The 57,671-nt window shown below is 64.1% G+C and carries 45 protein-coding genes (1 of these 45 running past the window's edge); 22 read left to right on the plus strand and 23 right to left on the minus strand.

Annotated features, from left to right (window positions below; all coding sequences use genetic code 11):
• On the minus strand, window positions 1-258 hold a 258-nt coding region (locus tag NV401_RS11945; protein WP_261294657.1), incomplete at its 3' end, for a GIY-YIG nuclease family protein.
• Between the two features lie 201 nt (window positions 259-459).
• On the opposite strand from NV401_RS11945, the gene NV401_RS11950 reads away from it, so the two are divergent.
• A complete protein-coding gene (locus NV401_RS11950; protein WP_261294658.1) occupies window positions 460-864 on the plus strand; it encodes a hypothetical protein in 405 nt (134 codons plus the stop codon).
• Window positions 865-988: 124 nt separating this feature from the next.
• Complete coding sequence (locus NV401_RS11955) at window positions 989-1,543, plus strand: hypothetical protein (RefSeq protein WP_261294659.1); 555 nt, start codon at window positions 989-991, stop codon at window positions 1,541-1,543.
• An 85-nt stretch (window positions 1,544-1,628) separates the two neighbouring features.
• Here the strand turns inward: NV401_RS11955 and NV401_RS11960 are convergent, their stop codons facing one another.
• Together NV401_RS11960 and NV401_RS11965 are read right to left on the minus strand one after the other, a co-directional pair.
• Window positions 1,629-2,069 carry a hypothetical protein gene (locus NV401_RS11960; protein WP_261294660.1) on the minus strand — a complete coding sequence of 147 codons (441 nt, stop codon included), beginning with the start codon at window positions 2,067-2,069 and terminating at the stop codon, window positions 1,629-1,631.
• 150 nt (window positions 2,070-2,219) lie between these two features.
• Entirely contained in the window at window positions 2,220-2,405 is a 186-nt protein-coding gene (locus NV401_RS11965; protein WP_261294661.1) for a DUF6771 family protein, read from the minus strand.
• 187 nt (window positions 2,406-2,592) lie between these two features.
• Between NV401_RS11965 and NV401_RS11970 the strand changes: the two genes are divergently transcribed.
• The gene (locus tag NV401_RS11970) at window positions 2,593-2,955 is read left to right on the plus strand and encodes a hypothetical protein (protein ID WP_261294662.1); all 363 of its coding nucleotides are present in this window, start codon (window positions 2,593-2,595) and stop codon (window positions 2,953-2,955) included.
• A gap of 28 nt (window positions 2,956-2,983) precedes the next feature.
• On the opposite strand, the gene NV401_RS11975 is transcribed toward NV401_RS11970, so the two are convergent.
• Entirely contained in the window at window positions 2,984-3,952 is a 969-nt protein-coding gene (locus NV401_RS11975) for an NYN domain-containing protein (protein WP_261294663.1), read from the minus strand.
• 114 nt (window positions 3,953-4,066) lie between these two features.
• Window positions 4,067-4,993, minus strand: coding sequence for a diaminopimelate epimerase (gene dapF, locus NV401_RS11980; RefSeq protein WP_261294664.1), 927 nt, complete (start codon window positions 4,991-4,993; stop codon window positions 4,067-4,069).
• A 193-nt stretch (window positions 4,994-5,186) separates the two neighbouring features.
• Between dapF and NV401_RS11985 the strand changes: the two genes are divergently transcribed.
• Window positions 5,187-6,050 (plus strand): AraC family transcriptional regulator, encoded by an 864-nt coding sequence (locus NV401_RS11985; RefSeq protein WP_261294665.1) that lies wholly within the window; start codon window positions 5,187-5,189, stop codon window positions 6,048-6,050.
• A 13-nt stretch (window positions 6,051-6,063) separates the two neighbouring features.
• Window positions 6,064-8,637, plus strand: coding sequence for an HWE histidine kinase domain-containing protein (locus NV401_RS11990; RefSeq protein WP_261294666.1), 2,574 nt, complete (start codon window positions 6,064-6,066; stop codon window positions 8,635-8,637).
• Window positions 8,638-8,671: 34 nt separating this feature from the next.
• On the opposite strand, the gene NV401_RS11995 is transcribed toward NV401_RS11990, so the two are convergent.
• Window positions 8,672-9,373 carry a VIT1/CCC1 transporter family protein gene (locus NV401_RS11995; RefSeq protein ID WP_261294667.1) on the minus strand — a complete coding sequence of 234 codons (702 nt, stop codon included), beginning with the start codon at window positions 9,371-9,373 and terminating at the stop codon, window positions 8,672-8,674.
• Window positions 9,374-9,604: 231 nt separating this feature from the next.
• Here NV401_RS11995 and NV401_RS12000 point away from each other — a divergent pair, with 231 nt between their 5' ends.
• A complete protein-coding gene (locus tag NV401_RS12000; RefSeq protein ID WP_261294668.1) occupies window positions 9,605-10,468 on the plus strand; it encodes an alpha/beta hydrolase family esterase in 864 nt (287 codons plus the stop codon).
• A gap of 283 nt (window positions 10,469-10,751) precedes the next feature.
• Here the strand turns inward: NV401_RS12000 and NV401_RS12005 are convergent, their stop codons facing one another.
• From NV401_RS12005 to NV401_RS12015, 3 genes are all read right to left on the minus strand, one after another.
• Window positions 10,752-12,656 (minus strand): NPCBM/NEW2 domain-containing protein, encoded by a 1,905-nt coding sequence (locus NV401_RS12005; RefSeq protein WP_261294669.1) that lies wholly within the window; start codon window positions 12,654-12,656, stop codon window positions 10,752-10,754.
• Between the two features lie 402 nt (window positions 12,657-13,058).
• On the minus strand, window positions 13,059-13,916 hold the full coding sequence (locus NV401_RS12010; RefSeq protein ID WP_261294670.1) for a serine hydrolase: 858 nt from the start codon (window positions 13,914-13,916) through the stop codon (window positions 13,059-13,061).
• 223 nt (window positions 13,917-14,139) lie between these two features.
• Entirely contained in the window at window positions 14,140-17,124 is a 2,985-nt protein-coding gene (locus tag NV401_RS12015; protein ID WP_261294671.1) for a TonB-dependent receptor, read from the minus strand.
• Between the two features lie 370 nt (window positions 17,125-17,494).
• Here NV401_RS12015 and NV401_RS12020 point away from each other — a divergent pair, with 370 nt between their 5' ends.
• The 3 genes from NV401_RS12020 (at window position 17,495) to NV401_RS12030 (ending at window position 20,662) form a co-directional block, all read left to right on the plus strand.
• A complete protein-coding gene (locus NV401_RS12020; RefSeq protein WP_261294672.1) occupies window positions 17,495-18,034 on the plus strand; it encodes an RNA polymerase sigma factor in 540 nt (179 codons plus the stop codon).
• On the plus strand, window positions 18,031-19,020 hold the full coding sequence (locus NV401_RS12025) for a FecR family protein (RefSeq protein ID WP_261294673.1): 990 nt from the start codon (window positions 18,031-18,033) through the stop codon (window positions 19,018-19,020). Before NV401_RS12020 ends, NV401_RS12025 begins: the two co-directional genes overlap by 4 nt.
• Window positions 19,021-19,099: 79 nt before the next feature.
• Window positions 19,100-20,662: an alkaline phosphatase D family protein gene (locus NV401_RS12030; RefSeq protein ID WP_261294674.1), complete on the plus strand. Its 1,563-nt coding sequence runs from the start codon at window positions 19,100-19,102 to the stop codon at window positions 20,660-20,662.
• Between the two features lie 37 nt (window positions 20,663-20,699).
• Here NV401_RS12030 and NV401_RS12035 read toward each other — a convergent pair whose 3' ends face one another.
• The 4 genes from NV401_RS12035 to NV401_RS12050 all read right to left on the minus strand — a co-directional run bounded on the left by NV401_RS12035 (window position 20,700) and on the right by NV401_RS12050 (window position 26,593).
• A complete protein-coding gene (locus tag NV401_RS12035; RefSeq protein WP_261294675.1) occupies window positions 20,700-21,395 on the minus strand; it encodes a TetR/AcrR family transcriptional regulator in 696 nt (231 codons plus the stop codon).
• A 49-nt stretch (window positions 21,396-21,444) separates the two neighbouring features.
• The gene (locus tag NV401_RS12040; protein WP_261294676.1) at window positions 21,445-23,022 is read right to left on the minus strand and encodes an AMP-binding protein; all 1,578 of its coding nucleotides are present in this window, start codon (window positions 23,020-23,022) and stop codon (window positions 21,445-21,447) included.
• On the minus strand, window positions 23,019-24,260 hold the full coding sequence (locus NV401_RS12045; protein WP_261294677.1) for a spinster family MFS transporter: 1,242 nt from the start codon (window positions 24,258-24,260) through the stop codon (window positions 23,019-23,021). The genes NV401_RS12040 and NV401_RS12045 overlap by 4 nt, the downstream gene beginning before the upstream one ends.
• A gap of 68 nt (window positions 24,261-24,328) precedes the next feature.
• Window positions 24,329-26,593: a TonB-dependent receptor gene (locus NV401_RS12050; RefSeq protein ID WP_261294678.1), complete on the minus strand. Its 2,265-nt coding sequence runs from the start codon at window positions 26,591-26,593 to the stop codon at window positions 24,329-24,331.
• A 160-nt stretch (window positions 26,594-26,753) separates the two neighbouring features.
• On the opposite strand from NV401_RS12050, the gene NV401_RS12055 reads away from it, so the two are divergent.
• The 6 genes from NV401_RS12055 to NV401_RS12080 all read left to right on the plus strand — a co-directional run bounded on the left by NV401_RS12055 (window position 26,754) and on the right by NV401_RS12080 (window position 33,645).
• The gene (locus tag NV401_RS12055) at window positions 26,754-26,996 is read left to right on the plus strand and encodes a hypothetical protein (RefSeq protein ID WP_261294679.1); all 243 of its coding nucleotides are present in this window, start codon (window positions 26,754-26,756) and stop codon (window positions 26,994-26,996) included.
• 26 nt (window positions 26,997-27,022) lie between these two features.
• Complete coding sequence (locus tag NV401_RS12060) at window positions 27,023-28,564, plus strand: carboxylesterase/lipase family protein (RefSeq protein ID WP_261294680.1); 1,542 nt, start codon at window positions 27,023-27,025, stop codon at window positions 28,562-28,564.
• A 90-nt stretch (window positions 28,565-28,654) separates the two neighbouring features.
• Entirely contained in the window at window positions 28,655-29,965 is a 1,311-nt protein-coding gene (locus NV401_RS12065; RefSeq protein ID WP_261294681.1) for a glycoside hydrolase family 1 protein, read from the plus strand.
• Entirely contained in the window at window positions 29,962-31,122 is a 1,161-nt protein-coding gene (locus NV401_RS12070; protein ID WP_261294682.1) for a DUF3089 domain-containing protein, read from the plus strand. The genes NV401_RS12065 and NV401_RS12070 overlap by 4 nt, the downstream gene beginning before the upstream one ends.
• Window positions 31,123-31,444: 322 nt before the next feature.
• A complete protein-coding gene (locus NV401_RS12075; RefSeq protein WP_261294683.1) occupies window positions 31,445-32,575 on the plus strand; it encodes a radical SAM protein in 1,131 nt (376 codons plus the stop codon).
• A 29-nt stretch (window positions 32,576-32,604) separates the two neighbouring features.
• Window positions 32,605-33,645, plus strand: a complete 1,041-nt coding sequence (locus tag NV401_RS12080; RefSeq protein WP_261294684.1) for a glycosyltransferase family 4 protein — start codon at window positions 32,605-32,607, stop codon at window positions 33,643-33,645.
• Between the two features lie 44 nt (window positions 33,646-33,689).
• On the opposite strand, the gene NV401_RS12085 is transcribed toward NV401_RS12080, so the two are convergent.
• Genes NV401_RS12085 through NV401_RS12095 form a run of 3 tightly spaced genes read right to left on the minus strand, consistent with a single transcriptional unit; the run spans window position 33,690 to window position 36,471 of the window.
• Window positions 33,690-34,961: a TolC family protein gene (locus NV401_RS12085; protein WP_261294685.1), complete on the minus strand. Its 1,272-nt coding sequence runs from the start codon at window positions 34,959-34,961 to the stop codon at window positions 33,690-33,692.
• Window positions 34,958-35,161 (minus strand): YgaP family membrane protein, encoded by a 204-nt coding sequence (locus NV401_RS12090; protein WP_261294686.1) that lies wholly within the window; start codon window positions 35,159-35,161, stop codon window positions 34,958-34,960. The genes NV401_RS12085 and NV401_RS12090 overlap by 4 nt, the downstream gene beginning before the upstream one ends.
• 29 nt (window positions 35,162-35,190) lie before the next feature.
• The gene (locus NV401_RS12095) at window positions 35,191-36,471 is read right to left on the minus strand and encodes an NAD(P)/FAD-dependent oxidoreductase (RefSeq protein WP_261294687.1); all 1,281 of its coding nucleotides are present in this window, start codon (window positions 36,469-36,471) and stop codon (window positions 35,191-35,193) included.
• A 383-nt stretch (window positions 36,472-36,854) separates the two neighbouring features.
• On the opposite strand from NV401_RS12095, the gene NV401_RS12100 reads away from it, so the two are divergent.
• Together NV401_RS12100 and NV401_RS12105 are read left to right on the plus strand one after the other, a co-directional pair.
• Entirely contained in the window at window positions 36,855-37,874 is a 1,020-nt protein-coding gene (locus NV401_RS12100) for an efflux RND transporter periplasmic adaptor subunit (protein ID WP_315369444.1), read from the plus strand.
• On the plus strand, window positions 37,871-41,092 hold the full coding sequence (locus NV401_RS12105; protein WP_261294689.1) for an efflux RND transporter permease subunit: 3,222 nt from the start codon (window positions 37,871-37,873) through the stop codon (window positions 41,090-41,092). The genes NV401_RS12100 and NV401_RS12105 overlap by 4 nt, the downstream gene beginning before the upstream one ends.
• 168 nt (window positions 41,093-41,260) lie before the next feature.
• On the opposite strand, the gene NV401_RS12110 is transcribed toward NV401_RS12105, so the two are convergent.
• From NV401_RS12110 to NV401_RS12125, 4 genes are all read right to left on the minus strand, one after another.
• On the minus strand, window positions 41,261-42,406 hold the full coding sequence (locus tag NV401_RS12110; RefSeq protein ID WP_261294690.1) for a hypothetical protein: 1,146 nt from the start codon (window positions 42,404-42,406) through the stop codon (window positions 41,261-41,263).
• Window positions 42,406-43,959, minus strand: coding sequence for an MBOAT family O-acyltransferase (locus tag NV401_RS12115; RefSeq protein WP_261294691.1), 1,554 nt, complete (start codon window positions 43,957-43,959; stop codon window positions 42,406-42,408). The genes NV401_RS12110 and NV401_RS12115 overlap by 1 nt, the downstream gene beginning before the upstream one ends.
• Complete coding sequence (locus NV401_RS12120; RefSeq protein ID WP_261294692.1) at window positions 43,956-45,848, minus strand: HAD-IIIC family phosphatase; 1,893 nt, start codon at window positions 45,846-45,848, stop codon at window positions 43,956-43,958. Before NV401_RS12120 ends, NV401_RS12115 begins: the two co-directional genes overlap by 4 nt.
• 75 nt (window positions 45,849-45,923) lie before the next feature.
• On the minus strand, window positions 45,924-46,163 hold the full coding sequence (locus NV401_RS12125) for an acyl carrier protein (protein WP_261294693.1): 240 nt from the start codon (window positions 46,161-46,163) through the stop codon (window positions 45,924-45,926).
• A 146-nt stretch (window positions 46,164-46,309) separates the two neighbouring features.
• Between NV401_RS12125 and NV401_RS12130 the strand changes: the two genes are divergently transcribed.
• Window positions 46,310-46,771: a VOC family protein gene (locus NV401_RS12130; RefSeq protein ID WP_261294694.1), complete on the plus strand. Its 462-nt coding sequence runs from the start codon at window positions 46,310-46,312 to the stop codon at window positions 46,769-46,771.
• A gap of 3 nt (window positions 46,772-46,774) precedes the next feature.
• A complete protein-coding gene (locus tag NV401_RS12135) occupies window positions 46,775-47,704 on the plus strand; it encodes a class I SAM-dependent methyltransferase (RefSeq protein WP_261294695.1) in 930 nt (309 codons plus the stop codon).
• Between the two features lie 294 nt (window positions 47,705-47,998).
• Here NV401_RS12135 and NV401_RS12140 read toward each other — a convergent pair whose 3' ends face one another.
• Window positions 47,999-48,151 carry a hypothetical protein gene (locus NV401_RS12140; RefSeq protein ID WP_261294696.1) on the minus strand — a complete coding sequence of 51 codons (153 nt, stop codon included), beginning with the start codon at window positions 48,149-48,151 and terminating at the stop codon, window positions 47,999-48,001.
• Window positions 48,152-48,767: 616 nt separating this feature from the next.
• Here NV401_RS12140 and NV401_RS12145 point away from each other — a divergent pair.
• Complete coding sequence (locus tag NV401_RS12145) at window positions 48,768-49,061, plus strand: hypothetical protein (RefSeq protein WP_380817310.1); 294 nt, start codon at window positions 48,768-48,770, stop codon at window positions 49,059-49,061.
• Window positions 49,062-49,729: 668 nt separating this feature from the next.
• Entirely contained in the window at window positions 49,730-51,574 is a 1,845-nt protein-coding gene (locus NV401_RS12150; RefSeq protein WP_261294697.1) for a putative bifunctional diguanylate cyclase/phosphodiesterase, read from the plus strand.
• 1,307 nt (window positions 51,575-52,881) lie between these two features.
• On the opposite strand, the gene NV401_RS12155 is transcribed toward NV401_RS12150, so the two are convergent.
• A complete protein-coding gene (locus tag NV401_RS12155) occupies window positions 52,882-54,696 on the minus strand; it encodes a M14 family metallopeptidase (protein ID WP_261294698.1) in 1,815 nt (604 codons plus the stop codon).
• A 12-nt stretch (window positions 54,697-54,708) separates the two neighbouring features.
• Window positions 54,709-56,814 (minus strand): TonB-dependent siderophore receptor, encoded by a 2,106-nt coding sequence (locus NV401_RS12160; RefSeq protein ID WP_261294735.1) that lies wholly within the window; start codon window positions 56,812-56,814, stop codon window positions 54,709-54,711.
• Window positions 56,815-57,004: 190 nt separating this feature from the next.
• Between NV401_RS12160 and NV401_RS12165 the strand changes: the two genes are divergently transcribed.
• On the plus strand, window positions 57,005-57,671 hold the 5' portion of the coding sequence (locus NV401_RS12165) for an ABC transporter ATP-binding protein (RefSeq protein ID WP_261294699.1). Its footprint extends 71 nt past the window's final position; the window shows 667 of its 738 coding nt (coding positions 1-667); it begins with the start codon at window positions 57,005-57,007; the stop codon falls past the right edge of the window.

Below are 57,671 nucleotides of genomic sequence, written 5' to 3' on the forward strand. Positions count from 1 at the left end.
CAGCGTGTCGAACAGATCCCGCCACGCGGGATTGCCGCGTTCAATCAGCGCGAACGTCCACGCACGCCGCCAGCGTTTGAGCCGCTTCTCGTGTGCGATGGCATCGGTGATCGACGGTGTGTGGTCGGCCCAGACCAGGCGATGCAGACCATAGCGCCGGCAGAAGTCGGATCCGTCACTGTTCCGGCGCTGCCGGATGCGTGCCGGCAGGTCGGCGGTAACGCTGGCATACAGGGCGCCGTGACAGCGATCCGCCATGATATGGATCCACCCGCCACGATGCCCCATGGCGGCAGAAGATGAGAAGCGGGACCCCGGGTCAAGCCCGGGGTGACGATCAAGGAGAACGACCGCTCCCCGCCATAATCGGACGTTTGGTGCCGCCAGCGTAGGCACCAAAAGCGGACGGTCCGCTTCCGCCCAGTAGCGGACATCGCGACAATGACTTACGACGCTCTGATGTCCAAGACAGACCCATCCCGATCGCTCCTAATTGGTTTCGCGCTGGCATTGGGTGTCGTCGTTTCGGTCGGAGAGCGCGCTGTGTTCGCGGCGTCGTTGGGTCGAGAAATAGACCTGAGTGAAATCGACGTGCTCACTATGAACATGGTGCTTGTCGCAATCCCATTTCTGGCGCTCGCCCTACGATCATCGAAGCGTCTTGCGCCTTGGGCGTTCGCGCTCGCTGCGACTGTTGGTCTGCGCTGGTGGTGGCTTGCCAAGGGCATTGCTTATCAGCGGGGTCCGGACGGGTCCGGGGTCGATATGTTCGGGGCCTTGCTCATGCTGCTGTCTCCATTCGCCATCACTGCCGTGGCGCTTGTCATAGACCGAATTGTCCAGCGGCGTTCGAAGGGCAGCTAACCACCCAGGCCGGGCCGTTCCGGCTGGCGATCACGTCTGACACAAAGCCGCCCGGCCGGAGTCGCCCAATTGCCGACCTTGGGTTACGGTGGCACTCTCGGCTTGATGAGCATGGAAAGGCGCGATGCGGATACCGATACGCAACAAGAGCGACAGCCCCCTTACGGTGTTTGTAGAGCTGCAATGCGACCAGTTTGAAGTTCCGGTTGGAGGTGAGGCGATTGTTCGGCTCGCGGATGGCCGTCCACACTCAATTGACGTGGATCGTGATTGGGTCACCATCTGGGATGAAGAGGGTGACGCATCCGTCGAGATCATCTCCAACAGTGACAAGCGCGTTGACGACGCACTGATGCTCGCCCGGGTCTGGCTTCATAGGATGGGCGCAGAGGCGGACGCATTGCTTCTCGACGACACTGTGGAAAGTCTAGAGCTCGACGTCGGTTATCTCGCCGCGCGAGACCGAGTATTTCAGGCTTTCTATACGGGATTTGCAGGCCATGACGTGCCTTCTCAGAACGATGAAACAATTGTTCAGTGTTGGCGCGCTGGAGCGACTGCCGCCCGGCTGAACGATGCAGCTCGCAAGGCGCGGACCTTTCCCGAGTTAAACGCGGCACCCTTCGACACTGACACGGCTCGCATGGCTTTTGATCGGGCTGTGGGCAATGGCAGCTAACCACCACGGTCAGACTTTCCGCCTGCCCGGCGGTCATACCGAAAGAGGCCATTCCGCTTACGCCCAATAGCGGACGCTGAGAGCCTTACGGCTTTGTCGGTGCTTGCATCTGCGCCGTCGCCGTTTGCTCGTCGATGATGCCAACAATTTGAGACATAGGGATGGTGAAAACGCCGCCCTGTGCCTTACGCCATTCCTCGATACCCTCAACCAAGGCGGAGGTAGGGAAATCGCGCTTTTCGGCTGATAGCTTCGTGACACTGGCATCGAGCGTCTCGTCGGAAACCGGAATGTGCGGCAAAATGCCCGCGATACCCGGCGTTGCGAAGTGAACGCCGACAACGCTGATGTGATAGACCTTCTTGGCACCCATCATCGCGACGCGCTGCACCTTAAGCAGCGATCCAGCATCCTGTGGTCGAGCGCGGTATTCCCAGACTTGCCCCTCTACATACTTGGGAGGCGAAGCCTGACCGGACAGCCCCATGGCAGTGAGTAGACCGGCTGCGACAGATGAAAGCTTCATAGGTTCCCCCGAGCGAACGAGGTGCCACGATACTCTCATCCCGCCCCTTCTCAATGTCCGCTTCCCACCAACAATAGACGTTCAGCGCTGCTGACCCAAGCACCAAAGCGGACGGTCCGCTGCTCCGGAACGCTTTCTGTCCCACATCGATCAGAGCGGCAGCGTAAGCTGACCCTCTGCCACGTCTATCGTCGTATAGAGCCGGTCGTACAGATGCGTGGCCAGCTCGTGTGCCGCGTCTTCCCGCATCGTGTCGCGCGGTGCGGTGAGGCCCACCAGCGCCCAGGCAGGGGCGTCGTGGATGGCGGTAGCGATGATGTCAGGATTGATCAGCATGGTTCGAATCTCCGTTCGAAATCCATAGAACGAAACGCGAACATCGCGCAAGCGGCTAGCCCCGGCGCGCCATAACGTCACGACCGGACACCCGAGGCCACCACCCCCAAGCGCAAACACCGCCATCGTCGCCCGTTGCATAGGCCGCCGCCAGGCGTCACGCTGCGCGCATCGAGGGAGACCCCGCATGACCCTGTTCAAAGCCTTTCTGATCGTCGCCTGGATCGGGCTGGTCGGCTATACCGGCCTGGTCGTCGCCGCCCACGGGCTCGATCTGCTGCCGATCTTCTTCGGCGACATCGCCCGCCTGGCCTGGCCGGGCCAGTTCAATCTGGATTTCTTCTGCCTGCTGATCCTGTCCGGCTGGTGGACGGCATGGCGGCACGGTTTCTCCCCCGCCGGCCTGGCGCTCGGCGCCGTCGCGCTGGTCGGCGGCGCGGGCTTCCTGCTGCCTTATCTGCTGATCGCCACGGTTCGCGCAAACGGCGATCCGGCGCGCCTGCTGCTCGGGCCGGAGCGGGCGGACCGGCGCCCGACATTGCCGGGCTGAAGCGCGCAGGTCTACACGATCGCCAGCGTCATATCACCGGCCGGGGGCCGCGCGCCTCATTGCTTTTATCGGCGAGATATTTGGGCCCGGCGGGGCTCTCGAAAATCTCGAACAGGTCGGTTGCTTCGAACAAGGCGACGAAATTCTTGACGCCGAGAGCGCGCGGATTGATCGACACTTCGCGGTTGGCGGCCCCGCCCGCCTTGGACATCGCCGCCCAACCATTCTCGTCCGCCGTGCTGCGCACCGCTTCGCGCAAGGTGTCGATCAACTTGGTGTTCTGCCGCAGCGTCTTGCGCAGGGCTGCGCTGCCCGGTGCCGCTGCCGTCACCCCGGTTGCCGTTTGCGGTTTGGACTTGGGCTGCGGCTTCGGCTGGGGCTTCGGCTGGGCTTTTTGCTTCGGCGGCGGCGGTGGCGGCGGTGGCGCTGGCCTGATTGGCACCGCGACGGCAACGGAAGCCTCGGTCGCGGCCTGCGTCTCCGGCACATCCGGCGCACGCGGCTCGGCCGCGGCCGGCGCCCCGCCGATATCCTCGAGATGCACGAACGACGTGCAGGCATGGACGAACGAGGCCGGCGTCTTGCGTTCGCCGAAGCCGTACACGTCCAGCCCGTGGCCGCGCAGGTGCAGCGCGAGCGGGGTGAAATCGGCGTCGCTGGAGACCAGGCAGAAGGCGTCGGGGCGTTGCGTGTGGAGCAGTTCCATCGCGTCGATGACCAGCGCGATGTCGGTCGCGTTCTTGCGCGGCGTGTAGCTGAACTGCTGGATCGGGCGGATCGCGCAGTCGCGCAGCTTCTCCTTCCAGCCCTTCTGCAGCGTCGCGCCGCCCCAGTCGCCATAGGCGCGGCGGATATGCGCGGTGCCGTGAGCGCCGAGCGCGGCGATCACCGCGGCCAGCGTGTCGTGCGGCACGTTGTCGGCGTCGATCAGCAGCGCGATGCGGCGCCGCTGGCGCAGCGCGGGAAACAGATCGGCGGGGAACGGATCGGGGTGCATGCGGCCTCGTGCGGCGGAGCGGATGGCCCGTTGTGCCGCGAAGCCCTTGATATTCCGTAAGCAGTCCGGGCCGGCCGCGGGGGCCGGGCGGGGGCGTGGCGCCCGCGCGCGGTGCTACGGTGCGAGTGCGGCCCAGGCGGCGATCTCCGCCGGGTAGCGCCGGGTGATCACCAGGTCGCTGGCCGTGCCGGTCGCCAGGTCGACCTCGACCGTGCCGGCGAATTCCCAGGTCGCATTGCCCGACAGGCGCACCATGCCGTCGCGCTCGGCCTGCGCGCGCACCTGCCCGCCGCGGTTGAACACGGTGATCTCGGTGCCGAACGGGACGCGCCCGGTCAGGCCGGCGGCGAAGGTCGAGGCGGCCATCGCGCTGCCGCAGCTGTCGGTCAGCCCGACGCCGCGTTCGTGCGTGCGGACGAACAGGTCGGCGCCGCGCCGCTCGACGAACGACACGTTGGCGCGGTTGGGCAGCCAGTCGGGCGCCGCCTCGCATGCTTCGCCGACGCGCACCAGCTCGGCCTCGTCGATCGTCGCGACGAAGCTCACCAGATGCGGGTTGGGCATCGCCACCGCGGTGAAGCGGCGCGGCGTCGGCAGCAGCGGGATCGGTTGCTCGATGATCTCGTGCCCCAGGCCAGTGAGCGGCCAGGCGGTCACGTCGAGCGACGAGGGGCCGGCCACTTCGCGCACGGTATAGACGCCGGGGGCCAGCGGCGTGTCGATCGCGGCATAAGCGGTCGAGGTCTTCAGCTGCACGTCGGCATGGTCGATCCCCAGCGCCTCGAACCCCGCCCGCGCGACGCAGCGCAGCCCGTTAAGGCACGTCTCCGCCTCCGACCCGTCCGAGTTGAGCATCACCATGCCAACCCCTCCTCCCCCCGCGGTGAGCAGCAGGATTCCGTCGCCGCCGAGTACGCCGTGCCGATCGGCCAGCGCGCGGGCGACCAGCGCCCAGTCGGCCTGGCTGAGCGTGCTCCCACGGGCATCGATCAGCGGGAAATCATTGCCCGAGCCGTGGCATTTGACGAAGCTGAAGTTCATCCTGCCGCCCTAAACACCTGCCCCGCCCGCCGCAACGGGTTCACCGCGCAGCACGCCAACGAAGGAACACGAACCGCGCGAGCACCGATATCGAGCATATGGCGTGAATTTCCCACGATCGACCAGAACCATCCGCACATGGACCCTTCCGCAATTTTCGTTCGCTTCCGCAAAAATCGTGCTAGCGTGCACTATGGACACGCGTGTTTCTCTTGAGATGGCCTACGCCTTGCCTCCGCCCAGCCTCATGACTCGCATTCCACGCGACTGGCACGGCTTTTCGGCAGAATATGTCGAGCTGGCCAGCGATGCGCCCTATGATTTCAAGAATCGTGGTGACACGCACTATCTGGCATTGCACGATATGGTGTTGCGCGACGGCGAACTACGGGTCGACGGATTGCCTGCAAGTCGCTCGCAGGACCTGCGCGAAACGATCACGTTCACGCCAAAAGGCTGTGTCGTGGAGGGGTGGGCGCATCCGGAACAGCGCCCCAACAGCTTTGTCGCGCTCTATTTTGACCCCGGCGTCGTCCGCGAGGACTTGGGAGCCCGTTTTGCGCGACACGAGCCTCCCCCGTTCGTCCACACCCGCGATCCACGGCTGCGGCACACGCTCAAAAAGCTGGAAGCGGTGGTCCGCGCGCCCGATGTCGACGACCTTCACGCCGAAAGCCTGTGCCTGCTTGCCTCGCTCGAGATCTTCGGTGTGCTGGCTGATCCGCAGGGGCGATTGTCGGATCGGCAGGTCACCGCGGTAACCGACTACGTCGAGGCGCATCTCACGCAACAGATCGGCCTGGCGGACCTTGCCGCCGTCGCGGGGCTGAGTAGGTTCCATTTCTCCCGCGCGTTCAAGGCAACGACCGGCGAAAACCCGCACGGCTTCGTCCAGCAACGCCGCATCGCGCGCGCCGCGGACCTGCTTCACAGCACAACATTGCCGATCGAGGCGGTCGCGATCGCCGTTGGTTATCGCGGAGCGCCCCAGTTCCGAAGGGTATTTCGCGAAGTCGTCGGCGTGCCGCCGCTGACCTATCGCATGCAGCGGCGCTGAGCCGACGGAGGCCATGTCCGACCACATTTCGATCCCGCCCGACCTGACCGACTGCGACCGTGAACCGATCACGCGGCTCGATCGCATTCAGAGCTTTGCGTTCTTGGTCGCGATGGCGAACGACTGGACGGTCGTACGCGCATCCGGAAACGTCAAAAGCTTCCTCAAAACCCCGCCTGCCAAGCTGCTCGGTTCGCGCTTCGACGTATGGATCACGCAGACCGCGCTGCACGACATCCGCAACCGCATGGCGATCCTCGGCTCGACTGGCAGCGAACGGCTGTTCGACGTCAAACTGGTGCAGGGAATGCCGTCGGTCGACCTATCGATCCACTTCCAGGGCGATCTGCTGATCATCGAGGGCGAGCGATCGCAAAACGTCGAACAAATGGAAGCTGCATCGATGGTGCGGGCGATGGCAGCGCGCCTCATCAAGGCGCCCACCTTGGAGAAGTTCCATACCGACGCCGCACGGCAAGTGCTGGCGATCACCGGGTTCGACAGGATCATGATCTACCGCTTCGACAAGGATGGAAATGGCGCGGTCATCGGGGAGTCGACGCGTGCGGGCGTAGAAAGCTTCCTTGGGCTGCATTATCCGGCATCGGACATACCGCAGCAGGCGCGCGCGCTCTATCTGCTCAATCCTTTCCGGATCATCGCGGATGTCCAGGCGCCGACCGTCGCGCTGCTGCCGGCAGTCGATGTGGTCACGCGGCCGCTCGACCTATCGCTTGCGGTCAGCCGCGCGGTGTCGCCGGTCCATATCGAATATCTCCGCAACATGGGCGTAAGCGCCTCGCTGTCGATCTCGATCGTGGTCGAGGAGAAATTGTGGGGCCTCATCGCCTGTCATGCCAACAGCCCACGCTTGCCCAGCTTCGTCATGCGCAGCGCCACCGAACTGTTCGGCGCGATGTATTCGATGATGCTGGAAAGCCGGCTGCGGCGGGGCGCGGGCGAGGATGAACAAAAAGCGCGCGCGCTCGCCGACCGTCTCATCACGATGATCGCCGCTGACGAGAGTCTGATGGAAAACGCGTTGTGGCTGCACGACATGACGCGCGATATGATCGATTGCGACGGGGTCGCGATCTATCGAGGCGGCACCACCTTCCTCCATGGCGCGACGCCGACCGAGCAACAGGTCGTGGCACTCGCCCATCACCTCAACGCTGCCTCGCCGAGCCGAGTTTTCGTAAGCCACCATCTGGCCGCCGTGCACCCGCCGTGCGCCGAGACCGCCGATCGCGCTGCGGGGATGCTGTCGATCCCGATCTCGCGCGTACCACGTGATTATATCCTGCTGTTTCGCCGCCAGCGACTCGATGAGATCCGCTGGGGCGGCGACCCCGCCAAGGCGATGGAGCAGGGCGAGGAGGGCCCGCGTATGGCACCGCGCAAGAGCTTCGCTGCCTTTACCGAACTGGTACGCGGCCACGCCGAACCCTTTTCGGAGCGTGAACAACGCATTGGCGAGGCGATACGCCAGGCGCTGATCGAAGTGATCCTGCGCTATTCCGATGGCGCCCACGAAGAGCGCAACCGCGCGTCGGAGCGGCAGGAACTGCTCATCGCCGAACTCAATCACCGCGTGCGCAACATCCTCGCACTGATCCGCAGCCTGATCACCAAGACGGGTCAGGACGCCGCCGACATTGCCGACTATGTCGAATCGCTGGGCGGCAGGGTGCAGGCGCTCGCGCGCGCGCATGATCGCATTACGCGGCAGAACTGCTGGGGCCCGGCGCCACTGGCCGGGCTGTTCGAAGATGAGATCGCCGCACATGATTCCGCCAAGGGCCGGCTGGCACTGGTCGGCCCCAATGTCATGCTTCAACCGCAGGCGATCGCGACCATGGCGCTGGTCGTTCATGAACTGGTGACCAACTCCTGCAAACATGGCGCGCTTTCGGCGGCCGGTCGGGTGGAGGTAACGCTCGATCCGGTGGACGGCGAAGGCGTCTATATCCGCTGGAGGGAAATCGGCGGGCCGGCGGTGGTCGCACCGACGCGGCGCGGGTTCGGGTCGGTAATTCTCGAGCGCACCATTCCGTTCGATCTGCAAGGCACGGCCAAACTGCGCTATCTGCTTGCCGGATTGGAGGCGGAATTCTTCATCCCGCACCAACATGTCCTCGTCACGAGCGAGTCGCCAGCGATGGAAGTACGATCCGTTGCAAACGGCGCGAGTCTACCGATGCCCGCCTACGACATGCCGCTCCGCGGCGCGCATGTGCTGTTGGTCGAGGACAATATGCTGATCGCCCTCGAAACCGAGGACATGTTGCGCGAAATGGGCGCTGTCGATGTTCTGCTCGCTTCGACGATCACCGAAGCCGAGCGGCTGATCGCAGACCAGCGCTTCAACTTTGCCATGCTCGATATCAACGTGGGCCGGGGCACCAGCTTTGACCTAGCGACACAGCTGAGAGCGATGGGCACACCCTTTATCTTTGCGACCGGCTATGGTGACGAACTGGCGCTGGAACGCCGCAACGGCGTCGAAGTCCTGATCCAGAAGCCGTATGAACGCGATCATCTGGCACGTGCCATTCAGCAGGTGCTACAGAACGCCGGAGCATGAACGACGCCGCAGTCGCGCTAGCCGGCGCTTCGTTTCATGTCGTCGTTCCCACCAGCAGGCCTGTCCCTGCCGTCAGCGCCATCGCCAGCGCGCCCCAGAAAGTGACACGAAGGGTCGCGACCCCCACCCGCGCTCCGCCCGTCTGGGCGCCGATGGCTCCAAGCACGGCCAGAAACAGCAGCGACGCAATAGCTTCGATCACGACCAGCCACGGGGCGGGCGCGACGACCACGATCGCCAGCGGCAGCGCGGCGCCGGTGGTGAAGGTAGCGGCCGATGTCAGCGCTGCCTGGATCGGGCGCGCCGTCGTCATCGCGGAAATGCCGAGCTCGTCCTGGGCATGGGCCGCGAGCGCATCTTTGGCCATCAACTGCCGTGCCACGGTATCGGCGGTGCCGGCATCCACGCCACGCTTGATATAGATGCCGGCGAGCTCCTGGATCTCCGCATCGACATCGCCCGACAGCTCGGCACGCTCGCGTGCAAGATCGGCCTGCTCGGTGTCGGATTGCGAACTGACGGAGACATATTCGCCCGCCGCCATCGACATGGCGCCAGCGACCAACCCCGCCACCCCCGCGACGAGGATATCGCCGGGCTTGGCCGCGGCCGCCGCCACGCCGATGATCAGGCTCGCAGTCGAGACGATACCGTCATTGGCCCCGAGCACAGCGGCACGGAGCCAACCGATGCGTGATACCAGATGGCGCTCAGGATGAAGATGCAGCCTGGCCATCGCACATTCGCCTTTTCCGCATCGCTGCCACCATTACCACCATCGGCAGGGTCACTGCCGTGGACGCTAGGGACGCAATCAGAGCGGCTCCATACGTAATACGCGCGGTCGCGTCGGCGGGCGTTATAGCGCTGCGATGGGAATCCCTCGTCCTGGCGGCACCGCAGAGACTAGGGTCGGGCAGCTATCGCCGCGCTAGGCAACGCCGCCCCGGCGCTCTAGGTCTGCATCATGCTCTTGTTTCGTCTCCTGATCGCACTGGCGATGTGCGCCGTGGCCGGCACAGCAAACGCCGAATGCCGCACCGGCGCGCTCGATGCCCTCCCCGAACGCGCGTTCTACGTGCCCACCACGCCTGTTGCGTCCATGCCGCTCGTCATTTTGCTGCATGGAAGCACGAGCACGGGAGCGGAAATGCTGCGCGACAGCGACCTTGCCACCACCGCGCAAAGGCACGGTTTTGTGGTCATCGCGCCCAATGGCGGGATCACCGCGGGGCGCGGTTATGTTTGGAACATACCAGGCGTGCCGACCGTCACCGGCGCGCTGCCCGGCAAGCACGCGCGGAACGACGTCGCCTACCTGATCGCTTTGGTCGATCAGCTCGTCGCGTCCGGCTGTGTCGACGGCAAGCGTGTGTACGTGACGGGATTGTCGGGCGGCGGTCGGATGACGTCGTGGCTCGGCTGTGTCGCCGCACGCCGCTTCGCTGCAATCGCGCCAGTCGTCGGCCTACGCGCCGGGCGCCCGCTCGACGCCAATCCGACGCGGGCCGACCCGGCGACCTGCCACCCCCGCGCATCCGTGCCGGTGCTCGCCTTCTCCGGCGACGCGGACGCGACCAACCCGATTGCTGGCGGCGGCGCACCCTATTGGCAATATTCTCAGAGCGCCGCCGTGCAGCGCTGGGCGGCAATCAACGGCTGCGCGGAACCCTATACCCGCAATATTAGCGCGACGGTGTACGAACAAGGCTATGCCCGCTGCCGCGGCAACGCCACCGCCGCGGCTCGGGTAATGCGCGGCGGCCAGCACAGCTGGTCGGTCGTCGACAATGAGGCGCTGTGGGCATTCCTGTCGCAATATAGCCGCTGAACAGGGTGCACGGCGGCGCCACGGCGCGTGCGTGATCACCAGGCGAGCCGCGCCACTGTTACAAGAGTGCGTGCCCGGTCCAGCCCACTTCAGCGCCTGCCACGCGCCACCGCCGTGCCCGCCGCGCCACACCGCATCCGATGGGGTAGCGCTGATTGCCGCCCGCGGCGCCGCGACTTAACGGATCACGGGGCTGTCCGGCGACCGGGAGCGAGATCGGGTGGACAGTGGAACTGTCCTAAGCGATCGGCTGAGTCCGCCTCATGGCAAACTCCTCCAAAAATCAACGTAAAGCGGCGTTGGCCCAGGTCGCGACGATCGGCATTCCGCTCTTCATCGAACGCGTGCGCACGACCAGTTCGATCACCTTGATGCCGCGCGTATCGGCGGCCAGCGCACGGGCCGGATCGCCGAACGCCATTGCCGGGCTCGAGGCGAGCAACCGTCCGTCCCCGTAGACCAGGAATTGCGCGCGATCTTGCGTGTTGCGCGTGGAATCGTCGATGCCGACCAGCGCCTCGAACCGGCCCCGCCGGCTGCTATTGCGCACCTCGAGCCGCGATTGCGATAGGATGCCAATCCCGGTGTCGAACCGGCGTCCGCCGATCGCCAGCATCTGATCGTACGGTGTGGCATCGGCCTGGGCCCCGCCCCAGCCGCCATAGGTCGGGCGTTCCCCGGTATCGCGCGTGCCGCTCCACTGGCCGATCATACGGTGGACGACCGGATCGGGCTCGGAAACGGTGATGCCGTCCTCGGCGACGTTCACGTCTCCGGGGATCTCGGACAGGAAGACACCGTCCGTCAACCGCCGCACACCGCCGGCCTCGAAAATCAACGTCTCGCGCGGCGCCAGTTTGAAGCTCGTCTCGCCGGTGAACGGCTTCAGCGTCTTGCCGTCCCACAGATTGCGCAGCGTGATCGGCGCATCGGCCGCGAATTTCAGCTGTGCCGCGGTGAGGTTGACCTCCGCCGGGGCCAGGCCGCGGTTGAAGATGGCAACCGCCTTCTTGCCAGTCGCCAGCGTCTTGACGATGATCTGCGCATCGTCGCTGGCATAGGCAATCACCCCCTGGTGCCCGCCCGCATCCTGGTTCACCGCCACGATATCGGCGTTGCGCCAGATGTTCATCAGGCTGGCCGGCGCGCTGCGCAGATCGTAGCCGATGAACAGCGGCGCGTTGATGATCGCCCAGAGCGCGAAGTGCGATCGCGCCTCGGTCAGATGCTTTTCGTCGAAATCGCCATGTCCGATGAACAGCATGTCCGGGTCGTTCCACGCCCCCGGTTTGGCATAGAGCGCACGGGTCGAGGCGCTGTCGAAATTGTGCAGCATGCGCGACCAGTTCGGCGTGATGTCGCCGCTGGTGCGCCACATATGCGCGGTCTGCTTGCCCCAACGGCGCACGTCGGCGCTGCCCCAGGCACACAGCGCGAGGATATAGTCGCCGTCGCGATTGGCGCCGTCGAGCGCTCGCGCGACAGTGTCGTACAGCGCCTTGACGGCCGCCACATCGGTACGGTTGACCGAGGTCTGGTCGATCAACGGCGCGAACGGGCGATAACCGTTCTGCTCGACGACGGCGCTTCCCGGGGCATAGACGTTGATGCCGCAGGCATCGACCTTGAGATAATCGAAATTCCACTCGCGGAAATACAAGGCGATGTCCTGATCGACATGACCGTACAGCCCGACCTCGCGCTCGGCCGTCGTTCCTTCGGGCAAATTGGGCGAGTGCAGGTCATAGGCCTGCGAACAGGCATTGCGGCCGATATCGGTGTACAGCCCCGCCTTCAGCCCCATGCCATGGAGACGGTCGGTGAAGGGACGGAAGCTGCTTTCGCCATTGGCCAGCGCGGCGGACGGAAAGATCTGCGTGCGGACCAGCAACCGGCCATCGCTCGCCCGGCGCTTCAGCCACCAGCCATCGTCGACGTTGACATAGACATAACCGAGCTTGGCAAGACCGCTATCGACCAGCTTTTGCGCCGCGCCGATCACTTTCGCCTCGTCCACCTCGGTGCGGAACGCATTCCAGGAACTCCAGCCCATCGGCGGAGTCCGCGCCTGCTTGCGCTCCGGCAAGGTCCAGCGGCCGGCGGGCTGGAGCGCATCGCCGCCCGCGATCGCGGGTGTTGCCATCAGCAACGCGGCGGCCAGCGCGCAACCGGTCTTGCGGAAAGTCATGATGGTCATTCCTTCGAATAAGCGGTCGAACAGCGCGCGCGGTACGACGCGCAAGATCGATCCGATGGATTGCCGCCTGCCGGCACCCGTCCGGCCATCAGCGCGCCGTTCGCGTCAGCCGGCCATCCCGACGCTTCCACCGGCCCAGAGCGATTGCTCCCATCTGTCCGGCCCCATCTTGTGATCTTGTCGCCGCTATGGCCGAAAGATGAAGCGTTGGAAACAAAACGCAAGCACCATGTTTGCCAATCCCTGACATTCGTCACGAAAGGAAACTTTTCCACGCCACCCCGGGCTCGGCTGATCGGTGCGTTACGACGCTCGTCGGCTATTTCGGGCGAACCGCCGTCCGCCGATCGTACCGCTGGCCGACAGCCCGGCTGCGGCATCGGCGGCGTCCGGTCACCGCATGCGCATGAACATGGCGAGCGCGTTGCGCGTGCTGTCGGCAAAGCGGTCGTAGATCACGCGTGAAACCTCGGCGATCACCGGCTGGCGATCGCGTCCGCCGCGCGCGAACACGGCAACCGCCACGCGGCGGCCATCCGGCATGGTAATGAACCCCACATCGTTGGTGATGCCGTCAAGCGTGCCCGTCTTGTCTTCCACCAGGGTGCCGGCCGGAAGCAGTGCGCGGATACGGCGGGTGCCCGTCTGACATCGGCGCATCAGTTCGAACAGAAAGGCGCGGCTTTGTGCCGTCAGCACGGTGCCGCTATCGAGCCTCGACAGCAGCGCGACCATGGCGACCGGCGTGGCGACATCCTTGCTGTCGGCAAGGTGGCCACGCTCGCGCAGCAGCTGCGCTATGGTCCGGTCCACCCGCATCCCCGTTATATTCCGTGACGAAAGCCACTGCTGGACGGCACCGGGGCCGCCAACGGCGGCAAGCAGCTGATCGGTCGCATAATTGTCGCTCCGGACGATCATCAGCTCCAGGAGCTTCGCGGCAGAACGACCCGAGATCAGCTCATCGAGACTGCGTTGCCTCTGGTCGACCTCCGCGAGATAGGTGGCGGCGATGGCGAGCTTGACGGTGCTTGCCATGGGAAAGGAGATGCCGCCGTTGACGGCAACGATGGAACCGTCGCGAAGGTCGAGCGCAGCGATGCCATATTCACCGGGGCGGGCCGCGACCAGCATGTTGAGCTCGTGCTCGAGCCCGATGAGCTCAGGGGAGCTCGCGGCCGCCGGTGCCGGGACGAGAAAGCTGGCAGCGATACCGGAAAGCAGCAGACGGCAAAGCAGGTGTACGCGCATCTTCATCCTTGAATGTTGCCCTTCAGCGAAGGCTTCATCCTAAACTGATAAACCTGAACATCACGTTTTGCATGCCCGCAAAGCTACGGAATAAGCAACAATCTCGCTTTCCCCCACAGCTCGAACTCCGAAGCCCCCAGCGCTTCAGTCGGGTACGCAAGGTTTCGGCAGCGAATGCAACGAACGGCCGGCCGTCGGATGCCCGAGCGGCCGGCGCTAGCCCTCAGAAACGCATCGTCGCGCCGAACAGGATCGTGCGGCCGCTGGTCGTATTGGTCATCATGCGCTTGGCGTCCTTATCGGCATATTGGACGAGCGGTTCGTTGCCGATGTTGATCGCCTCCAGCGTCAGCTGCAGCTGCGGCGTGACGTTGACATAGGCCGAGGCATCGAAGTTGGTTGTGCCCTTGATATATTCACCAATATTGCCGTTGCCGCCGCTGCCCCAGCGATACTTGCTGCGCATCGCCGCCGATCCGCGCACGCCCCAGCGACCGGTATCGTAATAAAGCGTGGCGTTGGTCGACACCTTCGACAGGTTGGTCAGCGGCAGGTTTACCGGCGCACCGGAAAACAGCACGTCGGTCTTGCCGTCGGCGAGCGTCAGATTGCCGAGTACGCCCAGTCCATCGAACGGCGCGGGAAGAAAATCGAAATCGCGCTTGGCGGCGATCTCGACTCCCTTGATCGACGCGCCCGGCCCGTTCACCGGGCGCGTATAGTTGAACAAGATCGCCGGATCCTGGCCCGGCAACAGCAGCGACAGCGGAAAGCCGGTGGTGTTGTACGGCACTGGCGTCGTCTCGGTGGTGATGAACGACTTCATTTTCTTGTAGAACACGCCGATCGCCAGCGATCCGCGCTTACCATCATAATATTCGAGCGATCCCTCGACCGAATCGGCGATGAACGGCGCGAGATTGGGATTGCCCGCGCTGATCGTGCCACCGAAGGCGGCAACATTGATCGTCGCCGCCGCGCGCATATCGCTCAGCGCGGCGCGGCTGACGTTGCGGTTGGCGCTGACCCGCAGCACCAGCGAGCGATTGAGATCGAAGGCAAGGTTGGCGGCCGGCAGGAAGCCGTCATAGCTGTTGGTGATATTCACCGGCGTCAACGTCGTGCCGGTCAGTGCCATGCCCGAAGAATTGAGCGACGTGTGATAGTAATGCAGCCCGAGGTTGGCGCGCACGCCGACCTCCCCCAGCCGTGTGTCGAGATCATATTGCACGTAAGCGGCAACGGTCTTCTCGCGCACTGCGTAATCGGCGCCCGCGATCGCGTTGCTCGCATTGACCGTGCCGCTGATGCCGAGCGCCTGATAGGCGCCGTCGATATCGGCGATGATATACGGCGTACGGCTGGTATATGGGATCACCCTGGTCGGCACCGCCGGGAGCCCCGTCTTGCCATCATAATTGTACTGAGCGCGGCGCTGCAGCCCGCCATTTTCGAAATGCTTGTAACTGGCCCCCGCCTTGAGCGTCGAGCCCTCGGCGATGCGCCAGGCAAGCTCGCCCTTGGCATTATAGAATTCGCTGTCGATGCCGTCGTCACGCGATTCGGCGCCCTGCACGGTCCATTGCGCCGGATCGGCCGGATTGAAGCCGTACGTGTTTGTCGGGTTGCCCCCGTTGATCCCGGAAAAGCTGTAGCTCTTCCCGACTGCTTCCAGATACACTTGGTCATAGGTCGAATAGAATTTCGAGCGCGACCAGCCGCCCAGCACTTTGACGCTCAGCGTATCGGTGATCTCGGTGCGGCCGTTGAGCGCCACCTGCCAGAAATCGGTCGTGTCGTGCGTGTTGCGGGTTTCGGTCCGCATATCGACACCATCGAAGGATGCCGCGACGATGCTGTTGTGCTCGTCGAACGTGACGTCGGTCAGGACCTGGGTGCCGGTGATGTCGTTGGCCGACACCCCATTGGTCCCCGCGGCGCCGAGCACGTCGGTCTCGCGATTGTTGCTCAGCTTGCCGTACAGAATGTCGAGCGTCACGTCGGTACGGTCGCTGGGGTGATATTGCAGCGCTGCCGTGATACCCAGTCGTTCGCGCTCGTTGAACCACGTGGCATAAGTCTGCGCGCGGCTGTTCCACACGCGGTTCGCGCCAGTGGCATTGACCAGCAGCGCACGGTCGGCGGCGGAGATATTGGGCCCGACATTCGCGGCGCGGAAATTAATCTGCGACCAATTCCAATTACGATATCCCGTCTCGATCGTCTCTGCCTTGCTGTAGGCGACCGAAACCAGCGCACCGAAATCACCCCACCGATCCGATACCAGCCCGACCAGCCGCGGCGTCAGCGACTTACTATATTGGTTTACCTGCCCTTTGGCCGAAACGACCGCGGTCAGCCCGGGATAGTCGAACGGCTTTGCGGTATGCAGCCCGATCGTGCCACCGATCCCGCCTTCATCCTGCTCGGCCGCATAGGACTTCTCGACCGTCACCTGATTGAACAGCTCGGAAGCGAAGATGCTGTAGTCGAACGAGCGCGAACGGCTCACGCTGCTGCGGCTGTCCAGCCCAGAAGCGGTGTTGGTCAGCACTTCCATGCCGTTGAGTTGCGTGCGGGTGAAATCGGCGCCGAGGCCGCGCAGCGAGATCTGGCGGCCCTCGCCGCTGTCGCGAGTGATCGCCACGCCGGGGATGCGCTGCAGCGCTTCGGCCAGGTTCTGGTCGGGGAAAGCGGCGATGTCCTGCGCCACGATCACGTCCTGCGATCCGGTCGCCGAGCGCTTCAACTGCAAGGCGCGCGACAGGCTTTCGCGATAGCCCGTCACGACGATGTCTTCGCCGCCATTCTGTTCGTCAGATGCCACGGATGCCGTTTCGGCGGCATCCGCGGCTTGTGCGAAATCGGCGCGGTCCTGTCGCTCCAGGACGACGGTATCGCCGACGATGCGGCCATCGATCGCGGTGCCGGCGGTAAGCACGCGCAGCGCTTCCGCAGCCGGCATGCGGCCGCGCAGCCGGTTCGCCTTAAGGCCATTCAATTTGGCCGGCGAGGTTGCGACCTGCAGTCCGGTGACGCGCGAAAAGGCGAGCAATGCCTCCGTCATCGATTGGGCCGGCAGGTTGAAATCGAACTGGCGTTGTTTCGCCGACACCGTCGGCTGCGCCATGGCTGGCGACCAGGCGACGCTGGCGAGTGCGACCGAGCAGAACAGCAAATGCGAAAGGCGACCCGTGCGTATCATCATTACCCCCAAAATTTTCGTCGATTGCGGGGAAGACGGGCGCGCCAAGCAAAACCCGACAAATTAGTTTAATTACTGTTCAAATGATTATTTGTTACCTTTTTAATACAGCGTGGCTAAAAAGGCATAAGTCAGAACATTTTACAGACTAAGATATAAACACAATGCCTTCCCTACGATATTCAAAGCCTAATTCGTCCAATTTCATCACAGTATAGTCGCAGCTGTTTGCCGAACTTCCAGAATTAAACGCTAAAACGGGTGATTATAGGAATTTTGACAACGGCAAGCCGTTTTGGCCACCGCCGCGCAATGCTCCGCCAGATTGTCACAAAGGGATCATAGAAGCACCGGACCTACCGTGCGGAGCTCCATGCCTGTTTCCCTGCCCCAGATCGATGACCGCGAGAGCGACGTTCCGGACCAGGACTGGGAAACCGTTGCTGCCACGCTCGCCCGCTATGTGCGGGCGCGGACCAGCCGGCACGACTTGGTCGAGGACGTCGTGCAGGAAACGCTCGCGCGCCTGGTTCAGCAAGGCCGGCAACAGAAGTTGGTGAGCGTCTATGCGCTCGGCTTTCGCATCGCCGCCAATCTGCTAGTCGATCATCACCGTCGCGATCGCCATTATTCGACCGAAACGGAGATCGATCATGCCAGTGATGCGCCCTTGCCCGATCGCGTGATCGCCGGGCGGCAGGAGCTCGCGGCGCTCACCGCGGCGCTCGATGCGATGCCGCCGCTGCGCCGCGACGTCTTCATTCGACGGCGACTGCAGGGCCAGAGCTGCGCCAGCATCGCGCGGGACCTTGCGCTCAACCTCAAGGCGGTCGAGAAACATATCACGCGCGGATTGGCCGATCTCCACCGGGCAGTCATACTGGCCAACGACGCGGGGAATGACGGCCGATGACGCGTGAGACGCAAATCGCGGAAGACGCCGCCTTATGGGTCAATCGCCTCGACCAACCTGCGATCGACACATCCGCCAGTCGCGCGTTCGATGCCTGGATGGCGGTGGATGTGGCGCATCGCGACAAGTTCACTGACCTGCAGGCGCTATGGCATTCCGACGCGCTGATCGAGGCGCTGCGCCAGACGGTCACGGCTTCCGCAACGTCCGACCTGGTCACGCCGTCCGTCACTGCCCCGCCGTGGCGGAAGCCGGTGGTTTGGCTCACAACGACCGCCTGCGCGCTGGCGGCCACGCTCGTCATGCTGATCCCGTCGCTATCCCCAGCCACCTACCGGACCGGGATCGGCAATGGCCGATCGATCGTCCTCGCCGATGGGTCGCAGGTCGCGTTGAGCGGCAATTCCGAGCTTCGCGTGCGCGTGCTGCCGTGGCAGCGCGTGGCAACGCTGGTGCGCGGCGAAGCGTTCTTCGATGTGGCGCACGAACGCTGGCGCCCGTTCCTCGTGCGGAGCGGCGACACCTCGGTGGCGGTGCTCGGCACGGCGTTCAACGTCGACCGGCAGGACGCCACGCGCACCGCGGTTGAAGTGTATCGTGGCGCCGTGGCGCTCGACGCGGGCCAATCCGACAATCTCGTACTGCGCAAGGGCGACCGCGCTCGCGTGGTCGACGATCGGATAACCACCCAGGCGCCCAATCCCGCCGCTGGCGCGACGGCCGCTGCCAGACCCGACTGGACCGCAGGCTGGTTCGAAGCCTCCGACGTCCCGCTGAGCGTGTTGATCGCCAAGGTCCAGCGCCATTCGGCCAAGCCGATCCGGCTCAGGGATCCGGCGCTGGCCGCGCTGCCAGTCAGCGGGCGGTTCCGCGTATCGAACCCGGCGCGCGCGCTGAACGCGATCCGCGGCGCCTATGCGCTCGATATACGCTACGGGCGCAGCGCGATCCTGATTGCCCCTTCGCGCGCCGACCAAGGCTCCTGAAAAACGCGCTGCGCTGTCGGGTTTGCGGCGTGTGCCGCGTCTTCCCCGCACCGGTCCATGCCGGGAAGGACCGTGCCTGATGACCGAGATCGATCGCCGCGACATGATGAGACACGGCGCGGCACTTGCGCTGCTCGGCGGCGCCCTGCCGGCCCGGTTGCTGGCCGCACCGCGCTTCACGCGCTATCCGTTCACGCTGGGTGTCGCGGCTGGCGACCCGCTGGCCGATGGCTTCGTACTGTGGACGCGGCTGGCGCCCGAGCCGCAAACCCCCGACGGCGGCATGCCGGCGGTCGATGTGCGGGTGCGCTGGGAAGTGTCCGAAGATCCCGGCTTCCGCCACATCGTGCGCGCCGGCACCGCGATTGCCGAGGCACGCCTGGCGCATTCGGTGCATGTCGAGGTCGGCGGGCTCCGCCCACAGCGTCCGTATTGGTATCGCTTCCTGGTGGCCGGCGCGGAGGCGAGCCCGGTGGGCACGGCGCGGACCGCGCCTGCAGCGGGCGCCCCGGTCGATCGGCTGCGCATCGCCATGGCCGGCTGCCAGGATTTCGAGATGGGCTATTATACGGCTTTTGCGCATCTCGCGCGCGAGCCGGACCTCGACCTGGTCTATCACTATGGCGACTATATCTACGAAATGGGCATTCGGACCACGCCCAGTCCGCGCAAGCATCTGAGCGCTGAGATCTATACGCTCGACGCCTATCGCCGTCGTTACGCGCAGTACAAGGCGGATCTAGACCTGCAGGCGGCGCATGCCGCGGTCGCCTTCGTGACATCGTTCGACGATCACGAGATCGACGACAATTGGGCCGGCGCCTTCGATAAGGACGGCAACCCGCCCGCGGTGTTCGCGCTCCGCCGAGCCGCAGCGTTGCAGGCGTGGTACGAGCACAGCCCCGTCCGCCATGCGCAGCGGCCGGGCCCCGACGGCGTGCGGATGTATCGCCGGTTCGACTATGGCAGCCTGGTGCGGATGCATGTGCTCGACACCAGGTCCTATCGCAGCGATGAATTGTGCCGGCCGAACCGGCCTCGTGGGGAGCCCGAAGCCTGCAAGCCCGCCGATCGCCCCGAAAGGACGATGCTGGGCGCGGCGCAGGAGGCCTGGCTGGATCGCGGACTGGCCGGCGATGCGCGCTGGAACTTCGTCGCGCAGCAGGTGCTGATGATGCCGTTCGACTCGCGCAAGGACGGCGCCACCACGCCGGTCGTCGGCGCCGACAATTGGGGTGGCTATCCGCTCGCCCGGCAACGTCTGCTCGACGGTATCGACCGGCGCAATCTCACCAACGTCGTCATCGGCGGCGGCGACATGCATCAGCACGTCGTCGGCGCGGTGCCGCGCCGGATCGAGCATCTCGACGGACCGGCGATCGCGACCGAATTTCACGGGACGTCGATATCCTCGAACGGAACGGGCGGGCGGCATTATCCGGGCGAAAGCCAGATGCAGTCGAACAATGCCAACGTCCGGCTGCTCAACAACCAGCGCGGTTATCAGCTGTTCACGGTCACACCGGATCGGTGGCACGCCGATGTGAAGGTGCTCGACCAGGTCGACACCCCCGGCGGCGCGCTCAGCACCTTCGCTCGATATGCCGTCGATCCGAGGCGGCCCGGGCCGCAGGCGGCTTAGGCGCGTCGCGATGGGGCCTCGGCCCCGGGCCCGGCGATCAAGGCAGCGCTTGCCGCTCCGCCGCCCGCGCGGCGCAGGTTGCGGCGAAGCCCGCCGCCATGAACCGCGCCATACGCTCCTTTACGGCATCGAAGTCGTTCGAGCGGCACAGACCGCCGGACAGTTTGTCGATCCGCCCGGTACGCCCAAGCGTCAGCATCAGGCCACCGGTGACGAAGTGATAGCCCCAAAACAGATCCTCACGCGGGCAATCGGGCAATGCCTGCTGCAGCAGATCGATCAACCGCAGCACGACGACGTCGAAATGCGTGTCCATCAATTCGCCGCCCCATTCCGCGGTGTTGCTGACCTGCGCGCCGAGCTGCCCGTAATTGCGCCAGCCGGCGTCACCCTGGCCGTGCAGGTCGAGATCCGCATCGAGATAGGCATGTAGCGCGCCCTCGACTGTGATGGTGCCGGCCGCCTCACGCTCGTACGCGTCGAGCGCGGCCATGCGGCGCTCGATCGTAACCGGCGCACGCCGGGCGATCACGGCATCGAACAGGTCCTTTTTGTCCTTGAAATAATAATGCAGCAGCGACTGGTGAACCCCGACCTGATTGGCGACGTCCTTCAGCGTGACGCCGTACAGCCCGCGTTTGGAAAACAGCTCCTCGGCCGCGTCGTAGATCTGCTCGATCGTCGCGGCACGCTGATCGGCCTTAGTGGTGCGCGGGCGTGGTTTCGCTGTCATTGACGCTTCTTGGCGGACGACGGAGGGCGGGGCAACGGTCGAGGCGTGCTTAGCCATGCGCGGCGCGCAGCCGGATCTTGTCGATTTTGCCGGTCGTGGCCAGCGGCATGGCGGCCACGCGGATGATCGCATCCGGCATCCACCATTGGGCGATCCGCCCCGACAGTGCCGCGACCACCGCATCGTCATCGAGCTCGGCACCGCGGCGCAGCTCGATGACCAGCACGGGGCGCTCGCCCCATCTGGGATGTGCGCGCGCGATCACCGCGACAAGGGCAACCTGCGGCAATGCGCCGACGATCGTCTCGATCTCGCTCGGATTGATCCATTCGCCGCCCGATTTGATCAGGTCTTTGGCGCGCCCGGTGATGGTCAGCGTGCCGGCGGCATCGATCGTCGCCAGGTCGCCCGTGTCGAACCAACCAGCGGTATCCGTGGCGGACGCCTCGGTGCCGAAATAGCGCTCTACCGCGCTCGCCCCACGGACGCGGAGATGACCTTCCACGCCACGCTGCTCCGGCAGCGCCACACCGTCCGCGTTGGTCAACAGCAGATCGACGCCCATCGGCGGACGGCCCGACGTGCCGGCACGGCGAACAGGGCTGTTGGCCGCGGTGACGCTGCCGAGCGGCGACAGTTCGGTCATGCCCCAGCTCGTCTGCACGACAACCCCCAGGCGCGTCTCGATCCGGTCCATCAGCGCCTGCGGTACCGACGCTCCGCCCAGCAGGATGCGGTTTAGCGAAGGAACGTCGCCGCCCGTGCGGTCGAGATGCTCGATCAGCCCGAGCCACACCGTGGCGACGCCCGCCGCGACGGTCACCTGCTCGTCATTGATCAGCCGCGCCAGGCTTCCGCCATCCTGATCCCGGCCGGGCAGCACCAATTTTGCGCCGGTCGCCGGTGCCGCGAAGGCGAGCCCCCAGCCATTGGCGTGGAACAGCGGCACTGCGGCCAGCACCGCGTCGCGCGCCGTCAACCCGAGCACGTCGGCATGGAGCAGATGGATCGTCTGCAGATAGTTCGATCGGTGCGTATAGCTGACGCCCTTCGGCGCACCGGTGGTGCCCGAAGTGAAGCAAAGGCCGGCAGGAGCATTTTCGTCGAACCTGCCCCACGTCATTGCCGCGCCATGCGCGTCGAGCAGTTCCTGTTGCGCCCATATCCTGGCCCGACCCGCATCGACCGCGCCGTGCGTGCGATCAGGCTCGTCGAGCAGCACGACGTGTTCAATCGTCGGGCATCGGGCGAGCAGCTCGGTGACCAGCGATTCCAGCCCCGGGCTGACGGCAAGCACGCGATTCTGCGCTTGATGGATCATGCCCGCCAGATGCGCGGGCGAGAGGCGTGGGTTGAGCGTATGGCAGACGATGCCGATGCCGATCGCGCCGTACCAGCATTCGAGATGCGCCTGGCTGTTCCACGACAGGGTGGCGAGATGGTCGCCAAGCCCCAGTCCAAGCGCTGCGAACGCCCCGGACGTGCGGTTCGCGCGCTCGCGCAGCGCGGCATAATCGATCCGCCCGCCGCCACCGGTGACGACCTCGGCAGTGCCATGCCACTTGGCGGCGTGATCGAGGAACTTGTCGAGCGTCAGCGTATAATTCTGCATCGCGCCGGGATTCATGCAACCGCCTTAGAATGTTCGAGCTTCAGCGCGCGCGCGAGTGCGAAATGCAGGGCGATGGCGACGAAATAGAAGGGCACAAGCGTATAGAAGGCGAGCTGCAGCGAATTGCCGGGATGCGCAGGCTTGAACCAGTCACTCGCCATGCCGAGCCAAGTCGGGCCCAGCCCCAGCCCGATCAGGTTCATGATGAGCAGCAACACCGCGCCGGCCAGCGTGCGCTGCCGCGGCGCGACGGCATTCTGCACATAGGCCACGGCCGGGGTCAGATAGAAATAATTGAGGAAGGTCGGCCCGATGAGAAATGCCATCGCCAGCGGCCAGGTCGGCGCCCAGACGAACCCGATGAAGAACGGCACGGCGAGCAACAGCGCTATCGCCGGCATCGTACCATAGATCTGCGGTGTCGCGACGGCGCGGCGATCGATGATCCGACCGGACAGATAGATTCCCGCACTTACGCCGATAGCCAGCACGAGCGCATACCAGATCGCGACCTGATCGAGCGTCATGCCCTTTTCGCGCATCAGGAACAGCGTGGTGAAACCGAGCGTGGCATAGGTGACGAACTGCGTTGCCCCCGCCGCCAGCGAGACCAGCGTCAATGTCGGGCGGGTGGCGAACAGCCGGAACGTGGCGCCAAATGTGGGGGCCTCCCCCGTGTCCGGCGCCGCGCGTCGCCCGTCGCTGCTACCGCGCACCGGTTCGCGCACGAATGCCCACACGGCGGCGGCCGCGATCAGCCCGGCGGCGCCGAGCAGCACGAATGCCAGCCGCCAATCATAGGATGCGGCGATCTTCGCGCCGAAGGCAACACCCAGCGCCTGTCCGAGCGGCGGCCCGAGGTTGAACAGGCCGAGCGCGAGCCCCCGTCGTTCGGGTGGAAAATAGTCCGAGATGATTGAATAGGATGGCGGTACGCCACCGGCCTCACCGATCCCGACGCTCATCCGTGCGGCAGCGAGCTGGCCATAGGAGTGCGACATCCCGCACGCGATCGTCGCTGCGCTCCACAGGGCGCAGGCGATGGTCAGCACGCGGACTCGATTGCCGCGATCGGCGAGCCACGCGACGGGGATGCCGAGAATGCAATAGAACAACGCGAAGTAGAGGCCGCCCAGCCGTCCGAGCTGCCCGTCGGTGATGCCGAGCTCGTCCTGGATCGGCTTGGCCAGGATCGACAGCAACTGCCGATCGAGGAAATTGAGGACGTAGACGATGCATAACAGCGTGAGCACTGCCCAAGCATATCTGTCCACCACCGGCGGCCGCGCCACCGCGACCTCCAAAACGCGCTCGCCCGGCATCAGAAGCTGCGGCTGACGCGCAGGCCGTATTGCCGCGGGGCACCTGCCAGGCGCCGCACGCCATTGATCGCGCCGACATAATGCTGGTTGGTAATGTTGGTGCCGAAGCCGGCGACCGACCAGTCGCCGGTAGTCAGTGTCAGCTGCGCGTTGACGATGTTGCGCGCCTCGAGCCGGTCGCCGAGCGCGACGTTCTGGAACAGCGTGCCGAAGGTCGGGGCGATATGCGCGTAATCGACGCGCGGGGTCAGCTTCGCCTCATCGCCCAGCGCAATGGCATATTGCGCACCGGCGCTGAGCGTGAACTTGGGTGCATAGGCCTGTTCCCGGCCGCTTAGGTCAATGCAGCGCGTCGTGGCCGGGCCGGCGGTCGCGTTGCACACCAAGGCTGCGCTCGTCCCGAAGCGCGGATCGATCGCGAAGAACGTACCGAGCTTGGAATTCGATACCGACGCCGCGACATCGAAGCCCAATGCGCCGAAGCTGCCCTGCGCCGAGAGTTCCGCACCATACAGCTTGGTCTTGCCGGGGACGTTGTAGACCGACGAGATACTGCGCTGATCGGGATCGACGATGCTGATCTGGTAGTTTTCGTATTCGCTGTAATAGCCGCCAAGCTGCGTGCGCAGGCGCCCGCCCAGGAACGTGCCCTTATAGCCCAGTTCGTAATCGGTTACGTCCTCGGCCTCGAACGCCCGGGGGGTGATGCCGGCGGTGTTGGGACCGTTGAGCCCGCCCGCCTTGGCGCCGGTGGCGACGAAGGCGTAGAAGAAATTGTTGCGATCGACCGTCCAGTTAAGCGCGACCTTGCCGTTCAGCTTCTTCTCGACGACCTTGTCCTGCTGGCGCAGCGTCAGGATCGGGGTCGGGAGGATCGGCAGCGTCGCCTTCGCCACCGCATCGTTGGCCGATGTGGTGCGCGAATAGCGCGCGCCGACCTGCAGCTGCAGACCGTTAGACAGTTCGTATCCCGCCTGCGCGAAACCGGCGAGCGCGGTCTTGGGATTGGTGCCCTCCAGGATCGTATCGAAGACCAGCGGGCTGATCGAATTCGGCGTATTGTCGACGATATAGCCGCCGTTCGGCGGGATGGTGATGTTGTCGTGCTGGTAATAGCCGCCGAGCACCCAGGTGAACGGGCCGGTATCGGGCGAAATGATGTTCACTTCCTGCGACCAGATTTCCTGCGTGATATTGTCGCGGAAATTGATCGCGGGAGCGGCAGGCGTGCCGACCGCGGCGGTGCCGTCGCCATCATAGGAAACGTGCGTCGTGCCCCGCTGGAACCCGCTGATCGAACGCAGCACGATGCCGCTGTCCAGCGTGTACCCGACATTGAGGACGACGCGGCCGAATTCGTCGCCGCCAGACAGATGGGTATTATTGGCGACGTTCAGCGGGTCGCTGGTATTGGCGATCGGCACGCCGCCGCTGATCGTATAGGCCGCGCTGGCTGGAATACCGCCATAATTGATGTTGTTATAGTCGCCCTTGAGCAGGACCCGCAGCTGCGGCGTCGGCTCCCACAGGATGCTCGCGCGGGCGCTGTAGTCGCGCCGGTCGCCGGGGTTGCCCGTCCATGGCCCGGACACGTTGTAGAACGTGTCGCGATGCTCGAGATTGCCCGCGAAGCGGATCGCCAACGTGTCGCCGCCCGGGATGTTGAGCGCGCCCTGCAGCTTGATCTGATTGTAATTGCCATATTGCGCCAAGGCATAGCCCTTGACCCTGTCGAACGAAGGATTCACCTCGTTAATGAACACCGCGCCGCCCGTCGCATTGCCGCCGGCAAACGTGCCCTGCGGCCCGCGCAACACCTCGACGCTGGCGATGTCGTAATAGGGTTCGCTCTGGAGATAGCCCGGGAAGGTCGCGACGCCGTCGCGATAGGTGATCACGCCGACGCCGATCGAACTCGACTGCTCGGTCTTGCCGATGCCGCGAATGTTGAAGGCATTGCCCTGGCCGGCGGTGTTGACGGTCAGCGACGGCGTGGCGAACTGGAGCTGCTCGACACCGTTGACGCCCTTGCGCACCAGATCTTCGCCGGTCAGCACCGACGCGGCGACGGGGGTGCGCTGCAGGCTGGTCGAGCGGCGCTCGGCGGTGACGACGATGTCGGCTCCGGTATCTACCTGGTCATCCGTGCTCGCCGCGGCGGCAGCGGGATCGGTGGTTTGATCGGCGGGCGCCGAGACGGTCTGGGCCTGAGCGGCCGCGCTCATCATGGCGCAAACTGACGCCGACAGCAGAAATTTGCGCATTCGAGGATCCTCTCTGAATCGTCGCGCTCTGAGGCGCGTCCGATCTTGCTGTGGCACCCACCTGGGGCCATTGTCAACTTTCATTAATTTGCTAATGAACTTCTTGCAGGCATGTTATCGGTGTGCCGCGAACCGCGTGAAGTGGTCGCATGGAGAGGTGATGATGGCGCCATGGCCATACGGGAAAACGACGTTGGTCTGCGCCTCTACCGCGCTGACGCTGCCGGCATGCGCCGCGGCGGTGACCGAGTCGCGGGCCGCGTCGACGGTTCAAATCGTGCCGATCGCTGAACGATCGAACAATCCTGCCGATACGCCGTTTGTCGGCCCCAACTTCGACGGCGCCTATGGTCCGCCGATCGATGTCGCTGAAAATATTCGGAAAACCGTGTTCAACCAATGAGCGCTTTAACAATGGAGAGGAATTTCATGCTTCCACGCTTCCTGCTGGCGCTCGCCCTGCCCGTGACGCTTGCCGCGCCGGCCGCGGCACAGACCCGCGCAGCGACTGCCAAGCTCGACACCGGGACGGTGGCCGGAACGGCCGAGGGCACGCTTACCGTATTCAAGGGTATTCCCTATGCCGCGCCACCGATCGGCCCGCTGCGCTGGAAAGCGCCGCGGCCCGCTGTGCCATGGACCGGCATACGCGCGGCTCACGCGTTCGGCGCCGCGTGCCCGCAGGGGCCCGAGCATAAGGAGCCGTGGGCGCAGGTCGGCCCGCAAAGCGAGGACTGCCTGTTCCTCAACGTCTGGCGACCACGCAAGCCGGGCACGTATCCGGTGATGGTGTTCTTGCACGGCGGCGGCTTCACTTACGGCGCAGCGGGCGTGCCTTTATATGACGGCAAGGCGTTGGCGCAGCGTGGCGCGGTGATCGTCACGGTCAATTACCGGCTGGGTCGGCTGGGCTTCTTCGCGCATCCGGCGCTGACCCGGGAAGACCCGGACGGCCAGCTCGGCAATTTTGCGATCATGGACCAACTTGCCGCGCTGGGCTGGGTGCAGCGCAATATCGCGCAGTTCGCCGGCGATGCGGGCAATGTCACGATCTTCGGGGAATCCGCCGGCGCCGGCACGGTGCAAATCCTGATGGGGACGCCTGCGGCAAAGGGCCTGTTCCACAAGGCCATTTCACAATCGGGATCCGGCAGCAGCGCGCTGTTCCCGATCCGCGGCGGGGCGATGAATGCCGAGAAGATCGGCGAGCTGTGGGCGGCGAGCCTTGGCCTGAAGGATGCGACGCCCGCGCAGTTGCGCGCCGTGCCGCTGGCCGACGTGGTGAAGAATGGCCGCGCGTTTCCGTTCATTGATGGCAAGGTCGTCCTGCGCAGTCCGGGCGCGCCCTTCTACAGCAACGACGAGGCGAAGGTGCCGCTGATCATCGGCGCCAATTCGAACGAATCGAGCCTCGGCGGCATGACCGAAGCAGCGGCCAAAGCCTTGCTCGGAGAGCAATTTCCGGCGCTGCAGCAGGGCTATGTGGCAATGAGTGGCAAGCCCGCGGCCGCGGCGACGATCGATCTTGCCGAGGATGTCGGCTTCGTGCTCCCCTCCTATGCGCTGGCCGATCGGCACGCGGCGAACGGGGCGGACGCATACGCCTATTTCTTCGATCAGGTGCCGGTCGATCAACGCACCGGTGCGGCCGGAACGGATCACGGCGGCGAACTCGAATATGTCTTCGGCACCAAGCCGATCGAGCATCGCTGGGACTCGCGCGACGCCGCAGTGTCGAAGCTCATGGGCGATTACTGGGTGCGCTTTGCACGTACCGGCAATCCGAATCGGTCGGGTGCCCCGAACTGGCCTGCGGTGAGCGCCGGGCCGACCACGTATCTCTCAGTCGGCGCAGAGACGAAGGCCGCGAGACTTGAGCCGGTGCGGGATCGCGCCAAGGCTGCAGCGATGGCGGATGCACAGAAGAAGTGGACGGCGATGCCGGCACTTCCATCTGCGCCACGGCCCTGAGCCATCGTCTGGTCCGCCACCGGCCAAGCAAAAGTGTCGAAGCCCCGGGGCAGTCCCGGGGTGACGACTGAATTCAACAAGGGGAAGACCATGGCCATCACCAGACGCCAGCTTGTCGCCAGCGCGGGCCTGCTTGCCGGCGGCAGCACCGCCGTCGCACGAACCAAGCGCGGCGCCCGCGCGACCCCGTCCGGCTTCCTCTGGGGCACCGCGATCTCCGCGCACCAGAGCGAGGGAAACAATACCGCATCTGACAGCTGGCTGCTCGAGACCATCACCCCGACCGCGTTCAAGGACCCGTCGGGCGACGCGTGCGACAGCTTTGCGCGCTACGCGGAAGATCTGGACATCGCTGCTTCGCTAGGGCTCAACTGCTACCGTTTCGGCATCGAATGGGCGCGCATCGAGCCGGCCCAGGGCATGTTCTCGCAGGCCGCGTTGGACCATTACGTCCGCGTTCTGGAGGCGTGCCACGCCCGCGGCCTGTTGCCGATCGTGACCTACAATCACTTCACCGTGCCATTGTGGTTTGCGATGCGCGGCGGATTCGAGGTTGCGGACGGCGCCGATCTGTTCGCGCGCTTCTGCGAGCGCGCGACCGCGCGGCTGGGGTCGCTCATCGGCATGGCATCGACCTTCAACGAAGCGAACATTCTGGGCTTGCGCAAGGTGCTGCCGCGCTTCGCCAGCGACGCCGCGGCAGAGAATGCGCGCGCGATGATCGCCGCCGCCGCCCGGCGGACCAATGCGCCGCGTTTCTCCTCGATGCTGTTCGGCGATCCCGACAAGATCAATACGGTGATGCTCGATGCGCACGCCAAGGGTCTCGCCGCGATCAAGGCCGGGCCAGGCAGCTTCCCCGCCGGCGTCACGCTGACGATGCAGGAAATCCAGGGTGTCGGCCCCGGCAATCGCGCGGCCTGGGCGGAGGAGACGATGTACAGCGGCTGGATCGAGGCCGCGCGCAGCTCCGATTTCGTCGGCGTGCAGACCTATTCGCGCCTGCGCATCAACGACAGGGGCCTGATGCCGTCCGAACCCGGCGTGCCGCTGACCGACATGGGCTACGAGAACTATCCCTCCGCGATCGGCGCGACGATCCGCTATGCCGCTAAGCATATCGGCCGGCCGATCTATCTGACCGAAACCGGCATCGGCACGACCGACGATGCGGCGCGGGCGGCGTTCATCGACGCGACCGTCGCCGAGGTAGCGAAGTGCATCGCCGACGGCATTCCGGTGAAGGGCTATCTGTACTGGTCGCTGCTCGACAATTTTGAATGGACTTCGGGCTATGCCAAGCAGTTCGGGCTGGTCGCGGTAGATCGCAGGACGTTCAAGCGCACGCCCAAGCCCAGTGCGCAGGTGCTCGCGCGCCATGCGCGGGCGAACAGGCTGTGAAGCGCTGGGCCTTGCGCGGATTGATCGGGCTCGGAGCGATCGTCGTCGTGCTGCTGCTGGCGTTTACCGCGATCGGCGGCTGGGGCCTGGTCCAGACGCCATCTCCACCGTTCGACCTGGCGCAGGCGCCGCCCGCGCCCGATTATGCCGCGCGTCACGCCTGGCTGGCTTTCCCGGGCAGTAACGGGCTGGAACGCTCGGCTCCCCCCGGCATGACGGCGATCGACGAGCGGCAGGCGCCGGCGGACGTGTTCTTCGTCCACCCGACGACGTTCAAGGGCAGCCCGGTATGGAACGCGCCGTTCGACGCGTCGGATGAGGCCGCGCCGCTCAACCCGCCGGTGCTGCTCGCCCAGCTCAGCGCGTTCAACGGCTGCTGCCGCCTGTATGCCCCACGCTATCGCCAAGCGACGCTCAACGCATTGAAGGAACCGCGCGCGCTGGATCTGGCCTATGGCGATATCGCCGCGGCATTCCGCCACTATATCGCGAATGACAATCACGGTCGGCCGTTCATCATCGCCGCGCACAGCCAGGGCACTGCGCACGCCATCCGGCTGCTGCAGGAAGAGATTTTGAAGACACCGCTCCAGCGGCGACTGGTCGCGGCCTATTTGATCGGCGGCTATGTGCCGGACACGTTCGGCGAGCTCGGCCTGCCGATCTGTGCCGCGGCACGGCAGACCGGATGTGTGCTGTCCTACAATAGCAGCGAAACGGGCCGCACCGGCGCCCGGATGATTACCGATACTCGCACGTATTGGTGGCGGGGGCGTCACGTGACGAACGGCCGATCTCGCGCACTTTGCGTCAACCCGCTTACCTGGGCGCGCGACGGGCGGGCGACGGCTGCGGCGAATCCGGGCAGCCTGCCGTTCCCCACCGCGCCGTTCGGCGACACCGCCAAGCATCTGACCGCGCTGGTGCCCGCATTGACGGGCGCGGAATGCCGCGATGCGCTGCTGGAGGTGACGGTGCCGTGGTCGGCGCCATCCGGTTTCGTCGATAAGCTGAGCATATTGTTCGGCAGCTATCACCTCAACGATTACGGCATCTTCTACGCGGCGCTGCGCCGCAACGCGAGGGACCGGGTTCTCGCATGGCAGCAGCGGAACGACAGGCGCCCGCCGCTGCCATCGGGGGGAGAAGAACGGTAAGGCGGAGGATCCGCCCTGCCCTTCACCTTCGCACGCGACGAATGCGCAGGCCGCGAGAGGTGTCACCACTTAAAAGTCGTTGTTCACCGCGTGTCGAAGACAGCACCTCGTTCGCCACGCTGCAAATCCAAAACAGCTGAAACGAGCGATAGACACCGCAGCGACTGAACCGCGCTGGAGTCTGCACGGCTTATCGCCCAGCTCACAATAAAGCCAAAGCGCCAACACGATCTCACTGCCGCCTGATCAGGAAACGACATCAAGTAATACTTAACCTCCCGCTCGCATTATATCGCCGGATCAATCCGTGTCGGGGGACATCATGACCATCGAAAGCCTCGCGCGCTCGCTGGCACGCGCGATACCGGCGTCCGCGCCCGCGCTCAAAGCCGGCTACCGCGCCAGCGAGCGGATGCTCAGCACTTTGGGTGGCAACTGGCCATCGCTGATCCGAGCGCGCACCGAAAAGATCACCATCGCGATCACCGCGCACTGCAACTTGCGCTGCAAGGGATGCAAATACGGCCGCGATTTTATGCCCGGCGCGCAATTGCCGCTCGAGACGGTGCGCCTGCTGCTCGAGGATGCCGCCGCGGCCAAGGTGCCTGCCGTCCGCCTCTACGGCGGCGAGCCGCTGCTGCACCCCGATGTGGTCGAAATGGTCAAGATCTCCAACGATCTCGGTGTCGGCTGCTACATGACGACCAATGCCTTGATCCTCGACAAGAAGATCGTTGCGTTGCACGCGGCGGGGCTGCGCAAGGTGACGATCGGCTATTACGGGCAGGACGGCGCGTTCGACGATTATGTCCAGCGCCCCGGTCGCTACGCGCGCTTGCTCGAAAGCCTCGAAAACACGCGCGCCCTGTTCGGGCCGGACGAGCTGGACATCCAGATGAACTTCCTGCTCAGCCGTCGCTCGGCCAATCTCCCCGCGGTGAACGAGATGGTCGATTTCGCCAACCGTTTCCAGGCCAGCATCCACATCGACATCGTGCATTATTCCCTGCCCTATTTCGACGAGGGCGAGGATCGTGAACTGCAGTTCCGCGAGGAGGATCGTCCGGCAGTCGACCTGGTGATCAACCACCTGCTCCAGCTCAAGATCGCCAATCCCAAGCTGTTCACCGAAAGCGCCACCGCGATAGCCGCCTTTGCCGACTGGGCGCTCAAGCAGGAAGCGATGCGCATTCCGTGCGATGCGCGCAAATTGCTGTGGGTCGGCGCGGATGGCTCGGTGATGTTGTGCTACGTCACCTTTCCGTTGGGCAATCTGCACGAGACGCGACTGAGCGAGATCCTCTACACGCAGGCGCACCACCAGGCGGCACGCGACGCGTTCCAGCTGGATTGCCCCAACTGTCATTGCGAGGCCGCCTCCCGGGTCGAGAAGCACGCGCCGTCGTTCCGCAAATATTCCCGCGACGCGGCGGAGCGCCTGATGGCGCGCTGATGCTGCGCGTCGCCCATCTGCTGCCCAATATGGTCACCGGCGGGCGCGAGCGCATCGTCGCCGATCTGTGCCGCGATGCCGCGGCGCAAGGCATCGCGCCCTATGTCGTCGCCTATGACCCGGTGACTGGCCCAGCGCGGCAGATCCAGCTCTTCGACACGCCCTTCCAGGCAATCGACCGTCGCGCCCCCGCCTTTGTCCCCAAGCTCCGAGCCTGGCTCTGTGCCAACCGCATCGATGTGCTCCACGCACAGGGCCATGTCGCCGCCGCGCTTGCCCGCCCGGCACTCGGCACGGTGCCGATGATTGCCACGCTCCATATGGCGCTGGGCAGCGGCTGGCGTTGGGCCCTGCCGATCGCCCGGGGCCTCCGCGCCGCCCATGCCGTCACCGCCGTTTCGCACGATCTCGCCGCCCGCTTCCGCCCGCTTGCCCGCCGCCCCATTGTTGTCATTCCGACCGGCGTAGATCTTAAGCGCTTCCCGCCCGCCGGACCGCGATCGGCAGGCGGCCCGTTCACCATCGGTATCGCCGCCCGCCTTCACCCGATAAAGCGCCACGAAGACGCAATCGGCGCGCTTCGCCTCCTGCACGAACGCGGTATCCACTGCCGCCTGTCGATCGCCGGGCAGGGCCCTCGCGCCGCAGCGCTAGCAGCGCTGGCCGCTGGCCTGGACGTCGTCTTTGCCGGCGACGTTGCCGACATGCCCGCCTGGCTCGCCGGCCTCGACGCCTTCTTGCTCGTCTCGGACCATGAAGGCACCCCCGCCGCCTTGCTCGAAGCGATGGCCAGCGCGCTGCCCTGTATCGCGTCGAACGTCGGGGGCATTCCAACACTGGTCGGCGATGCCGCCCTCCTCGTGCCGCCCCGTGCCCCGCGCCGCATAGCCGATGCGTTGGCGGGGCTGATCCTACAGCCCGCCCTGCGGCTGCACCTCGGCACCGCCGCCCGTGCCCGCGCGCTCGACCATTCCCTGCATGACCAGAACTTCGCTTACGCCAATCTGTATCGTGCCAGCGCGTGGTCGTCCGATACGCACCTGAACATCCGGCAGAGTCGGGATCGGTGATGCGCAATCGCCGGACCAGACCGCGCTTGAACGCGGGCGATGGTTCAGTAGCGACCGATCAGGGCCAGCACGCGATAGGCGGCGACGATCCGGTCGGTGGCCGCACGCGCCGCGCCTGCCTCGGCGGCGATCGCTTCGCGTTCGGCATCGAGCAGGTCGAGCTGCGGCTTCATCCCGACGCGGACCTCATGACGGACGCTGTCGCGCGCCTGCGCCGCGGCCTGTGCCTGATCGGCCGCCGCCTGTTCGATGAGCTGCGCCGTGCGCACGTCCTGGAATGCCGCGATCACCTGCTCTTCGACCTGCAGCCGCATCGCGCGCATGCGCGCATCGGCGGCGCGCACGTCGCTGTCGCTCGCGATGACCTTGGCCGACGCTCGACCGCCGCTGAACAGATCCCAGCGGGCGCGGACGCCGATCGTCGCGCTGTCGGCGCGATAGTCCGGAAAGAACTGGTCGCGGACCGTGGCCCCCTCGGCAAAGGCACCGATGGTCGGCAGGCGCTCGGCGCGCGCGCCGCGCGCGACCGCCTGCGCGCCCCGCAACGTCGCCTGGGATTGGGCCAAGGCAGGGTTGTGGCGGATGGCTGCCTCCAGCGCGTCGTCGAGCGTGGCAGGCAGTGCGGGATTGGCCGGAAACGGTTGCAGATCGCGCGGTTCGAGCCCCGTCAGATTGCGGAAACGCGCCTGCGCCGACACCTGCATGCCCTCGGCCCGCGCGAGCCCGGCGCGGGCCTCGGCGCGCCGGGCACCGGCCTGCGCGACATCGGTGTTCGGGCTTTCGCCGGCGCGGAACTTCAGCCGCGCCTGGCGCTCGATCTCGATCGTCTGGATGACGAGCCGCCCGTGGAGACCGACCATGTGCGCGGTGGTCAGGACATCACCATAAGCCTGGATCACGGCCAGGACGAGCTGGCTGCGCGTGGCGGCCTGACCGGCCTGCGCGCCAGCCATACCGGCCTGTGCCCGGTCGAGCCCCGCGCCCACTCGCCCGCCATCGAAGAGCGGTTGTTCGACGGTCAGTTGTGCGGCGCGTGGGGTGACATCGGCAGCCCCCAGGCCGAAGAAACCGCGCGGGTCGAGCCGGCCATAGCCGATCGTGCCGCTCAGCGTCGCGGTCGGCAGCCGGCCGGCCTTCGCCTGATCCAGCCGCGCCCGCGCGGCATCGGCATCGGCATCGGCGGCGGCGATCTCGGGCGCGCGCGCGATCGCGGCGGCGAGCGCGTCCTCCAGCGTCGTCGCCTGTACGGGACCGGCCCACACCAAAGGAGCGGCACACCACAGCATCCAAGCAGCAAGGTGGAGCGTGCGCGTCACCTGAACGCGGCGCCGGGCCGGACGCCCAGCGCCTTGAAAGCCATCGCCGCCGGGCAAAAGCCGGTAAAGCTCGCCTGGATCATGTTCAGCCCGGCAAAGGCGCTGAGCGCGATCCACCAGGGGTGGACGACAAGGGACAGCGCGATTCCCAAAAGAACGACGCAGCCAGCGAAGATCAGGACGGCGCGGTCAAGCGTCATGGCATTTTCCCTCTGTGGTTGGAACCGAATCACATCCGTAACTTGTCGATGCCCATGACGTGCAGCGCGAGCTTTTCGTAAAAGGGCTCGCTCTCGCCTCTGCGGACCTTGTGGAGGAAGTATTTCTCGAACCCGATCTTGGCGACATGGACCCATTTGCCGCGCGCGGCCCAATTGACGTTGCGTGGCGGAATCTGCGGCTGCGCGACGAAGGCGACGCCACCATCACCGAAATCGGCAAGGCACACGGCATTCCAGGTCGCTTCGGCACTCGGCTCCTTGCCGTCGAGGATCGCCGCGAGATTGGCGGCGATCGCGGTGACCATGCTTTCGATCATGAACCCGGTCTTGGGCACGCCGACCGGCACCGGCGTCGGGCCGGTCGGCGGGATTGCGACACACACGCCGAGCGCGAAGATCTCCGGAAACGCCGGATTACGCTGATGCTTGTCGACCAGGATGAAGCCGCGGGGATTGGTGAGCCCCGGAATGTCGCGCACGGCGGCCACGCCGCGGAACGCGGGCAGCATCATCGAGAAGGCGAACGGCAGGTCGTGGGTATGGGCGACGGTGCCGCCCTCGGCAATCTCCTCGACATGCATCATGCCCGCCTCGACCCTCGCGACGCGCGCGTTGGTGACCCATTTGATGTGGCGGTTCCGCAGTTCGCTCTCGAGCAGGCTCTTGGTATCGCCGACGCCGTCGAGCCCGAGATGGCCGATATACGGCTCGGCGGTAACGAAGGTCATCGGCACCTTGTCGCGAATCCTGCGGCGGCGCAGTTCGGTGTCGAGGATCAGCGCGAATTCGTAGGCCGGCCCGTAACAGGACGCGCCCTGCACCGCGCCGACGACGATCGGTCCAGGATTCTCGACGAAACGGTCGAAGACGTCGGCCGCGGCCGCCGCGTGGGAGGTCCGGCAGATCGAGACGGTGTGGCCGTGTTCGGGCCCCAACCCCTCGATTTCGTCGAACGCCAGATCCGGGCCGGTGGCAATGACGAGATAATCGTAAGCGACGAAGCTTCCATCATTGAGCTCGAGACGCTTCGCGCCCGGATGCAGACGCTTTGCGCCGACCGCAGTGAAGCCGATCTTCTTCTTGGCGAAAATCGGCGGCAGATGGATCTGCACGGCCTCCGGCTTGCGCCAGCGCATCGCCACCCAGGGGTTCGACGGGATGAACGAATAGGTTTCCGTATCGGACACCATCATCACCTCGGCGCGTCGCCTGGCCGCCGCCTGTATCTCATAGGCGGCAATCGTGCCGCCCAACCCTGCTCCCAGCACGACGATCCTTGGCATGGTCACGATGCGGTTCCTCTCGCACGATCGCCATCGGCAAACACCAACTCGCATCGCGCAATCGATGCGAGCGTCTCGAATCAACTTTGTCCGGCGGTCCCGTGCGTCGCGCCGAGCAACCTCGACGATGTCGGGACCATCCCTATCGAGCTGCACTAGAGGCCCCGCCGCCGACCGCCGCACTGCGTAATGTACCGGATGCAGCAGGGCGGCCGGTCATGCTTCAGTATTGTGGCGGCACGCGGTCGGGCTGGCGCCGACCGCTGCGCCAGCGCGCAATCGAGCATCGATACGCATCGCTCAGGCGGTATCGGCGCCCGAAAGCCGCGGGTCTGCCGGTCGAGCGCGGTTGAGACGATGCAACAGGGAGGCCGGCGGCAGTGACGAAAATGGCATGGATGATCACCGGCGCAGCGCTGACCCTGGCGAGCTGCAGTGGCGGCAGCGCGCCGCACGATCAGCAAGCCGCGACGTTGCCCCCCGGTGAACGACTGACCGTCGCGCTCGCCGACACCGCCGACATCAAGACGCTCGGCGCCGAAATCACCACCCGCGACCAGGCTCAGGCGCTCGCCCGGATTGCCGGCACCTTGACGCGCGTGTCGGTTCGCGCCGGCGACTTGGTGACCAAGGGGCAGCGGATCGGCTCGATCGTCGATTCACGGCTTGGTTATGAAACCAGCGCGGCCGGCGCGCAGATCGCCGCCGCGCAGGCCGAGGCCGCGCGCGCGCATGGCGACCTCGCGCGCGTCCAGGATCTCTATAGCCATCAGGTCTATGCCAAGGCCCGACTCGACCAGACGGTCGCGATCGCACGCGCAGCCGATGCCCGGGTCGCGGCCGCGCGCGCGCAGCGGAATGCCAGTGCTAGCGTCGCCGGCCAGGGGGCGGTACTGGCTCCCGCCACCGGTCGCGTGTTGCGCGCCGATCTTCCCGCAGGCTCGGTCGTGGCGCCCGGCATGTCGATCGCGACGGTTACCGCGGGGCCCCCGGTGCTCCGGCTCGCCTTGCCCGAATCGCTCGCCGACGCCGTCCATGTCGGTACGGCAGTGATGGTGGCCAAGGGTGATCTGCCCGATGCCGCCCGTCGGGGGAAGGTAACGCAGATCTACCCGGCGATCGCCGGCGGTCAGGTGCAGGTCGATGCCACCGTGCCCGGCCTGACCAGCGACTTAGTGGGACGGCGCGTCGGCGTGGCGATCGAGGTGGGCCACCGCCGTGCGCTGCTGGTGCCGCGCCGCTTCGTCTCGACCCGTTACGGCATCGACTATGTCGAGCTCGTGACGCGCGATCGGCGGCGTAGTGCGGTCGCGGTGCAGACCGCGCCGGCCGCCGATCCCGGCACGCTCGAAATCCTTGCCGGCATCGCCCCCGGCGATACGGTGTTTGCGCCGGGACGCCGCAAGTGAAGCTCGGCCTTTCGGGGCGCCTTACGCGCGCGACCATCAGCTCGCCGCTGACGCCGTTGTTTCTGCTCGTCGCGCTTGCCATCGGGCTGCTCGCGTTGTTGACGATCCCGCGCGAGGAAGAGCCGCAGATCAGCGTGCCGATGGTCGACATCCAGGTGCCGGCGCCAGGCCTGTCAGCGCCAGACGCGGTGCAACTCGTCGGCATCCCGCTCGAGACGATCGTCAAGAGCGTCGATGGTGTCGAGCATGTCTACACCCAGGGCGAAGACGATGGCGTGATGGTGACCGCGCGCTTCGTCGTCGGCTCGAACCCCGAAACGGCCGCGACCCGGATCGACGAGAAGCTGCGCGCCAATTGGGACCGGATTCCCGTCGGCATTCCCGACCCCAAGGTAACCGTGCGCGGGATCAACGATGTGCCCGCGATCGTCTTGACGCTGTCGCCGAAGCCAGGCGCGGCAGGGCGCTACGATGACCAGACGCTCTACGCGCTTGCCGCGCGGCTGCGCACGGAGATCGCCAAAATCGACAATGTCGGCCTGACCTTTCTGACCGGCGGCCGGCCGGAAGAGATCCGGATCGCGCCCGATCCAGGCAGGCTCAGCCAGTACGGCGTGCCCTTGGGCAGCGTCATCGATGCCGCCGCTCAGGCCAATCGTAGCTTTCCCGTGGGCAGCATCCGCGACGGCGGCAAGGCGGTTGCGGTCAGCGCCGGGCAGACGCTCACCTCGGCGCAGGAAGTGGGGCTGCTGACCGTCCGGTCGGCGGCCGGCGCACCGGTCTATCTGCGCGACGTCGCCGCCGTTACCCAGGGGCCGCGCGAGGACCAGGCCCGCGCGTGGCGCTGGGCTCGAACCGACGGGCATTGGGCCAGCGCACCCGCGGTCAGCATCGCCATCGCCAAACGCTCGGGCGCCAACGCGGTCGTCGTTTCCGACGCGGTGCTGGCGCGCCTTGCCACGCTCAAGGGCAGCCTCATTCCCGACGGCGTCGATGTCGCCGTGACGCGCGATTATGGCGCGAGCGCGAACGAAAAAGCCAATGAGCTGCTGTTCCACCTCGCGCTCGCGACGGTGTCGATCGTCGTGCTGATCGGCTTTGCCATCGGGTGGCGCGAAGCGGCCGTCACCGCCGTGGTTATTCCGACCACGATTCTGCTGACAATGTTCGCGTCGAACCTGATGGGCTATACGATCAACCGCGTCAGCCTGTTCGCGCTGATCTTCTCGATCGGCATTCTGGTCGACGATGCGATAGTGATGATCGAGAATATCGCCCGGCATTGGGCGATGCGCGATGGCCGCAGCCGCACCGAGGCCGCGATCGAAGCGGTCGCCGAAGTCGGCAATCCGACGATCGTCGCCACGCTCACCGTGATCGCGGCACTGCTGCCGATGCTGTTCGTCTCCGGGTTGATGGGGCCGTATATGGCGCCGATCCCGGTCAACGCATCGGCGGCGATGGTCTTTTCGTTCTTCGTCGCGGTCGTGATCGCGCCGTGGCTGATGATCCGTTTCGCTCGCACGGCGGTTGCGGACGATGCCGGCCCCCTTGCGCACGATGAAAGCGGCGGCAAGCTGGGGCGCCTCTATGCGCGGGTGGCGCACCGGATCATCGATCGTCGGGCGTCGGCGCGCTTTTTCCTGATCGCCGTCGGGCTCGCCACCTTGCTCGCCTGTTCGATGTTCTATGTCGAGCTGGTAACGGTCAAGCTGCTGCCGTTCGACAACAAATCCGAAGTCCAGGTAGTGGTCGACATGCCTGAGGGCAGCAGCCTCGAGGGCACCGGCCGCGTGATCGAGGACGTGACGCGGCTGGCCCGCGACCTGCCCGAAGCGACCGCGATGGAAGCCTATCTGGGGACCGCCGCGCCGTTCAACTTCAACGGGCTCGTGCGCCACTACTTCCTGCGCAGCCGGCCCGAAATGGGCGACGTGATGGTGACGCTGCTGCCGAAGGGCGAGCGCGAACGATCGAGCCACCAGATCGCGCTCGACCTGCGCCGGAAACTCAAGGCGCTGGCCCTTCCGCCCGGTGCATCGATCAAGGTGGTCGAAACGCCGCCGGGACCGCCGGTATTGGCGACGCTGCTCGCCGAAATCTACGGCCCGGACGCGCCGAGCCGGCGCGCCACGGCAGCCGAAATCGAGAAAATCTTCCGGTCGATCCCCTATATCGTCGATGTCGACAACAGCATCGGCCAGTCGCGACCGCGGCTCCGGTTGATCCCGCAACGCGACCGGATCGACTATTATGGCCTGTCGACGCGCGATATCGACGAGACGATCGGCGCGTTGCTCGGCAGCAAGACGATCGGCTATGCGCCACGCGGCGACGAGCGGACGCCGCTGCCGATCACCATTGCGCTGCCGCAATCGGCGCGCCGCTGGACGCAGACACTCGCCAGCACGCCGGTCGCGGTGTCACGCAGCGCGACAGGCCCCCATCTGGTCGAGCTCGGCGCGCTCGTCGCGGCGCGACAGGAACAGGGCAGCCCCGCCATCTTCCGCCGCGACGGGCATTTCGCCGATATGGTCACCGCCGAACTGGCCGGCGACTATGAAGCGCCGATCTACGGCATGCTGGCGGTGAACCGTGCGATCGACCGCTACGACTGGGCGGCGAAGGGCCTGCACAAGCCCGCGATCCTCCTGAACGGCCAGCCGGTCGACGAAAGGGCGACCAGCCTGCTGTGGGACGGCGAGTGGGAGATTACCTGGGTCACGTTCCGCGACATGGGGGCGGCGTTCATGGTCGCCTTGCTCGCCATCTATATTCTCGTCGTCGCACAGTTCCGCAGCTTCCGTCTGCCATTGGTGATCCTGACGCCGGTGCCATTGACGCTGGTCGGCATCGTCGTCGGCCACATGCTGTTCCGCGCGCCGTTTACCGCCACGTCGATGATCGGTTTCATCGCGCTCGCCGGGATCATCGTGCGCAATTCGATCCTGCTGGTCGATTTCATCCGGCACAGCTCGACGCCGGACAAGCCACTGCGCGACGTGCTGATCGAGGCCGGGACGATCCGGTTCAAGCCGATCGTGCTGACCGCCGCGGCGGCGATGATCGGTGCCGCGGTGATCCTGACCGATCCGATCTTCCAGGGCCTCGCGCTTTCGCTGCTGTTCGGCCTGGCCTCATCCACCTTGCTCACCGTGCTCGTCATCCCGGCGATCTATGTGCTGCTGCGCGATGACGGAAAACCGGCGAGCCGGTGAAACGATGATGCGGCAGAACCACGGGCGTTATGCTCGCCGCCGCGCCCGTTGCTGACCCTCGACCGGTCCGGGCTTGGGCATTGTGCGTTCCAGGAGACGTTTCCACTCGGTTCCGACGAAAGCGCCTCACCCGTGCCATGATCGCAATACGCTCGATGCAGACTATGCCTACGGCTTCTCGCCTTGGCTATTCGCGCCTCTTCCCGCCATCTTGACGCGGCGGACGCGCTCCAAAATGGTTGCCTCGTAAAGCGCAAATCCGCCCAGTGTGACCTTCGAACGTCCAGTCGCAACGGACCAAAGCAGCCGATCATGGCCGATTGGGGGGAATAGGTGGATCGGGTCGCGATACAGCGACAGATCATAACTGAAGGCCGGATCCATATCCGGCGCGTGAACGCTTACTAACGGCCCCGCTTGCACCGCCTCTTCCAACACGCAACGCCGGAACGCCATGATCTGCGGCAGTACAGCACCGGGTGCAAAGCGCGTCGACGAATTAGCCCGCCGCTCCATCATGACATAATAGGTCGCTGCGGGATTCGGCGGAAATACCACGTCGACCTGCACCCCCTTTGCCACCGCACGGCGAAGCATCGTGCGATAGTAGCGGTGCACCAAAGGATAATCCCCGCACCTTACAGGCGGGCCGATCGTGGCCGCAGCCGCGCTGTAGGCACGTACCGCAGCATCGAGCTTGCGGATCTCTGACGGATTGCGAGACATCGGCACACGACCATCTACACTGCTGATCCGCGAATTCGCCCAAGACGGCGGGTCATACCGACCGGTCAGAACCCTGTTCCATGAACCCAGTACGGCTGCCAACTCGTAGTCGGGCATGTGCAGCAAGCCCGAGTGAAGCAGTCGATCGGCTGCGGTTGCGTCTTCCAAGAGAGTTTCGTCAGATCGCATGCCGGTATAATCGAGTGAAATGATGATCTGCCTGACACTGCCGATCGGAAGAAATTCGTTTAAGGTGTCGAGAAGATCCACGGGCGTCGCGCGACGATAGCTGAGATTGGCCGGCACCGTTCGATTTGGGAATGCCTGGATCAGCATCTGTGGCGTGACGGCCATCACGGTGGACCCGCCGAGCAGAATGAGATCGGGGCGCTTGGCGACGAACGCCCTTCTCAGCTTGGCTCGCTCATTGTCCGGATAATTATAGTCAGCCAGAACCGGTGCTAAACCCCATGGCCGCGTATCATAAGGGTCAACGATCAAGATCGTGAGGAACGGTAGCGCCCCCAACATGAACGCTGCCGCAAGAGCCCAGCCGAACTGCCGACGGGCATAGTGCCGGCGTTGCATCAAAACCCCCCGTAAACGAAAGGCGTCTGGCTGCCGAGTTGAAAGATCACCGCGAGGCTCATGATAACGAGCAGGAGCCCGCATAGGAGATTTGGACGCCATGCAACACGCAGCAATTTTGGCGTAAGCGTCGAAACGGGAAATGTGACCAGACCTGGCCTGTATCGACGCAAGAATTCATAGGCGTTCGGCAGCAACAGCGCCACACCATAGGCCAAGGGCAGCAGGTATAGGGTTTTAAGTGCAACCAACCGGATCTCCCCCCGGACGACCCAGGCACTCCAGTCACCCTGCAGCGCAAAGATAAGCTGACCGTATTGCTGCAGATCCTGAGATCGAAACAGTGCGAAGGTCAGCATCAGCGGAATTACGGTCAAGAGCTGGCCGTGCCACCGCCTTACGTTTTCGGATGTCCGTTTCTTGTAGCGCTTCCATCGCGCCGTCAGACGTATCTCGGTTTCGAAAATAAACCACAGGCCGTGGATCACGCCGAACGCGACGAACGTCCATTTCGGACCATGCCAAAGACCGATGATGGTGAAGTTTACGAGAAGCGGCAACCAGGTCGAGATGATACGGCCAGCCAGCTTTGCCAACTTGCGCCGCATTACGAAACGCGTGCCGCTCAGCGACAGTGGTGAATATAAGAAGCGGGCGATGACCCGCGTCAGCGTTATGTGCCAGCGCTTATAGAAATCGACTATCCCGGTCGATCTCAGCGGGGAGTTGAAATTGATCGGCAGCCTTACACCGAAAAGGCGCGCCAGCCCGATTGCTATGTCGGAATAGCCCGAGAAATCGAAATACAGCTGAACATAGTATGCCAGTATCGCAATCAAGGCATCGATGGGAGAAACCTGTCCGGTTTGCAAAGCAGCGAAGACGGGGTCGACCATGTTCTGACCAAGCGTGTCGGCAAGAACCAGCTTCTTGAACAGGCCAATGACGATCAGCGTCGACCCAACCTCTATATCGGTCTTTCGCCGTACGCCCAGGGATTCCATTTTTAATTGGGGAAGAATTTCCTTCGCGTAGGATATCGGACCGATCAGCAGATAGGGGAAAAAGGTTAGGTAGGCAGCGGTACTCAACAGAGCGCCGGGCATGCGAGGCCGAAGCACGTCGAATTCTGCGCCGCCACGATATGCGTCCAGCAGGAATACCGAACGCTGAAAGCTGAAGAACGAAATGGTGATCGGCACAAGACTGGAGAGGTAGAGCGAAACCGCGGCCCCCTCGGCAAAAAAGGTGAACACAGCCGAGTACTTCAGCAGCGCCAAACTGCCCAGGTTGAAGGACAGTCCCGAAATCAGGCCAGCCTTGCGCATCATCGGCGCGTGCGAAAGGATCGCCTGAAGCGCAAAGTAGTTGAGCAGCGCTCCGATGATCGCAATGAGAAAGAAAGGCAGGCCGAAGGAGGCGCAGTATGCGAAGGATCCTGCGACCAGGACGATCACGGCGCCGGAACCACTATACAAGCGCCGTGCCGTCCAGAACGCCGCCAAGACGATTGGCAAGAACCCAAACAGGAATGTCGGCTCGGTAAAGCTCACGCGGCCTCGCGATGTGGCAGGCGCGAGGCGATGTGGTCGTTCAAGGCCAGCATGTAGTGAACGCTGCCGTCTTCCCCTTCGGCAGTTCGCTTGAAGCCAAGCCTGTCAAAGTGCTCGGCGACCATCCCGTTTTTGGTGGTCGGGCGATAGGTGCCCAACAGGCCAGTCACATTGGTCGCATGGGCGTCGGCGGCGATGTGGTCCAGCATCGCACGTTCGACCTCGCGCCCGAGCACGCGACAGCTCATTAGCCAAGTGTCGATATCCCACCACACTTCGCCTTGCCGACTGACCGCGCGGGCAATCACGACGCCAATCATCCCGAAATCGCCGAGCCGGTCGGCCAGCCGGACCTGAAGCGTGTATGCGCTCGGGTCCGACTCAACGGCAGCGACTTCCTGTTCGGTATAGCGCCGCGTAGTCAGATTGAACTGGTTCGATTTGTTGATCAGCTGCGCAATTCGCGCACGGCTCAATGCGTTGAACCGCTCAAACCTGATGACCATCTCCAGAGAGGTGAGATAATCACCTAGATCTCGACTTTTCAGCAGGATCGCGCTGCGTTGTGCATTAGCCGCATAGGATGCGGCACGGCCGCGATCCTCCTCGGAGAAGGACACCGCCTCGAAATAGCCGGCAGCGCTCAGATAGGTTGCGTACCACGATGCATCTGCGGGCAGTTCGGGCACCGCAACCATTGGCAGAGCAGCGCGGACCTGCGCCCGTTCCGCACCGTTGTCGTCGAGAAAAACCAGCGCATCCAGCCCGATCCCAAGCGTGGCGGCGATGGCTTCAAGGTTACTGGGTTTGTCGTTCCAGTTCGCCTGAAACACGGCAATGTCCGCCTCCCGCAGCAGCATGTCGGGGTGATCGCGAAAGACGCCTCGCGCCGTTTCGTCGTAATTTTTCGACGAAACGGCAAGAAGAATGCCTCGTGATTTAAGTTCCAGCGCTGCACGCTGCACGCTGACGAAGGCTTCGCCCGCCGGGCTCCCCTCCCCCAGCAAGATTCCGTCTATACCGTCGTCCCCGATGACCCCGCCCCACAGAGTATTGTCGAGGTCCAATACCAAGCATTTGCGGCTGCTGCCGCGAATTGCTCCCAACAATCGGCCTAACGCATCGGCATATAGCGGCGTCAATTCCAGAGCGAATGGCAGCTTGTACAGATTCCAGGCCGCAGCGTCGATCCACTTGGCCGTACCACCCTGCTCGGCGAACGCCGCCACATCCAAAAGATAATTGCCTGGGCGCGCGGCGTATTCGACGATACGCTGATTCAGCCGTTCGATCTGCACCCGCACACTGCCCGCCATCTGCCTGTCGAGGCTGCCGAACAACGTCGCTGGCGGCACCGGTATGGTTTGCCAAATCAGGGCGGAGACATTGACCTGCGTGACCGCGGCATCGAGCGCCTCCAACTTGAGCATGCCGAAGCCATCCGAACCAGGATCGAGCGCCGGCTTGTGTGCACCGAACCAGCGGTGGTCCAACGCCAGCAACAGACCATCGGGCATTGCGTGCATCACCTCGGACGAAGGGTCCAGGATGGACTGCATCACGAGATCGAAAGGTGCGAGGACGATTTCCGCCGCCACGCCGTGGCGCGCTGCCGCCGCGGGTATGGCGTCGACGATAAATTCCGCCGTCGCGTTTGACACTAAGCCGAGCTTGAAGCCGCTTAAACCCTGCAGGTCGGCTGAGGCGCCACGCAATCGTTTAAGCGCATTGGCAAATCGCAGCGCCTGCGCGGAATCCAGCTTATGCGTCGCGAGCCGGCGCAATTCATGACCGAGACCGCGATTAGCCGGATCTAAATCCCTGCATAACTGGCGATAATTTGCCGGCGCTGCTGGCAGCCACGGCAGAGCGGCGATGTCAAAGGCCATACAAGCCCCCCAAACTTGCCTCCGGAACGATGCGCAGCATTCGACTTAATCGGCGCCGCGGCCCCCTATCGCGCGTCAGCGTGACGCCTCAATCAAGCGGACCAGATCGCCGACATTGTCGAGGCCGGAAATATCGGACGTTCTGAATTCGATGCCGAAGCTCTCTTCGATGGCAACCATGATACGAACATGCGCCAGGCTGTCCCAGCCATCGACGGCCTTAGCTACCGTGTCCATCGTCAGCGAGACCTCGTCATCGTCAAGCTGGTCACGAACCACCGCCGTCACGCGATTTAGTGTCTCCTGATCGGTCACTGTCCACACCCCCGCTGAGCCAACCTCGATTAAGCTGTTGCATTATTTACCCGCAGCCGACTCGCCACAGCATTACGAAAGTAGGACTTCTTGACATCTTGAGTCCATCTCTTGCGTTACTGTGTCAAGTGTGAAAAATAGTCGCCATGACACTAGCCAACATCGCTGATTCATGGATTTTCGACCATCTCGGCCTGGTGGTTAAGTCACTCGAGCGTGGTCGCAGCGCCCTTGAAGCATCACTGTTGATAAGGGGCTGGACGCCCGAGACTATCGACCCCGTGAATGGCGTACGCCTGCAGTTTGGCCGAGACCTAGCAGGAGTCGTCTATGAATTACTTGAGCCCTTGGGTGAGGACAGCCCCGTTCATCAGGCGCTTGTCAGCGGCCGGAACATCCTAAATCACGTTGCCTATCGCGTTTCGGATCTGACCGTGGCCGCAGCGCACCTGAAGGCCGCAAAGAACACCCCCACATCCACGCCGAAGCCAGCCATTGCCTATGGCGGGGCACAGATACAGTTCTTCGTATCACCCTTGAATTTCATTATCGAACTCATAGAGGCGCCAACACATCAACACATCTTTTCCCCGGTGGAAGCGAGCTGAGAAATGATTGACACAAAATCATATGCTAATCTGCATAATCTAACCTCGTCACTCTTGTCACATTGGCCGGAACACACTGTTTTTATAGAGAAGAGCCTAACAGGTCGATCGACGGATGTTCTTGAGGTTTCCGAAGAGCTATCAAAGGCGATTTTCAAATTATCCGAAGACATCCCCGGAGGGATCGGCGCAATCATTACCGACTACCGGTTCCTGTGCGAAGACATCGTACTTCCCGAAGAGATATATTTCCGCCGCAATGGAAAGTATCGATTGACCACGTTTGATGAAGCCAACGCCGAGTGCTATGCCAATCACGCATTTATGGATCGCTACATGAACGGGCTGCTTCTGTCCGACGTCATGTGGTCGAACCATGCACATGGATTTGGATATTTCGTCAACAGCTACTTGCCCCGGCTCCCGGAGATGGCACACCATCTGGAGATCGGGCCGGGCCATGGCCTCTTTCTCTACTTCGCGCAGCTTAGTGACAAAGTCGGCAAGTTGACAGGCTGGGATGTCAGCCCGACGAGCATCGCCAAGACCACGCACGCACTCAAGAACTTGGGTGCCGTCAAGGCGGCCGATCTAGTGCTGCAGAACCTCTACGACGCCGCAGGAGACGAGCAGTTCGACAGCATCATTTTGAGTGAGGTCCTCGAGCACCTCGAAGATCCCGAGGTTGCGCTACAAAGCGTCGCAGATCGGCTTGCGCCTAACGGTCTCCTTTGGATAAACGTCCCCGCCAACAGTCCAGCGCCAGACCATATCTTCTTGGTGGACAGCGTCGAACACGCCGCTCGCTTAGTCGAGGCGACAGGCCTGAAAGTTATAGAGGCCGTTGGCTTTCCGATGACCGGAACAACCCTCGAACGTGCAAAGAAACACAAGCTTGCGATCACGTGCTCTGTCATCGGCCAAAGAATCTAGAGCGCCGCGAGCATATCTGCGCAGCCTTCGACGTCGCGATTCGCACTTACCAAAAATCCGGATACCTTGCCGTCGGTCGAAAATGACGACCGCCAACGCATGCAAAGGCTTCGGCGGCATGCCGCGGCCTTCCCTGAGGTTCGCCGCTGTCGCGGGCGTTGGCGGCGAAGGCCTGGGGTCACACCGGGCGCGGGCGAGCCGCCGCGGCGCTATCGCGGCGAATTTTACCCCATGCCCGCCTGGCGCCAAGCGGCTGGTGATAACGCCGTCACGTTTGTGCAGGCCTCGGTTCGGTTAGTGGTCGTACCAGACCGAGAAGGCACCGGCACATGCGATCAGCGCCAGCGTGACGATCAACAGCATGTGAGACGGCATGACATCGAGCCTACGCTTCTTCTGCCGCGGCTTACTTTTGCGTTGTACGAATTCGATTCGGGTTTCGTCCATGCCGCACCTTTTAAGCTGATGCCATGCTTCAGAAACCGTAGATCCTCACAAAAAGTGCCGCATTAATCTATGTTTTCATTTAGCCTGTCCTTGGCGCGATCCGAGGGCAACTCGCTGGTCACACGTCTTGATGCCCGATCGGTTGTTCCCTTGTAAGGTCTCGCTCGCAAGAGCCCCTGCGCTACTTGGGACAATCGCAACCGGCAGGGCGCCGCAACGGTCACGCCAGAAGCGGTCCTGGGGCGCGCGAATGTTCGCCTACGCGGCCGAGCGAGGGAATGTTTGCCTATGCCGCCGAACCCAATCGCCAGTGCGGCTCGCTGCATGCACTTCTTGTCGCATCCGTGATCGCTCGCCCCGGCACGGTTGTCGATATCTCCGCGGCGCCCGATCGCCAGCAATGATAGCCGGGGGCGCCGACGATCGATCTCACCCTTAAGGCCGCACACAGAACAAGAAGCCTGCACACTACCTCCTGCCTACCCTTGCGCAGTCGCTGGCCGACCGGGGAATACGCGACCTACGTGGCGCTGCAGCAGGCCGAGCGCGCCGGCGCGGCTGGCTCGTTAACCATCACGACCGCCCCGTTCAGGACGTCGATCGGGCTTGGGATACCATGCTCACAAAACTCGGCATGCCCAGCGGTCGCGAATGGCGTCCGTACGTCCTCCGCCACAGCCTTGCGACGCTTGTCCGTAACCGGGGTGCAGAAAAGTGGGATCTCGAAGGCTTCATGGGCCACCGCGCCGGAAGCCAGACCGAGGTCTATGCGATCGGCGACTTCCCCACTGTCGTAGCGGCGCTGGGCAGCATCATTTCCGAAATCGAGAAGCTGGCGCCGGGCTCCACGCACCGGAACGGCACCGGACCAAGCCCCTCGACTGCAAGCGACAAGGAGAAGAAAATGTAACGATTATCAACAACTTGTCGATGGTGCGCTTACAGGACTCTCATGCACACGCTATCATATTGACTTACCGCCATAAACACGATGTGATTTTGCAGGGAGCCCCCGCCAAGGCCCCCAAGAATTTTTGCTCCGATACGGACTCGAACCCGGTGCGGACGTGTACTTAAGTGGATGATTTTCAAAGGTTTATACTTCACCATTCGAGGCGACGATTCGTCGATCTTTTAACGCTTGTGGGCCGGCGGCGGATCGGCAGTTTACGGGCGCCAAACACGATAAGTGGACGTCGCTTTGGAGTGCTTGCCACCGGATAAGACTCACTTTGGGACATTCGAGCGCCCTCCCCGACCTTCCACTTTCGGCCGTCCGTTCATCTGGTTGGATGACGGTTTCCCGGCGCCTGAATCAGCCCCCCCGCATGACCTAGACTGGTGGAAACGGATCAGCCGGTTTTCGAACGGGATGGGCGAGCTGCCGCCCCCGACGGCAGTGCGCTTGTGGCCAATCAACGGCGCCTGCCAGTCGATGTGCATCAGATATATGCGTCGCGCGATCACCGGAATACCGCCGTGACCAGCACGATGCAGACCCCGTGAAATTTGCATCAAGGCAGATTTCGCGATCAATTGTTAAGCAATTTTGGCGAGAGATAGAAAATATTATATCCGATGGAATTTGAAGTGGTTGCTAGTTTTTTCGAGTATGACCGGACGCGAGAAACAGAACGTCTTGCTGCAATCGCCGATTATGGCCTGGTCGGATCGTCGTCCGACCCAGAGTTCGATCACATCGTTGAGTTGGCTGCGTCACTATTCGATGTGCCAACCAGCCTCATTTCGATTGTAGAACAGGACAGACAGTTTTTTGCTGCCCGCATCGGCCTTGAGGCGGATGCCACCCCGCGTGATATGTCGTTCTGCGCTCACACCCTTGATCTCGATGGTGCGATGGTTGTCCCAGACGCCTCGCTCGATCCACGTTTCGCGCAAAACCCCCTTGTGCTCGGGCCACCTTATATCCGCTTCTATGCGGGTGCTCCGTTAACTGTAGCCTCGGGCCATACGCTTGGAACTCTCTGCATAATCTCGCCGGAACCTCGCCATTTGGACGCGCATCATGTGCGTCAGCTCGAAGGTCTCGCGCAGGTTCTCGTTGACCGGCTAGAACTTCGCCGCAGCGACTTCCAGCATCAGATCAATGAGAGGCGGCTCGCTCAGCTCGCGCATGTTGATCAGCTTACAGGCCTTCACAATCGGACCCGCTTTCATGAGCTTGCCTCCGGCTTGATCGCAACAACACCCATATCGACCGTGCTGCTCTTCGATCTCGACGGCTTCAAAGACGTCAACGACGTACTAGGCCATGCCACAGGTGACAGCCTTTTAGCTGCTGTCGGAGACCGACTTCGATCGGAAGCCAAGGATGATTATCTTTTGGCCCGTCTTGGCGGCGACGAGTTCGCGCTGCTCATACCCGGTATCGGCGATCCCCGCGAGGCTCACCGCATAGCCATCGACCTGCGCAACGCGTTCCGACGGATATTCATCATTGATGGCGAGGAGCTGCAACTCGATACAAGCGTGGGCATAGCAGTCTCTCCCCATCACGGGAGAACGATCGAAGCCTTACTTATCGCGGCCGATCTTGCTCTCTACCGTGCCAAAAGCCAAGGAGGTGGATCTGTTGGATTTTTCGAACCCCACCTGCGTCATACCGTAGAAACCAGACAGCGACTACAAGGCGAACTTCGCCGCGCCTTCGAAGGGGGAGACTTTGAACTCCTTTATCAGCCGCAGATAGATTTGGTCGAGCAGCGTATTGTTGGTGCCGAGGCACTATTGCGATGGAACCATCGGGATCACGGACAGCTGGCCCCAGCTCAATTTTTAGAGGTTTTGGAACGCATGCCACTAGCGGCAGCTATTGGCACCTGGGTACTGCGTACGGCGATTGCCCAAAGTGCAAAATGGTACGAGCGAGGAATGCCGATCAAGGTCGGAGTAAACTTGTTTCCCGCTCAATTCAAATCAGGCAACCTTGCAGAACGCATTGCCAATAAGCTACACGATTACAAATTACCTGCCGACCTGATAGAGATAGAACTCACAGAGACGGTCGCTATCAAGAATAGCAATATGGTAATTTCTTCCTTACATTCGCTACGCAGGATTGGCGTTGGAATCGCGCTGGATGATTTCGGAACAGGTTATGCGTCACTGAGCCTTTTGAAAGAACTGCCGGCAAACCGACTTAAGATAGACAAAAGCTTTGTTCAGAATATGGAACCGGGGGGCTCAGACGCTATTATTGTTGATGCCATTATTCGGATGGGCGATAGCTTCAAGCTGGATATAATCGCAGAGGGGGTCGAGACAGTCGATCAGCAAGAACGGCTCATCCAGGCAGGCTGCCGTGCGGCGCAGGGGTATCTCTACGGAAAGCCGATGCCCGCGGAACAGCTGACGCAACTGATACAAAATTGGCAATTTCCCCAAAAATTATGCGCCGCGTGATATAGAATTTGCGCAGGAATGGCAGGTTTGGACTGCCTGGGGGCTAGCCGTCGGCACCGTTCAGTTTGGCTAGGCGCAGCCTGACCGCTTTGTGGCGGCCGAGACCTACAAGCAGTCACTCGGAGCTGCGATATCGCCCCTCCCGAAACTGAACCCTCCTTCATCGGAGTTCAGTGCCTTATCAGCGGGTGGAAGAGCAACGGAAAGACAATGGCACGCATTCGACTAGATGGCGACATCCACCGAAGACACAGCTGCTTTGCTTTGGCGTTGAAGAAACTGCCCATCCAAGCCTATCTTGACTGCGCCTGACCGCATCTTCCCAAGCGTGCGCGCCCGCGCCCTCCACACCCATCCCGTCCAGTGTAGGAATGCCCACCGCCGCAGTAAGATTGCCGTCGGATCCGCCGCCGTCCATCGGCACGTCACTACGATCGATGCCGAGCGGCCGGGCCAGACGGGCCGCTTCCGTAAGCAAGGCCGCCACGCCGTCGATCTTCTCATAAGCCGGACGATCGAAATCCCCGATCGGCTCATCGTTGTAGCGGGGCGACCGTCTGCAGCGCCGCCATCGCCCGGCTGATCCGCTCGGCCTCGCCCGCCTTGCTGACCCGCATATCGGCCGAGAACCTGCACTCGCTGGGGATGACGTTCTTACGTTATCGCTAGGGACTGTGGCTTTGCTCCATGCCACGCGCTTTTCGTGCCCAAAACACTGGCCATGCCAACAGGCAAGCTTGCCATGCCGAAGACGACCAAGCGCAGTCCAGTGTTGAAAGAGACCCGAAAACGACATTTGAGCCGGCTCTGGCGCTTCCTGACTTGGGCCGTTGGTTCATGTCACGGGAGCAAGGGTCCAACCGCTTGATTTGGGACAAACCCGTCGGTCCCATGCCACAGGGCGAACGTCTGCTCGTGTCAGAAGCTGACGTTTGGCCCTTGTCCGAGCGGCGTCGCGTTATGACCGGAACTGGCCGATGCCGACCGGCGGGTTTTCGTTGGCAGATTGCGATAGCCGCCGTTGGTTCAGACAGCTTTGGAAGCTGCAGGGTCAAATCATGGCATCCACGTCGCCTTTGCGCCACCCCGAAGCGGGCCGTCCAGTCATGCCCCGACATCGACCTGGATTTGTCACGAACGGACGGCAGCTATTCAAGATCAATAGAGATAAGCTGCCGCTTCGGTCCCGTCCTTGTTCGCTAAATCACGGCAGGACCAGACGGCAAAGCATCAAGCTGGAGGCGCTCTATGCTCCGTCCGAGCGTCAGCCAGGGCTCCCCCGCCGCCACCGAATATCTCGGTTCCGTTTACGAAACTGGCGCGTTCGCCGACAGTTCTCTTCGAATTGGATGCAAGAGGTTAGAGGAAGTGTGATCGGGCAATTGCGCGAAGAGCCATTTGAGACGGGATACCGCGTCAGCTGCAAAGATGGGGTCGGACTTGAGCTTCGCTTGGAACGCCCTCCTGACTGTCGCATTATTACCTAGTAACGCCTCCGCGAGCGGTGCAGCCACGAAGTGTTCGGGGGTGGATGCGGGGGTCAACATCTCCGGGAAGAAGCCCCAGGCAAGGAACGAGTCCGGCGCCTCCGGTTCCAGCAAGGCCGCGGCGAGCAAGCCGAGCGGCTGGTCGGACGGTACGCGGATCGTGCCGGCGGGCAGGGTTTCGGTGACAGCAACGTGATCGAACGACGCCTTGAGCGGAAACCGCCCATCCTGCGCGGGCTGCACCACCGGCGCGCGAAGGCGGACCTGGTCGAGCGCCAGCGAGCGCGGGGCGTCGATCGCCTCGAAACGAATGCCGTGCAGGCGCAACCGATCGAGCACCTCCGCCTGCTCTGCCGGCACCCACCATGCGGTCGGCAGCGTCACCGTCTCGACCGGATCCTGCCCGATGATCGGCATGCGGAATGTAATCGGCTTGCCGGTCCAGCGCTGTTCCAGGCGTCCGCTCGCCGGCGACCGATAGGTCGCGAACGCAATGCCCTTAAAGTCGTCGATCCAGCCGATCGGCGTTGCCGCAGGCTTCCAGCGCGCGAGCATCGTGGCGGGCCGGCTGGCGCGGTCGGTCGCTTTCGCGGCAGTAATCCGGTCGCGATCGGTCGCCGCCAGTTTCAGCGCCGCTTCGAGCAGGACATAGGTGCCGAGCACACGCTGGCGATAGGGTTTGAGCATGTGGTTCTCGACCAGCACGGTCGGCACGCCGATGAAGTCGCCATAGCCGGTCGAATAGCGCGGGCCCTCCGGCGCCTGGCGGATGCCCTTTGCCGGTTCGCGCGTGTCGATCGGGCTGGGATAGAGCGTCGGGATATGGCCGGCGCGCTCCAGCGCGGTGGTCACGGTCGGGCCGAACCGGCCCGTCAGCCAGTCGGCGGTCGCGCGGTGATAGGCGTAGCGCCCCCAGCCGGCATAGGTAAAAGTGATGTCGTACTGCATGTCGAAGCCGTCGCTGACATGGCAATCGACATAGAGGATCGGATCGAGCCGCCGCAGCAACGCGATCATCGCGCGCGTCTCGGGCGCGTCGGCCTTGGCGTAATCGCGGTTGAGGTTGATGCCGCGCGCGGTGGCGACATGGCCCTTCTCCGCAGGGCCGCGCAGCGCCGGGAAGTTCCAGCGGCTCATCGCCTCGTGCCCGTCGATATTGTAGATCGGCACGAACACCAGATCGACCGTGTCGAGCAGACTGTCCTTGCCCCTCAGCGCGATGTCGCGCAGCAGCATCAGCCCGGCGTCCTTGCCATCGATCTCGCCCGAATGGATGCCGGCCTGGATCAGCACCACGGGTTTGTCCGTGCCCCCCTTGCTGGCGCGGACCATCAGCATGTCGCGCCCCTGCGCGGTGCGGCCGAACGTCTCGATGCGGATCAGCGGCGACGCAGCGGCGAGCCGCTCGAGCCAGGCGCGCGTTTCTGCATAACGGGGCGTCGTCGCGAAGCCCGCGCGTTCGCCGGGCGTGATCCACGCATCGGTCGCTGCCGCGACCAGGCGCTCGCTCGCGCCCGACCAGGGCTGCACCGGCGGCAGTACCGCCGCCGGCAGCCCCGGCAGCGGCGCGGTCGATTGCCCAAAGGATGCGGATGCGGCGGACAGGGCGATGATCGCCAGAGGGATAAGACGCATGAAGACTCTTACTCAGAAGCTGGCGCGAAGGCCGATCGTGGCGGTGCGTGGCGCACCCGGCTGCACCCAGACGGGCGAATAGCTGTTGGCGTACCACTGGTCGTCGAGCAGGTTGGCGACGGAGCCGAACAACTGGACGCCGTCGATCAGGTCGGCCTGGCCGAACACGCGGAACAGCGTGTGGGAGGGCAAGGTGAAATCGGTCCCGGTTTCGCCGTTGCGCGCCCCGACATGCTGGACGCCGGCCCCCAACAGCAGGTCGCGCCCGCCCGCCTTGAAACGCTTGGCCGCCTGCAGGTTGAGGTTGTGCTTCGGGATGTTGATCAGCGGATCGCCCGGCTCGATCTGGAACGAGAAGTTCGGGTCGAGCACGCGCGACCGCGCTTCGGCATCGGTATAGGCATAGCTCAGCAGCAGATCGATCCCGCCGGGCAGCCGGCCGTTCAGGTCCGCCTCGATCCCGCGGCTGCGCGCCTTGCCGATCGCCACCGAGAACCCCGGATTGAGCGTGTCGGTGGCCAGCACGTTGGATTTCTCGAGCTGATAGGCCGAGAGCGTGCCGGTCAGCCGGCCGCCGAGCGCAGTCAGCTTCACGCCCGCCTCGATCGACTTGCTCGTTTCGGGTTCGAACACGTTGCCGCCCGCATCCGCACCGATATTGGCGCGGTAGCCCTCCCCGTACGCCGCATAGAGCGACAGCGGGGTGCTGAGCTCGTAGACGATCCCGGCCTGCGGGCTGAAGCGGCTGCGCTTGCGGCGGCCGAGCACATTGGTCAGCCGGTTGTCGACGCGGAGCAGAAAGTTGTCGTAGCGGCCGCCGATGCGCAGTTGCAGCCGATCGGTCAGGCTGATCTGGTCCTGCACATAGGCGCCCATCGTGCGCTGCACGTCGAGCCGGTTGGTGATCGGCGCCGTGACGGGCACCGGATAGCGGCCATAGACCGGGTTTTGCAGGTCGAGCACATAGCCCGCCTGATCGGTCGTGCTCGCCGTCACCACCGGCCCGCGATAGCGCGTGAAGAGCTGGTCGGTATCGAAATAGTCGAAATCGCCGCCGATCAGGACGCGGTGGCGCAGCGACCCCGTGGCAAACTCGCCGGCCAGCTCGGCCCGTAGCACGCTGTGCTCGGACGTGTATTGGCGGGTGCGCCGCTGGCGCGACAGCGACCGGCCGTCGACATAGAGTTTCTGGCGCGAGCGCAGCGTTTCGGCGTCCGACGACGCACCGTCGAGCTGCGTGTCGCGGTGGCTGGCGCCCACCGACAGCGACCATGCACTGCTGAAATCATGTTGGACACGCAACTGGTGCCCGGTCGCGCGCGCCACGGTGTCGCCGTCGCTCGGCTCGCCCAGGAACCGCGAGCGCGGCACCGTGTCGAAATCGCCGTTCAGCACGACGATGCCGCGATCGAACGGCACCTCGACGCGCGTCCATTCGAAATCATAGGTGACGCGCGTGGCGTCGCCCAGCTTGACGCCGATCGACGGGAGGAAGCCCCAGCGCTTCTGCTCCACCGTGTCGCGGAAGGTGCCGCCGCGTTCGGCATAGCCGATCAGCCGCGCCGACAGCGTGTCGGTCAGCGCCAGGTTCGCATCCCCCTCGGCGCGCACGGTATCGAAGCTGCGATATTGCACCGACGCGGTGCCGAAGGTGCGGCCGAGTTCGGCCTGCTTGGTCACCAGGTTGATCGATCCGCCGGGCTCGCCGCGGCCCAACACCGCCGCGGCCGGCCCCTTCAACACCTCGACCCGCTCGATCCCCGCGACGTCGCGCTGCCCGCTGAACCCGCGCCCGGCGTTGAATCCGTTGACCAGATAGCCGCTCGGCAGGTTCTCGTCGCCGGTGAAGCCGCGCACGGCGAAACTGTCCCACAGCCCACCCAGCGTGTTCTGCCGCACCACCGAGGCGTTGAGATCGAGCGCATCGGTCAGGCGCAGGATAGCGTTTTCCTCGATCACCGCGGCGTCGATCGTCGCGATCGCCTGTGGGATTTCCCGCAGCGTGAAGCTGCCGCGATACGGCTGCCGAACGCCGGTGACGGTGATTTCGTCGCTTCCGCGTGCGTCACGCAGCTCTTCATCCGATTGCGCGAACGCGGGCGAGCAGCAAGCGGCCATGGCGAGCGGAAAGGCACCGGCCCGTGCGGAAAGTCGCAAAACATATTCCCTTCAGAGTTGGCGATCGGCGCCGCTCTGGCGCCTCCGATCGGCCCGCCTATGAATGCGATGATGTAACATCGTCAATGATATCTTGTTACATGAAACGGATTCCTGCATTGAGCGCCGGCCAGCAATACCGAGGTACCCGATGCCCCCGATGACCGATCCGATCCTGATCGACGATCTAACACTCGCCTATGGCACGCAGCGCGTGCTGAGCGGGCTGTCGCTACGCGTGCCGGCCGGCAGCATCACCGCCCTATTGGGGGGCAACGGTGCCGGCAAATCGACCACCTTGTCGGCGTTGCTGGGCTTCACGCGCGCACAATCGGGTAGCATCGCGGTATGCGGGATCGACCCGGCGGCCGACCCCGACGGGGCCCGGCGGCACATTGCGTATCTGCCGGAGAATGTGGCGCTGTACGAACATCTCTCGGCCGTAGAAAATGCCGATTATCTGCTCGCGCTCTCCGGTGAGCGCCAGCCGCGCGACGCCATCGTCGAAGGGTTGGCGGCGGCCGGGCTGCAGGAACAGGCATGGGACCAGCGGCTCGGCGGCTTTTCCAAGGGCATGCGCCAGAAAGTGGCGATCGCGGTCGCGCTGTTGCGGCGCGTGCCGGTGTTGCTGCTCGACGAGCCGACATCGGGGCTCGATCCGCGTGCGACCGCGGACTTCAACGCGCTGCTGGTGCAGGTGCGCGCGCGCGGCACGGCGGTGCTGATGGTCACGCACGACCTGCTCTCCGCCGCCGACATTGCCGACCGGATCGCCTTTATCGAGGCAGGCCGAGTGGCGCATGAAGCCTCGGCGAGCG

The organism is Sphingomonas hylomeconis (assembly GCF_025370105.1).
In the GTDB taxonomy this organism is placed as follows: Bacteria; Pseudomonadota; Alphaproteobacteria; order Sphingomonadales; family Sphingomonadaceae; genus Sphingomonas; species Sphingomonas hylomeconis.

Coding starts and splice junctions, on each gene's coding strand:
- NV401_RS12135 (WP_261294695.1), top strand. CDS start 46,775: ATGATTGACACAAAATCATATGCTAATCTGCATAATCTAACCTCGTCA.
- NV401_RS12050 (WP_261294678.1), bottom strand. CDS start 26,593: ATGCGCAAATTTCTGCTGTCGGCGTCAGTTTGCGCCATGATGAGCGCG.
- NV401_RS12080 (WP_261294684.1), top strand. CDS start 32,605: ATGGTCACCGGCGGGCGCGAGCGCATCGTCGCCGATCTGTGCCGCGAT.
- NV401_RS12155 (WP_261294698.1), bottom strand. CDS start 54,696: ATGCGTCTTATCCCTCTGGCGATCATCGCCCTGTCCGCCGCATCCGCA.
- NV401_RS12010 (WP_261294670.1), bottom strand. CDS start 13,916: ATGCGCGTACACCTGCTTTGCCGTCTGCTGCTTTCCGGTATCGCTGCC.
- NV401_RS12020 (WP_261294672.1), top strand. CDS start 17,495: ATGCCTGTTTCCCTGCCCCAGATCGATGACCGCGAGAGCGACGTTCCG.
- NV401_RS12150 (WP_261294697.1), top strand. CDS start 49,730: ATGGAATTTGAAGTGGTTGCTAGTTTTTTCGAGTATGACCGGACGCGA.
- NV401_RS12090 (WP_261294686.1), bottom strand. CDS start 35,161: ATGACGCTTGACCGCGCCGTCCTGATCTTCGCTGGCTGCGTCGTTCTT.
- NV401_RS11955 (WP_261294659.1), top strand. CDS start 989: ATGCGGATACCGATACGCAACAAGAGCGACAGCCCCCTTACGGTGTTT.
- NV401_RS12140 (WP_261294696.1), bottom strand. CDS start 48,151: ATGGACGAAACCCGAATCGAATTCGTACAACGCAAAAGTAAGCCGCGG.
- NV401_RS12040 (WP_261294676.1), bottom strand. CDS start 23,022: ATGAATCCCGGCGCGATGCAGAATTATACGCTGACGCTCGACAAGTTC.
- dapF (WP_261294664.1), bottom strand. CDS start 4,993: ATGAACTTCAGCTTCGTCAAATGCCACGGCTCGGGCAATGATTTCCCG.
- NV401_RS12120 (WP_261294692.1), bottom strand. CDS start 45,848: ATGGCCTTTGACATCGCCGCTCTGCCGTGGCTGCCAGCAGCGCCGGCA.
- NV401_RS12005 (WP_261294669.1), bottom strand. CDS start 12,656: ATGACTTTCCGCAAGACCGGTTGCGCGCTGGCCGCCGCGTTGCTGATG.
- NV401_RS12110 (WP_261294690.1), bottom strand. CDS start 42,406: ATGCAACGCCGGCACTATGCCCGTCGGCAGTTCGGCTGGGCTCTTGCG.
- NV401_RS12055 (WP_261294679.1), top strand. CDS start 26,754: ATGATGGCGCCATGGCCATACGGGAAAACGACGTTGGTCTGCGCCTCT.
- NV401_RS12030 (WP_261294674.1), top strand. CDS start 19,100: ATGACCGAGATCGATCGCCGCGACATGATGAGACACGGCGCGGCACTT.
- NV401_RS12060 (WP_261294680.1), top strand. CDS start 27,023: ATGCTTCCACGCTTCCTGCTGGCGCTCGCCCTGCCCGTGACGCTTGCC.
- NV401_RS11990 (WP_261294666.1), top strand. CDS start 6,064: ATGTCCGACCACATTTCGATCCCGCCCGACCTGACCGACTGCGACCGT.
- NV401_RS12025 (WP_261294673.1), top strand. CDS start 18,031: ATGACGCGTGAGACGCAAATCGCGGAAGACGCCGCCTTATGGGTCAAT.
- NV401_RS12035 (WP_261294675.1), bottom strand. CDS start 21,395: ATGACAGCGAAACCACGCCCGCGCACCACTAAGGCCGATCAGCGTGCC.
- NV401_RS12075 (WP_261294683.1), top strand. CDS start 31,445: ATGACCATCGAAAGCCTCGCGCGCTCGCTGGCACGCGCGATACCGGCG.
- NV401_RS12100 (WP_315369444.1), top strand. CDS start 36,855: ATGGCATGGATGATCACCGGCGCAGCGCTGACCCTGGCGAGCTGCAGT.
- NV401_RS12065 (WP_261294681.1), top strand. CDS start 28,655: ATGGCCATCACCAGACGCCAGCTTGTCGCCAGCGCGGGCCTGCTTGCC.
- NV401_RS12130 (WP_261294694.1), top strand. CDS start 46,310: ATGACACTAGCCAACATCGCTGATTCATGGATTTTCGACCATCTCGGC.
- NV401_RS11950 (WP_261294658.1), top strand. CDS start 460: ATGTCCAAGACAGACCCATCCCGATCGCTCCTAATTGGTTTCGCGCTG.
- NV401_RS11970 (WP_261294662.1), top strand. CDS start 2,593: ATGACCCTGTTCAAAGCCTTTCTGATCGTCGCCTGGATCGGGCTGGTC.
- NV401_RS11975 (WP_261294663.1), bottom strand. CDS start 3,952: ATGCACCCCGATCCGTTCCCCGCCGATCTGTTTCCCGCGCTGCGCCAG.
- NV401_RS11960 (WP_261294660.1), bottom strand. CDS start 2,069: ATGAAGCTTTCATCTGTCGCAGCCGGTCTACTCACTGCCATGGGGCTG.
- NV401_RS11995 (WP_261294667.1), bottom strand. CDS start 9,373: ATGGCCAGGCTGCATCTTCATCCTGAGCGCCATCTGGTATCACGCATC.
- NV401_RS11985 (WP_261294665.1), top strand. CDS start 5,187: ATGGACACGCGTGTTTCTCTTGAGATGGCCTACGCCTTGCCTCCGCCC.
- NV401_RS12015 (WP_261294671.1), bottom strand. CDS start 17,124: ATGATGATACGCACGGGTCGCCTTTCGCATTTGCTGTTCTGCTCGGTC.
- NV401_RS12160 (WP_261294735.1), bottom strand. CDS start 56,814: ATGGCCGCTTGCTGCTCGCCCGCGTTCGCGCAATCGGATGAAGAGCTG.
- NV401_RS12000 (WP_261294668.1), top strand. CDS start 9,605: ATGCTCTTGTTTCGTCTCCTGATCGCACTGGCGATGTGCGCCGTGGCC.
- NV401_RS12145 (WP_380817310.1), top strand. CDS start 48,768: ATGCTCACAAAACTCGGCATGCCCAGCGGTCGCGAATGGCGTCCGTAC.
- NV401_RS11965 (WP_261294661.1), bottom strand. CDS start 2,405: ATGCTGATCAATCCTGACATCATCGCTACCGCCATCCACGACGCCCCT.